The organism is Nocardiopsis algeriensis (assembly GCF_014203695.1).
Classification (GTDB): domain Bacteria; phylum Actinomycetota; class Actinomycetes; order Streptosporangiales; family Streptosporangiaceae; genus Nocardiopsis; species Nocardiopsis algeriensis.
This window is the reverse complement of the sequence record NZ_JACHJO010000002.1, coordinates 180,672-238,342: the sequence shown is the minus strand read 5'-3', so window position 1 is coordinate 238,342 and position 57,671 is coordinate 180,672. Positions and strand designations below refer to the sequence as shown.

Genomic DNA, 57,671 nt, shown 5'->3' with positions numbered 1-57,671 from the left:
CGCAGATCCCCGCCTCGATCGTCTGTTCCCCGGAATCCAACAGGATGTCGTACTCGTTTTCCAGTACTTCGTACAGAGACCGCTCGGAGAGGTCGAAGTCCTCCAGCCGCGGGACCATGGCGGCGGGGATGTTGGAGCGCTCCACGGCCATGGGCTCGTCGTCGGCGGTGCGCATGCGCTCGATGTGGTGCACCAGGGTGCCCGGTTCGATGTCGAGCATGCGCGCGGTGTGCCCGCTGGCCGGGATGATCCGGCGGATGAGCTCGCGGGCGCCGGGCTCGTAGCCGCGGGTGCGCATGTCCTCGCTGAAGGAGGCCAGCACCAGGGACATCTCGATCTTGGGACGGGCGACGAAGGTGCCCTTGCCCGGGACCCGGTAGAGCCGCCCCTCGGACACCAGCAGGTCGATGGTCTGGCGGACGGTCATCCGGGAGAGCCCGTAGGCGCTGCTGAGCTCCCGCTCGGACGGGATCATGTCGTCCACGCCCAGGCTCGCCATCCGGTCCAGGAGCAGGTCGCGGAGTTGGACGTATTTGGGCAGCGGGTTGCCGGGGTCGATCGACATGGGCGGGAGGCCTTCCCGGTCGGCGGGCGGACGGTGGGTCTGTTCGGGTGAGCTGCTCGAATCTAACGCGGGGCAGGGCTTTCGCGTACCCCCGAGCAGCGGGGGAGCGGCCGGGGGCGGTGCTCCGGGCCCGGGGGAGGCGCCTGGTATGACTGGTATAGTCCGGACTAGACCATAGCTCCTTTTCTGTGTCAATCCACCCGAGGCGGTCCATGCTGCCTCCGGGCGCCCGGACTCCGCCACACACCAGGGGAAGGCTCTCCATGACCACCAGTACCATGCGTGCCGAGATCGCCGAGCAGCCCGAGGCACTGCGGCGCACCCTCGCGGAACTGCTTCCGCTCCGCGGTGAGATCGAGGCGCTGGGCCGCTCCACCAGGCACGTGCTGTTCATCGCCCGGGGTTCCTCCGACAACGCCGCCGTCTACGGCCAGTACCTCCTCCAGGTGCACGGCGGCCGCCTGGCCGCGCTCGGCGCCCCCTCCGTCGCCACCTCCTACGGTGCCAAGGCGGACCTCTCCGGTGTCCTTGCCGTCGCCGTCTCCCAGTCGGGCAAGACCGAGGAGATCGTCGAGACCATGCGCTGGGCGGCCGACTGCGGTGCCCGTACCGTCGGCGTCACCAACGGCGCCGACTCCCCGCTGGCCAACGAGAGCGACGTCGCCCTGGTCACCCGGGCGGGCAGCGAGGTGGCCGTACCCGCGACCAAGACCTACAGCACCCAGCTGGCCGCGCTCGCGGTCCTGGCCCTGGGGCTGGGCGGCGGCAGCCTCGACCCCGGGGACCTGCAGCGGGTCCCCGACGCACTCGACGAGATCCTGGCCGCCCCCCAGGACTCCCTGGAGGAGATCACCGAGCGGCTGACCGCGGTGCAGGGCATGGTCGTCACCGGCCGCGGCATCGCCCTCACCACCGCCCTGGAGACGGCGCTCAAGCTCAAGGAGGCGTGCTACCTGCACGCCATGGGCATGTCCTACGCGGACCTGCTGCACGGTCCCATCGCCATCCTCGACCCGCGCACCCCGGTACTCCTGGCCGCGGCCTCCGAAGGACCCGTGCTCCAGGGCACGATCGCCCTGGCCGAGCGCGCCCGCAGCGCCGGATCTCCCGTCTTCGGCATCGGCGGCAAGGAGCTGGCCGCCGCCACCGACCTGTCGCTCCAGGTTCCCGACCTGCCCGAGTGGGTCGCCCCGATGGGTCTCATCCTCCCCGCCCAGCTGCTCACCGAGCGGCTCGCCCGCCGGCTCGGATCCGACCCCGACGTCCCCCGCGGCCTCAACAAGGTCACCCAGACCACCGGCTGACCCGGGAGGGAGCGTGGACCCTGGCGTGAGAGGCCCCGCGCACCTAAGCTCGCCGGAGCGGGGGGCGTCCCCCTTCCCACGGTCAGGAGGTCACATGGCGGACAAGGCAGCGGCGATCGTCGCGGGTCTGGGCGGTGCCGGCAACATCGAGGACATCGAGGCGTGCATCACCCGCCTGCGCACCGAGGTGGCCGATCCCGGGCTGGTGGACGAGAAGGCGCTCAAGGCCACGGGCGCCCATGGCGTCCTGATGTCGGGAAACGTCGTCCAGGTGGTCGTCGGCCCCGAGGCCGACAGCCTCACCGACGACATCCGCGACATCATGGACGCCTGAATCCGGTCCGGTACACGAATCGACGGGTGCGGGGCCGGATGAAGTCCCGGAGAAGGGGAAGACCACTTCCATGCCAGATGTGACCGGCGCCCTGGGCGTCGTCTCCCCCGTAGCCGGAACCGCGCTGTCCCTCGGGACGGTGCCCGATCCGGTGTTCTCCCAGGGAATGGTCGGCCCCGGGGTCGCCATCCACCCCGAACCCGGTCAGGAGGGCGGGCAGGAGGGATGGCAGGACGCGGTGTCCCCGATCGCGGGGACCCTCGTGAAACTGCACCCCCACGCCTTCGTGGTGATGGCGCCCGACCGGCGCCGGGGCGTGCTCGTCCACCTGGGCATCGACACCGTCCAGCTCGGGGGCGAGGGCTTCGAGCTGCTCGCCTCCGAGGGTGACGAGGTCGAGGCCCGCACGCCGGTCGTCCGCTGGTCCCCGGGCGGGGTCGCCGCCCGGGGGAAGCCCTCGGTCGTGCCGGTCGTCGCGCTGGACGCCGGGCCGGACGCCCTCGCCGACATCGCCGAGGGCGCGGTCCTGCGGGGAGATCCGCTCTTCCTCTGGAGGTGACCGCCGCGCGCGATGCCGCTCCGCACCGCGGAAGGCGGTAGTCTCCGGCGAGTCCGGTGATCCTCTGGAGATGAAGCCCGCATGAGACTGCCCGCTCCGTACGCCCTGGCCTGCGTCGGACTCGCCCTGTCCACCGCCGCCTGCACGCTCCTCGGGGAGGTGAATCCCTCGGAGGAGGACGGCGGTTCCCCGACCGAGGAGTCCTTCGAGCCGGTTCTGGCGCCCCGCCTGCTCGAGGAGATGGACCTCGGCGACAAGATCGGCCAGCTCATGGTGCTGACCGCCCAGGGGACCACGGCCGCCGAGAACGCGGCCCTCATCGAGACCTACCGGCCCGGCGGGCTCATCTACTTCGACGCCAACCTCACCGGTGCCGAGCAGATCGCCTCGCTGTCGGCGGGGGTCCAGGAGATCGCCGCGGAGCAGGGCGCCGGCGTGCCGCTGTTCCTCGGCATCGACCAGGAACAGGGGCTGGTCGCACGGCTCCCGGTGGGCACCTCCTTCCCCGACGCCATGGCGGTCGGGGCCACCGGGGACACCGGGCAGGCCGTCCTGAGGGCCACCACCACGGCCGCCGAACTGAACGCGCTGGGCATCAACCTCAACTACGCCCCGGTCGCCGACGTCAACACCGACCCGGACAACCCCGTCATCGGTATCCGCTCCTTCGGCTCCGACCCCGCCCTGGTCTCGGAGATGGCGGTCGCCGAGGCCGGAGCCTACGCGGAGGCCGGCATCGTCCCCGTCGTCAAGCACTTCCCCGGCCACGGCGACACCGACGTGGACAGCCACACCGGCCTGCCGGTCATCGACATGCCCCGCGACGAGTGGGAGGCCGAACACCTGCCGCCGTTCCGGGCCGCGGTCGACGCGGGAGTCGACGCGGTGATGACCGCCCACGTGATCATGCCGCAGCTGGACGCGGGCACCGACCCCGCCACCCTGTCGCCGGCGATCATCGACGGCATCCTGCGCGGCGAGCTCGGCTACGACGGCGTGGTCACCACCGACGCCCTCAACATGGAGGGCGTGCGCCAGGACCACACCGACGGCGAGATCGCCGTCCGCGCCCTGGAGGCGGGCGTGGACCAGCTGCTCATGCTGCCGGACCCGGCCGCCGCCGTCGCCGCGATCACCGAGGCGGTCGAGCAGGACCGCCTCACCGAGGAGCGCATCGACGAGTCCGTGCTCAGGGTGCTCGTCCTCAAGGAGAGGCGCGGGGTGCTGGAGGCCGACCCCGTCGACCCGGCGGCGGCCGAGGCCGCGCTGTCCGACCCCGCCCACGCCGAGGCCGCCCAGACGGTCGCCGACGCCTCCGCCACCCTCGTGCGCAACGAGAGCGGCCTGCTGCCCCTGGCCGCCGGGGCGCGCGTGCGCGTGGAGGGGACGGGCGCCGACCGCCTCGCCGGCGCCCTGGCCGAGGCGGGCCTCGAAGTGGTCACCGAGGGCGCCGACGCGGTGGTCGTGGGCACGAACGGGGCCCGGGGCTCGGCCGAGCAGAGCGCCCCCGTCGAGGCGGCCCGGGCCCAGGGCCTGCCGGTGGTCGTCGTCGCCCAGGGCGGCCCCTACGACCTGGAGGCCTTTCCGGGGGTCGAGGGGTTCATCGCGGTCTACTCGTCCGTGGACGTGTCGCTGGCCGCCGCGGCCGGGGTGGTCGCGGGCGAGGTGGAGCCGACCGGGACGCTGCCGGTGGACATTCCCGGCGCGGATGTCGCAGCGGGCACCGGCCTGGGCTTCTGAGCGGTTGAGGCGGGCGGGAAACGGGAAGAACCGTTGCCCGCCCGACCCCGAGGAGAAGGGAGGCGACCGGATGGACGGCATCCGCCGAGGAGTCATCTCCGACTGGTGCGGCGTGCTCACACCGCCGCTGCCCGACGGCATCCGGTCCTGGCTGAAGGCCGACCGGATCGACATCGACCACTACTACGAGGTGACGCGCCCCTACTTCGACGGCAGCCTGGCCGAGAACCCGGTCCACGCCCTGGAGAGGGGCGAGATCGACACCTGCGAGTTCGAGCGGCAGCTGGCCGGGCTGCTGCGCTCCGTCCACGGCGGCCCGGTCGTCGCCGAAGGGCTGCTGACCCGCATGTTCGCCGGCTTCGACCCGGTGCACGACATGTACGAGGTGCTGCGCGAGGCGCGCCGGGCGGGCGCGAGCACCGCGGTGCTGTCCAACTCCTGGGGCAACGGCTACCCGCGGAGCCACTTCGCGACCACCTTCGACGCGGTGGTCGTCTCCGGCGAGGTGGGTATGCGCAAGCCCGAGCCGCGCATCTACCTCCACACCTGCGAACAGCTCGGACTGTCCCCCGAGGACTGCGTGTTCATCGACGACCTGGAGTCCAACGTCCGCAGTGCGGAGGAGCTCGGTATGGCCGGCATCGTGCACACCGGGGTGGAGAGCACCCGGCGCGCCCTGGAGGAGTTCCTGGCCCCCGGCCGACGGACGCAGGCGGTCTGAGCGGAGCGAATGTTTCGGAAGGGGACCGGGGCTTGGCACACTTTCTGGGTGTCCGTCCCCGTCCCGGAGAGTCGCATCCATGTACGTCTTCCTGCCCAGCACCGTTCCCGCCCTGGCCGCCGTTCTCGCCGAGGGGCGGGTGGAGGGGGCGCCGCTGACCGCCTTCGCGGCCGACCCGGGGCCGGGCGGTGACGCAGAGGAGGCCGAGTACGAGGCGATGTACGCTGCGGCGGAGGCCTCCCTGGCCCTGCTGGCCGCCGACCCGGCCGCCCCCCGCCGCAGGGTCGTGCTCTCCGCGAACCTGGCCGACCACCTGGTCGCTCGCGAGGCCCGCGAGGCCGGGGGAGTGGTCCGCGTCCGCGTCACCGGGCACATCCCGCTCAAGCGCCTGGCCTCCGCCCACGTCGACGACGCCGATGCCGCCGCCGACATCGCCCGAGCCGCCGAGGACCCCGGTTCGGACGCCGCCGACGGGCACGAGCTGATGTGGTACGCCCTGCAGGAACTGCCTCATCTGGTGAAGGAGTAGGCGGTACGGCACAATGGGTTGGTCCGCGCAGCGTCGACCCGAGGAGTCCGTCATCAGCCGACTGGTGCTATGGAACATCGATCTCACGCTCCTCGACGCCGGCCAGGTCATGAGGGCCGCCTACGCCGAGGCGTTCGAGAAGGTCACCGGTGAGCCGCTGGTCTACCTGACGTCCGCGGCCGGACGCACGGACTCCGAGATGTTCTTCGAGTTCTGCGCCCGCAACTACGTCGACACCGAGCCCGACACCGGCACCCTGTCCCGCTTCCTCTCCGAGCTGGAGACGGCCTTCGCCGCGCGCGGCGACGAGCTCCTCTCCAAGGGACGGGCCATGCCGGGGGCGCAGGCCTCGCTGGCGGCCGTGGCGTCGCTGCCCGACACCGTGCAGACCGTCGTGAGCGGCAGCACCCGGGCCACGGCGACCACCAAGTTGGCGGCCTTCGGCCTGGACTCCTACCTGGACCTGGAGATCGGCGGGTACGGGTCGGTCAACTACCCCAAGTCCACCCTCATCCAGTCCATCCGGCTGCACGCCAAGGGCGAAGGCGGCGGGATGTACACCGAGGAGGAGACGGTGCTGTTCACCGACAACGCCCCCGACGTGCGGGCGGCGCTCATCGGCGGAGCGGTGCCGGTCGGTGTCCTCAACGGCCCGGCGACGGAAGGGCAGCTGCGCGACGCGGGGGTCCGGACCGTCCTGCCCGACCTGACCGACCCCGGCGCCGTGCGGACCGCTGTCCACCAGGCGACGGGCCGGTAGCCGGAGACGGCCTGCCCGCCCCGCTCCTCCGCCGGTGACCGCCGCGTGCCGGGGTCGTGCCTGCTCCCGCAGGTAAAACCCAGTAGCCTGTCCCTGGGCGAGGCGAACGACAAAGACGTCAAGAGCCTCCGGTTTCCTGCCCGCATACACAGGTCACTTCTGTCAACAACAGTTCCGCGGCCCCTCGCTGTCCGAGGTACCCGCGGAGGAACACCTACCGGTACAGAGATCTCCGGTGCGTACAGAGTCCGTACGGCCGGGTGGATCCATGATGTTCGTACGACGCTCACAAAGGAGTGAGAAGGTCACATGTCCGGACAATCCGACGTCATGCTCAAGAAGCTGCTCAACGACGCAGCCGCCCAGTGGTCGCCGGGGGATCGGCTCAGCCCGGAGGACGCCGACGCCGTCCGCCGCTTCCTCCCCCTCTACTACCGCCACGTCGACCCCGAGGAGATCGCGGGCCGCACCCCCGCCCAGATCTGCGGCCCCGCCGAGGCCCACCGCGCCCTGGCCGCCCATCGCACCCCCGGCCGGGCCAAGGTCCGCGTCTACACGCCCTCGGCCGACGCCGACGGCTGGGAGCAGCAGAGCAGCGTCGTCGAGGTCATCACCGACAACGCCCCCTTCCTGGTCTCCTCCGTGACCATGGCCCTGCGCGACCTCGGCACCGCGTCCCGACTGGTCGTCCACCCCCAGATCACCGTCGATCGCGACCTCGAGGGCAACCTGCGCCGCATCGACCCGGAGCTCGGAGGCGAGGGGCCGCTGCCGATCGACGAGTCGTGGATGCACATCGAGATCGACCGGCAGAGCGACCCGAAGCGGATCAAGGAGATCACCGACCGCGTCGAGTCCGTCCTGGCCGATGTCCGCCACGTGAACGAGGACGCCGCCAAGATGCGCGACCGCGTCGTCCGCGTCGCCGACGAGCTCGCCGCCTCCCCCGAACGCCTCGCGGCCGGCGGCGTCGACCCCCGCGAGGTCGGCGAGAGCGTCGACTTCCTGCGCTGGGTCGCCGAACGCCAGTTCGTCTTCATGGGCTACCGCGAGTACAGCCTCGTCACCGACGAGAACGGGGACGACGCCCTGCGCCCCGAACCGGGCACCGGACTCGGCCTCCTGCGCATGGACTCCCCGGTCTCCACCAGCTTCGCGGCCCTGCCCCCCGAGATCAGGTCCAAGGCTCGCGAGCCCTACATCCTGGTCCTCACCAAGGCCAACTCCCGCTCCACCGTCCACCGGCCCAAGTACCTGGACTACATCGGCGTCAAGAAGTTCGACGAGCAGGGCAACATCGTCGGTGAGCGCCGCTTCCTCGGTATGTTCACCCCCCAGGCCAACTCCACCGCCCTGTCCCAGATCCCCATCCTGCGCCGCAAGCAGGCGGAGGTCCTGGCCCTGGCCGGGTTCGAGGCCGACAGCTACGACGGCCGCGACCTCGTCGAGCTCCTGGAGACCTTCCCCCGCGAGGAACTCCTCCAGATCCCGGTGGGCGAACTCCACAACATGGTCCACGGCGTCCTGCGCCTGCGCGACCGGCGCGGCACCAAGCTGTTCATGCGCCGCGACCCCTACGGCGGCCGCTACATGTCCTGCTTCGTGTACATGCCGCGCGACGAGTACAGCACCCGTGTGCGCCTGGAGGTCCAGAAGGTCCTCACCGACGCCTTCCAGGGCGCCAGCACCGACCACAACGTCATGATCGGCGCGGCCCCGCTGGCCCGCCTGTACCTGGTGGTGCGCGCACAGCACGGGCAGACCCTCGCCGACATCGACCAGTACGCCCTCGAGGAGAAGGTCCGCCGGGCCGCACGCTCCTGGGACTCCGATCTCGCCGACGCCCTCGCCGAGGCCTTCGGCCCCGACCTCGCCACCGGGTACAAGGAGCGCTACGGCGGCGGTCTCACCGAGGCCTACAAGGTCGACAACGGCCCCGAGGCCGCGGCCACCGACATCGGCGAGATCGAGGCACTCCTCCGCCGCACCGAGGAGGACGAGGTCCAGGGCGCCTTCTCCGCCAGCCTCTACCGGCGCGGGGACGCCGACACGTGGCGCTTCCGCCTCTACCGCATCGGCGCCCCCGTCTCGCTGTCGGACGTGCTGCCGGTCCTGGAGCACCTCGGCGTCGAGGTCGTCGACGAGCGGCCCTACGACATCACCGTCCGCGGCGTGGGCCGGGTGTGGATCTACGACTTCGGCCTGGGCGCCCTCCCGGCCGGGGACCTGGCACCGGAGCGCCTCAAGGAGCTGTTCGAGGAAGCCTTCACCGCCTCCTGGCTCGGTCTCGGGGAGTCCGACCGCTTCAACGCCCTGGTCGTCCGCGCCGGCATCGACTGGCGTCAGCTCACGGTGCTGCGCGCCTACGCCAAGTACCTGCGCCAGACCGGGTCCACCTTCAGCCCCGACTACCTCGCCGACGTCCTCGTCGCCCACGCGGGGATCGCCGAGATGCTGGTGGAGCTGTTCCGCGCCCGCTTCGACCCCGACCGGCCCGACGACGACCGCGACGAGCGCTGCGAGGCCGTCGTGCGCAAGATCGAGGGCGAGCTGGAGTCCGTGGCCAGCCTCGACCACGACCGCATCCTGAGGTCCTTCCTGGCGGCCATTCTCGCCACGATGCGCACCAACCACTACCAGGGCCGCCCCTACCTGACTCTCAAGCTCGCCCCGCAGCAGATCCCGGACATGCCCCACCCGCGGCCCCGGTCCGAGATGTACGTCTACTCCCCGAGGGTGGAGGGCGTCCACCTGCGCTTCGGCGCCGTCGCCCGCGGCGGCCTGCGCTGGTCGGACCGCTTCGAGGACTTCCGCACCGAGATCCTCGGCCTGGTCAAGGCCCAGACGGTGAAGAACTCGGTCATCGTCCCCTCCGGCGCCAAGGGCGGCTTCGTCTGCAAGCGCCTGCCCGAGAACGCTCCCCGCGAGGAGGTGATGGCCGAGGTCGTCGCCTGCTACAAGGACTTCATCAGCGGGCTGCTCGACGTCACCGACAACCTCGTCGAGGGCCGCACCGTCCACCCCGAGCGCACCGTCCTGCACGACGGCGACGACTCCTACCTGGTGGTCGCGGCGGACAAGGGCACCGCGACGTTCTCCGACACGGCCAACGGCATCGCCCAGGAGCGCGGCTTCTGGCTCGGCGACGCCTTCGCCTCCGGCGGCTCGGTCGGCTACGACCACAAGGCCATGGGCATCACCGCCCGCGGCGCGTGGGAGTCGGTCAAGTACCACTTCCGGGAGATGGGCGTCAACGTCCAGGAGGAGCCCTTCACCGCGGTCGGCATCGGCGACATGTCCGGCGACGTGTTCGGCAACGGCATGCTGCTGAGTCGGAAGATCCGGCTCGTGGCCGCCTTCGACCACCGCCACGTGTTCCTCGACCCCGACCCCGACCCCGAGGTCTCCTGGAACGAGCGCAAGCGGCTGTTCGACCTGCCCCGCAGCAGCTGGGCCGACTACGACGCCTCCCTGATCTCCGAGGGCGGCGGCGTCCACCCGCGCACCGCCAAGTCGGTGCCCCTCACCCCGCAGGTGCGCGAGGTCCTGGGCATCGAGGAGGACGTCACCGCGCTCTCGCCCGACGAGCTCATCCAGCGCGTGCTCACCGCCCCGGTCGACCTGCTGTGGAACGGCGGCATCGGCACCTACGTCAAGGCGAGCACCCAGTCCCACGCGGAGGTCGGCGACAAGGCCAACGACACGCTCCGCGTCGACGGCTCCGCCCTCCGGGCCAAGGTCGTCGGAGAGGGCGGCAACCTGGGCATGACCCAGCCGGCCCGGATCGAGTTCGCCCGTGCGGGCGGCCGCGTCAACACCGACTTCATCGACAACTCGGCCGGTGTGGACACCTCCGACCACGAGGTCAACATCAAGATCATGCTCGACCGCGAGGTGCGGGAGGGCGACCTGGAGCGGGAGGAGCGCGACAAGCTCTTCATCGGCATGACCGAGGAGGTCGCCGGGCTGGTCCTGGACAACAACTACGCGCAGAACACGGTGCTGGCCACCGCGCGCAAGCAGGCCTCCCAGATGCTGCACGTCCACGCCCGCTACATGCGGCACCTGGAGCGCACCAAGGTCCTCAAGCGCAAGCTGGAGGACCTGCCCTCCGACAAGACCGTCGCCGAGCGGCGGGCCGCGGGCCTGGGCCTGACCGGACCCGAGTTCGCGACGCTGCTGTCGTACACCAAGATCAGCCTCAAGGAGGAGGTCGCCGTCACCGGTCTGGCCGACGACCCCTACCTGGCCGACGCCCTCGTGGAGTACTTCCCGGAGCCGCTGCGCACGGAGCGCTTCGCCGAGGCGGTGGCCACCCACCCGCTGCGGCGCGAGATCATCGTCAACCAGGTGGTCAACCAGATGGTCAACCGCTCCGGACTGACCATGGCCTTCCGCCTCAACGAGGAGCTGGGCTCCAGCGCCGCGGACATCACCCGCGCCTACCTGGTGGCCCAGGACGTGCTCAACCTCCGCCGGCTCTGGGAACAGGTGGAGGAGCTCGAGCACCGGATCCCCGTGGACGTCCAGCTGACACTGCTGCTGGAGACCCGCAAGCTCGCCGAGCGCGCCACCCGGTGGCTGCTGCGCAACCGCTCCTTCCCGTTCGACATCCGCAGCGAGATCGGATTCTTCGCGGAGGTGGACGGGATCATGCCCCGCCTGGAGGGGCTCCTGCGCGGTCGTGACCGGGAGGCGTTCGCCGAGCGCCGCGACCGCTACGTCTCGACGGGCGTGCCGGTCGAGCTGGCGGAGAAGGTCGCGGCCATGGTGCCGGCCTACTCCACGCTGGACCTGGTGGAGATCGCACACCGCACCGGGCAGCCGGTCGAGCGGGTCGCCGAGCTGTACTTCGCCCTGGCCGACCGGCTCAACATCAGCTGGTGGCGCGAGCGGATCGTCGAGCTGCCGCGCGACGACCGCTGGGGGACCATGGCGCGGGGCGCCCTGCGCGACGACCTGTACGCGGCGCACGCCGACCTCACCGGCCGGGTCCTGGAGTCCGGAGAGGCGGGTGAGCCGACCGGGGCCCTGATCGAGTCCTGGATGGAGGACAACCGCGAGACGGTCGACCGGGCCGGCATCACCCTGTGGGAGATCCAGGAGCACGAGCGCTTCGACGTGGCCACGCTGGCGGTGGCCGTGCGCTCCTTCCGCTCCCTGGTCGGATAGCACGCGGAGGGAGGGGTCCGCCGCTCGAGCGGCGGACCCCTTCCGCGTTCCCGCGGCTCTTCCGGGCGGGCGGATCCGGTGGGGAGCGTCCTGCCCCCTTCCGGCCCGAGGAGGACGCACCGGGACACCGCTCGCGACGGGCGGCACCCACCGAACACGCCCTAGACTGATCGCGTGGCAGAACTGGACCCAGCTGAGAAGATCAAGGACCTCGCGGGGACGCTGGAGAGCGTCACCGCCGTGTTGGACCTGGAGGCGATGCAGACCCAGATCGCCGAACTGCGCGAGCAGTCCGCCGATCCCGAGCTCTGGGCGGACCAGGACAACGCGCAGAAGGTGACGCGCAGGCTCTCGGGTCTGGAGTCCGTCGTCAACAAGGTCACCGGTATCGGGCAGCGCCTGGAGGACCTGGCGGTGCTCTACGAGCTGGCCGAGGTCGAGGACGACCCCGACACCCGGGACGAGGCGGACCGCGAGCTCGAACAGCTCCGCAAGGAGGTCGGCGAGCTGGAGGTGCGCACCCTCCTCAACGGACCCCACGACGAGCGTGAGGCCATCGTCACCATCAACTCCCAGGCCGGCGGTGTCGACGCCGCGGACTGGGCGCAGATGCTCCAGCGCATGTACCTGCGCTGGGCCGAGCGCAACGGCTACCCCACGGAGGTCTACGAGACCTCCTACGCGGAGGAGGCCGGCATCAAGTCCACCTCGTTCGCGGTCAAGGCACCCTTCGCCTACGGCACCCTGCGCGGGGAGCACGGCACCCACCGCCTGGTGCGCATCTCGCCGTTCGACAACCAGAACCGGCGCCAGACCTCCTTCGCCGGTGTGGACGTCGTCCCGATGGTGGAGCAGAGCGACCACATCGACATCGACGAGTCCGAGCTGCGCGTCGACGTCTACCGCTCCTCCGGACCGGGTGGCCAGGGCGTCAACACCACCGACTCGGCCGTGCGCATCACCCACCTGCCCACGGGCATCGTGGTGTCCTGCCAGAACGAGCGCTCGCAGCTGCAGAACAAGGCGACCGCGATGTCGATGCTCCAGGCCAAGCTGCTGGCGCGCAAGCGCGAGGAGGAGCAGGCCGAGCTCGACGAGATCCGCGGTGACTCGGTGAGCAGCTGGGGCACCCAGATGCGCAACTACGTGCTGCACCCCTACCAGAGCGTCAAGGACGTGCGGACCGGGGCCGAGACGGGCAACACCGCCGCGGTGCTGGACGGGGAGATCGACGAGTTCATCGACGCCGAGATCCGCTGGATGCGCAGCCGCGAACGCGCCGACGAGAACTGAGGGAAAAGGACCGGGGCCCTGTAATATCCGCCTTCCAGGTGCCCTCACCCCCGGGTGGGGGCACCCTCTGTGACAGAGGTGGTGCCAGTTGTGAGAAACCGGGGTCGAGGGGGAGTCCCGTGTCCCAAAGGTGATGCTTGCGACTCCGCAGTTTTACCGAAACTACTATATGTGAACGTTATCATCGGTTGACACCTCCGATATGCTCATGGCTGTTGTCCGACGGTGCCCTGAATCTCCCGATGAGATGAGACCTGGACAATCCGGGCCGCTTATCCCTCTACACTGTCGGTTGGCCGTACGGCCGGTACGATCCCGCGCGGAGCCCTCTCCCTGTCGGGTGCCCATACCTTCGAGAACCTTGTGATGCGCCTGTGATCCACTTCGACAACGTCACCAAGGTCTATCCGACCCAGAAGCGCCCCGCGCTCGACGGCGTTTCCATTGACGTAGACAAGGGCGAGTTCGTCTTCCTGGTCGGCCCGTCCGGCTCGGGAAAGTCGACCTTCCTCCGTTTGGTGCTCAAGGAGGAGAAGCCCGACAAGGGCCGCGTGCACGTGGCGGGCAAGGACCTCGCGCGCCTGTCCAACTGGAAGGTCCCGCACCTGCGCCGCCGCATCGGCTGCGTCTTCCAGGACTTCCGGCTGCTGCCGAACAAGAATGTCTTCGAGAACGTCGCCTTCGCGCTGGAGGTCATCGGCAAGCCCCGCCGCTTCATCCGCAAGGTCGTGCCCGAGGTCGTCGAGCTCGTCGGCCTGGAGGGCAAGGCCGGCCGGATGCCCGGTGAGCTCTCCGGCGGTGAGCAGCAGCGCGTCGCGATCGCCCGGGCCTTCGTGAACCGCCCGCAGATCCTGCTGGCCGACGAGCCCACCGGCAACATCGACCCGGCGACCTCCATCGGCATCATGAAGGTCCTGGACCGAATCAACCGCACGGGTACCACCGTCGTCATGGCGACCCACGACGCCGCCATCGTCGACTCGATGCGGAAGCGCGTCATCGAGCTCGAAGAGGGCATTGTGGTGCGCGACCAGATGCGCGGAGTCTACGGCCAGGCGTACTGACCTTCGGCACGCCCGGCGCCGGGCGGCCCATACCGCTGCGAGGACCGGCGCGGCGAAGCTCCCAAGGATGGACCTTTAACAGATCATGCGAGCACAATTCGTTCTCTCCGAGACGTGGATCGGCCTGCGCCGAAACCTGACGATGACCATTGCGGTCATCACGACGGTCGCCATTTCCCTCGCTCTCTTCGGTGCGGGTCTGCTGGTCAACCAGCAGGTGTCCGAGATGCGCAACTACTGGGACGAGCGGATCACGCTCACCATCTACATGTGCAACGACATCTCGCCGACGCAGACGTGCCAGGAGAACGGGCCCGCGACCGATGAGGACCGCCAGGCTCTGGAAGGCCGCCTGGAGGGTCTGTCCCAGGTGGAGGACTTCCGCTACCTGACGGCCGCGGAGGCCTGGCAGGACTTCCAGGAGCGCCTGGGTTCCTCCAACGAGGCCCTTGCCGCCGCCGCCCAGGAGGGCGACATCCCCGACAACTACCGGGTGCAGCTCACCAACCCGGAGTTCTACGACACGGTGCGCGCGGAGGTCGAGGGCGCCCCGGGCGTCGACACCGTCTCCAACGACCAGCAGGTCCTCGAGCAGTTCTTCGGACTCCTCGACGGCCTCAAGTGGGCCGCCCTGGTGGTCGCGGGCTTCCAGCTGGCCGCGGCCGCTCTGCTGATCGGCAACACCATCCGCCTGTCGGCCTACAGCCGCCGCCGCGAGACCGGCATCATGCGCCTGGTGGGTGCGTCGAACTTCTACATCCAGCTGCCGTTCCTCCTCGAGGGTGCGATCGCCGGCCTCATCGGCGGTCTCATCGCCTCGGGCTTCATCGTCGCCACCCGGTTCACGCTGCTCGGTCAGATCGAGGACTGGTTCCAGTTCGACATCGCCCTCAGCACCGGGGCGCTGTTCTACGTCATCGGCGTCTCGCTCATCCTCGGTGTGCTGCTGTGCACCATCACCTCGTTCCTCACCCTGCGCAGGTACCTGAAGATCTGACGCGGGGCCGCCAGGAGCGGGACAACGACCACCCGGGGGGCCTCGTGCCCCCCGGACGTATTGAAGGGACATCTCTGTGGCGCGGGAAACCGGGCGCAAGCTCATCGCTCAGAACCGGCGTGCCCGGCACGACTACCACATCGACGAGACCTACGAGGCCGGTCTCGTCCTCACCGGTACCGAGGTGAAGTCGCTCAGGCAGGGCAAGGCATCCCTCGTGGACGGGTTCGCCCACATCAGCGACGGCGAGGTGTGGCTGGAGAACGTGTACATCCCGGAGTACCTCCAGGGGACCTGGACAAACCACGCAGCCCGGAGATCGCGTAAGCTACTGCTGCACCGCGGGCAGATCTCCCGGCTCATCGGCAAGACCCGTGAACCGGGATACACGCTGGTCCCGCTGTCGCTGTACTTCAGCGACGGTCGGGCCAAGGTCGAGATCGCTCTGGCCCGCGGCAAGCGCGAGTACGACAAGCGCCACGACATCGCCGAGCGTGAGGCCAAGCGCGACATGGAACGTGCCTTGCGCCACCGAAACCGATAAGGCGCCCGAAAGGAACACACACGGTGTCCCCCCGTCCCCTCGGCCGGTTCACGGCCGCCGGCAGCGGCCTGCTCCTCGCCGCCACCCTGGCCGCGTGCACGCCGAACCCCAGCCCGGAGGTGGCGGTCAGGTCCTTCCTGCTCGCCTGGCAGGACGGCGACCTCGCACAGGCCGCCACCTACACCGACGGATCCCCCGAGGAGGTGGAGCGGGCCCTCAAGGACATGAGCGAGCAGCTCGACCTCGCGTCCCTGCGCTTCGGGATGGGGCCGGTCTCCCAGGAGGGGGACAGCGCCTCCGCGGAGTTCGACGTGCAGGCCGACCTCGGCATCGGCGACCCCACCTGGGAGTACACCGGCCGGATGTCCCTGGCGTGGGGCGCCGACGGCTGGCGGATCGCCTGGTCGCCCAGTGTCCTGCACCCCGAACTCAGCGACGAGGAGAGGCTGGCGGTCAGCTACGAGATCCAGGAGCGCGGCCAGATCCTCGACCGGTCCGGCCGACCCCTGGTCTCCGCCGACCGCGTCACCGCCTTCGGCGTCGTCCCCGCCGAGATGGAGGACAAGGAGGCGGGCGTCACCCAGCTCGCCGAGCTTCTCGACGAGGACCCCGGACCCCTGCTGAACCGGGTGCGCTCCGCGCCGCCCGAGCAGTTCCAGCCGCTCGTCCTCATGCGCGACGTGGACCCGTCGCTGCTCGACGAGGCGGGCCGCATCCCCGGCGTCGACGTCGAGGAGATGGAGATCAACATGACGCCCACGGCGGCGCCCTTCCTCGTCGGCGAGGTCGCGGGCACCGCCGAACACCGGGTCTCCTCCCGCGTCCCGGGGCCCTACCAGGCCGGCGACACGGTGGGTCTGAGCGGTCTGCAGAACATCTACCAGCACGAGCTGGCCGGTTCGGCGACCACGCAGGTCGTCACCCTGGACTCCGGGGGCCAGGTGACGGACGTCCTGGAGGACTGGGAGGGCGAGCGCAGCGGGGTCGTCGAGACCACCCTCGACCTGGACGTCCAGAGGGCCGCCGAGCACGCACTGAGCTCCCTGCCGGGCAACGGCTACCTGGTGGCCGTGGACACGGCCACCGGCGGGATCCTGGCAGCCGCCGGCGGTGAGGGCGCGGCCGACGACGCGGCGCTCGCGGGCTCCTTCGCGCCGGGTACGGCCTTCACCCCCGTGGCTGCGCTGGCGGCACTGGAGTCGGGTGCGGTGACCGCCTCCGACCCGGTGCCCTGCGACCAGCAGACCCAGGTGGGCGACCGGACCTTCACCAACCCGAGCGGCGGGTTCCTGTCCGGGGAGCCGGACATCGCCCGCAACATCGCGTTCAGCTGCAGTGTCGGTTTCGCGGAGCTGGGCACCGAGGTCGGTGCCGAGGCGCTCGCCGGGACCGCGGAGCGCCTGGGCATCGGCCAGGAGTGGCAGCTGTCCGTCCCGTCGGACTCGGGGACCGTCGAGGTTGCCGCGGACGAGGCGGCCGTGGCCGCCGCGATGGTCGGTGAGGAGGGCGTGCGTGTGAGCCCGCTGGCGATGGCGCTGGCCGCCGCGGCCGTCGCCGACGGGGCCTGGCACGAGCCCTTCCTGGTCGGTGAGGGGTCCGAGGGCACCTCCTTCGACGAGGCCCATCTGGCCCCGGTGCGGCAGGGGCTGCGCGACGCGGTGGTCGAGCGCATGCCGATGCTTCTCACCGCCGGCGGAGAGGAAGAGCTGCACGGCCAGGCCGCCCGGGTGGAGCAGGACGACACCTCGCTCCACTGGTTCGTCGGCTACCAGGGCGGAGTCGCCTTCGCGGTCGTCGCCGAGGTGGACCCCAGCGTGACGCTGGTGCAGCAGCACGCGGTGAACACGGCCCAGGCCTTCCTCGGCGGCATGGCCAACGGGGTGCCCGAGACGACCGAGGCCGGAGCGGAGACGTGGCAGGCCCCGCTCGGCGAGGAGACCTCGCTCGCCGAGGCCGACCTCACCGGTGGCGGCGCGCCCGGCTGGTAAACGAAACTTCCCGAACTGTCCCTAAAGGGACAAGGAACGGCTCTCCGGGCAACCTTCCGGAGGGCCGTTCGCGTCTTTGGGGGTGAGCTGGTCCCGCAACAGGGGGTAGCGGGCCAGTGTGAGAGAGGCAGGACCTCATCTCGGGGGAGATCCTGCCGGTTCCCAACGGTCGGTCCGACCCTGCCGACCGGCCCCCGCGGGTGATGCGTCGACCGCTCTGGAGTCCGCCCCGCGGGGGTTTCTCCCTGTCGGGAAGAGCTGTCGGAAGAAATTTTCAGGGGCGGGAATCAGCTTGGCCCCCGCTCTGTTGACCAGGTAGAGTGACGAACACACGAGCGGTTCGCCACTCGTTGCGGGCCCTTCCGGCCGAGTCCGGGAACGGCCTTGACAACTTCACAGGGGGTGATCGGTTTCGACTTCGGTAGTCGTTCCAGGGGAAGCGGGTCGAGGGTTGCGTTTGTGACCTCGTTAATCCTGCATTCGCGCTAAACACAAGTGCCAATTCCAAGCGCACTGAGTTCGCTCTCGCTGCCTAAGCGATAGCGTCTCTGTCGGCCCGGGCTCGTCATCGGCTCGGGATCCGGCATCAGCCAGATGACTCACCGCTCAGATCAGGCCACGGGGCCTGAGCGGGACATTTTCGTGGCTGGGCCCGTCAGCGATGTGTCTGTGCAAGCGCTGGGGCCGAGCAGAACGACACCACAGACTGCACCCGGAGAAGCTCTGGCCCGGCATCGAAGGACGCGGGTTCGATTCCCGCCACCTCCACTCGTCAACAAGACGACCCTGCTCGCAAGCCATGCTTGCTCGCCGGGTCGTCTCGTTGTTTCTGTCCGGGGGGCGACCCCCGGGCCCCCGCTTCGTCGACGAGACGACCCTGCTCGACGGCTTTTGCCGCCTCGCCGGGTCGTCTCGTTGTTTCTGTCCGGGGGGCGACCCCCGGACCCCCGCATCGTCCACGGGACGACCCTGCTCGCAAGCTGCGCTTGCTCGCCGGGTCGTCTCGTTGTTTCTGTCCGGGGGGCGACCCCCGGGCCCCCGCATCGTCCACGGGACGGTCCTGCTCGCAAGCCGCGCTTGCTCGCCGGGTCGTCCCGTTCTTCTTTGCCGGGGCGGCCCCCGGACCCCGTGTTTCCGCCCCCGCCGACGTCTGTCGGCGGGGGCGTTGCCGTGTGCACCGAGGGCGTGACCTTGCCCATGTTCGTACTTTCGGAGTTGAAGTATTCTTCAAGTCTGTACATCATGGTGCACAAGCCCCCGATCCGAGAGAAAAGGTCCTGACGTGCCGGTGCCGCTCTACCAGGCGAAGGCGGACTTCTTCCGCACCCTGGGTCACCCCGTTCGCATCCGGGTCCTGGAGCTGCTCCAGGACGGCCCCCGGCCCGTGCGCGAACTGCTCGCCGACATCGGCGTGGAGGCCTCCAACCTGTCCCAGCAGCTGGCCGTCCTGCGCCGTACCGGGCTGGTGATGTCGCAGCGCGAGGGCGGTGAGGTGCTCTACCGGTTGAGCACGCCGCAGGTGGTGGAACTGCTGCGTGCGGCTCGGGCCATCCTCACCGACATGCTCGCGGACCAGGGTGAGCTGCTGGCCGAGCTGCGCGGCTCCCGGGAGGAGGAATCGTGAGCCGCGGGGAGACGGCGCGTGCGGCACTCGCCCGCGTCACCGGGCTGCTGCCGGCATGGGCGGACCTGGCCCGCATGCGCGTGGCGCCCGGGCGCAACCTGCTCGCGGGGGTGACCGTCGCCGTCGTGGCGCTGCCCCTCGCCCTGGGGTTCGGCATCTCCTCGGGGATGGGCGCCCAGGCGGGCCTGGTGACCGCGATCGTCGCCGGCGCCCTGGCCGCCTTCTTCGGCGGCTCCAACCTCCAGGTGTCGGGACCCACCGGTGCGATGACGGTGGTGCTGGTGCCCATCGTCGCCCAGTACGGGCCCTCGGGCGTGCTCACCGTCGGCCTCATGGCGGGCGCGATGCTGGTGCTGCTCGCACTGCTGCGCGCGGGCCGCTACGTCCGCTACATCCCCGCGTCGGTCGTGGAGGGATTCACCCTCGGCATCGCCGGTGTCATCGCCCTGCAGCAGGTCCCCGCCGCTCTCGGGGTCCCCGTTCCCGAGGGGGAGAAGGTCGTGCTGGTCGCCTGGGAGGCGGTGCGCGACTTCGCCGCGGACCCGCAGTGGACGGCGGTGGCGCTCGCGGCGGGCACCGCCGGGGTGATGCTGCTGGGTGCGCGCCTGCGGCCCACCCTCCCCTTCTCCCTGCTGGCGGTGGCGGCGGCCACGCTGATCGTGGAGGCGACCCCGCTGGAGGCCGAGAGCATCGGTGACCTGCCGTCGGGGCTGCCCGCCCCCTCGCTCGGCTTCCTCGACCTCTCCCAGCTGGCGGTGCTCCTGGGGCCGGCCGCCGCGGTGGCGGCGCTGTCCGCGCTGGAGTCCCTGCTGTCGGCCACGGTCGCCGACGGCATGAGCGTCAACCAGCGCCACGACCCCGACCGCGAGCTGTTCGGACAGGGGCTGGCCAACATCGCCGCCCCGCTGTTCGGCGGTGTTCCCGCGACCGCCGCCATCGCGCGCACCGCGGTCAACGTGCGCTCGGGGGCCAGCTCCCGGCTGGCCGCCCTCACCCACGCCCTGGTCCTGGCCGGAATCGTCCTCGCGGCCGCGCCCCTGGTCGAGCGCATCCCCCTGGCGGCCCTGGCCGGGGTGCTGCTGGCCACGGCCGTGCGCATGGTCGAGGTCGGATCGGTGCGCGCCATGGTGCGCGCCACCCGCGCCGACGGGTTCGTCCTGGTGCTCACCGCTGTGGCCACCCTGGCGGTGGACCTGGTCGCGGCGGTCCTGGTGGGCATGCTCGTGGCCGGAGCCCTGGCCCTGGTGTCGCTGGCGCGCAACGCCCGGCTCGACCGGGAGGAGCTGGCCGAGCACCTGCCGCCGGGTGACTACACCGCCGAGGAGCAGAAGCTCCTGTCCGAGCACATCGTCGCCTACCGGCTCGACGGTCCGCTGTTCTTCGCCGCGGCCCACCGGTTCCTGCTGGAGCTCAGCGAGGTCTCCGACGTCCAGGTGGTGATCCTGCGCATGGCCAGGGTCAGTACGGTCGACGCGACCGGGGCCCAGGTGCTGGGGGACGTCGTCGAGCGGCTCCGGGCCCGGGGCGTCACCGTCATGGTCTCGGGTATCGAATCGGGCCAGCTGCGGCCGCTGGAGTCGCTGGGCACCCTGGCGAGCCTGCGGGAGGAGGGCTGCGTCTTCGACACCACCCCCGAGGCCATCCGCGCCGCCCTGGCCATGCTGCACGGCAACGGCGTGCTGATGCGCTGAGGTGCGGCCGGGCCCGGGCCCGCGCGGAGACTCTCCGCGCGGGCCCTTCTTCATGTGGACCTCTCGGCAATCAATGTTCCTATATAGGTTGCGATGCTAACTAGGTAGCTCTATCGTCTAGGTAGACACACGGAAGAGGTGGTTCTGGTGGAGTTCTCCTCCCTCGGATTGGGCCTGGCGGCGCTCGTCGCGCTGTACGTGCTGGCGGTGGAGCCCTGGTGGGGCAAGCGGGCCTACGCGGCCCTGGAGCGCAGGCGCGAGAGCGACCCCCGGGCGCTGGTGCGGTTCTACGGTCAGGGAATGGCGGTCTGGTGGCCGCTGGCGGGGATCGCGCTGCTGTCCGTGCTGATCTCGCCCGGGGTGGCCCCGGCCGACCTCGGCCTCGGCCTGGCGGGGACCAGCTGGGGAACCCTGGCCGGCATGCTCGTCGGGGCCGCCGCGGCCGGAGCGGTTCTGTACAAGTTCACCCCGAACTCCCTGGCCCCCGGCCAGGCAGCGGTCTCCGCGATGCTGCCGCGCACCCCCCGCGAGAGGTGGGCGGCGGTCGGCCTCTCGGTCACCGCCGGCGTGTGCGAGGAGATCGTCTTCCGCGGTCTGTTCATCGCCGTCGGAGTCTCCCTCGGCCTGGAGCTGTGGGCGGCCGCGGCGGTCAGCCTGGCGGTCTTCTCCTTCGCCCACCTCTACCAGGGCCTCCGCGGGATGCTCCTGGTCACCCTCGTGGGCCTCGCCCTCACGAGCCTGTACCTGAGCACCGGAAGCCTGCTCGTGCCGATCGTCATGCACATCCTGATCGACCTGCGGGCGCTCCTGATCACCCCCCGTCCGGAGGCCGCGCGGGAGCCGGGCCAGGAAGAGCGCGAGGTCGTCGGAGCTGGTGCCCGATGAAGGGGAAAGCGCGCACGGACCGGCGTGCGAGCTGGCTCAAGGGGGTGCTCGACCTCCTGGTGCTGGCCGGGCTCGCCGAGGGCGAGAGCTACGGGTACGCGATCGCCAAGAGGTTGGACGAGGCGGGGTTCGGCACGATCAAGGGCGGCACGCTCTACCCGGTGCTCAACCGGCTGGAGGAGGCCGGCCTGGTGGACGCCGAGTACCGCGCCGCGGAGCGGGGGCCCGGCCGCCGCTACTACCGGATCACGGACGAGGGCCGCGCGTTCCTGGCCGAGCAGGCCGCGGCATGGACGGAGTTCGACGAGGCCGTGCGCTCGGCGCTCGGCGCGGGAGGAAACACATGAGCGGCTACTTCACCGCACTGGCCGGCCGGCTGGCGGAACTCGGCGTCGACGGCGAGCGCTCGCGCCGGTTGCTGGACGAGCTCCTCTCGTACACGGCAGAGAGCGGTACCGACCCGGAGGAGGAGTTCGGCCCGGTGGACCGCTTCGCCGCCGAACTCACCCGACCCGCCGGGGAGGAGGAGGGCGACGACCCCGAGACCCTGGTGTGGACCGCCGACGCCTTCGAAGGGCCGGCCCGCCTCGACGAGATGGGGAGGCAGGGCTGGGAGGTCGAGAGGGTCGACCGGCTGGGCCGCTTCGTCAGCCGCCGCGATCCCGAGCGGCCCCAGGTCTGGGCCTACCGCCAGGAGATGTGCGCCGGCCGCGCCGACCGCGAGCGCCTGGCCCGGCGGCTGGCGCCCGAGGGATGGGAACCCTGCGGGCACTGGTCGGTCCTGGCCTACTTCAAGCGCCCCGGCTCGGCCACGGCCGGTCCCGAGGCGGAGATCGAGGCCCCGCCCGCGCCCCGCCGCCGGTACTTCTTCGGAGCCAGGGGGCTGGTGGCCGTCGTCCTCTGCCTCGCGGTCGCGCTGGTCGGGGTCGGCAGCTCGATCCACCGGATGGCCACCGGAGGCGGGGGAGCGGACGAATGGGCCGGATTCGCGGTCGGAGCCGTGGTCGGGGCGGTGGTCGCCCTCGGTGTCCTGTGGCTGGGCGTCCGCCTGGGGACGGCCCGACGCAACAGGAACAAATCCGACATTTCCTGATCTACGACGTCAAGCTCGGGGCAGAGACGGCAAGGGCGGTGCCGACCCGGCACCGCCCCCGCCGACTTCCACGGGTCACTCCTCGGTCGCCCCCACGAGCCAGGCGACCTTGTGGGCCGTCACGCCGAGACTGACACTGCTGCCCAGGTGGACCCCGAACGAGGCGAGGAACGCGTAGTCGTGTTCCCTGCGCTCGCAGACCACTTCCTCGACCGCGCAGGCGGACGCCGGGTTGCGCACCCTCAGGCAGGGCCCTTCGTCCTCCACCAGGTCGGCGCGGACGTCGTAGCGGGACAGTTCACTGGCGAGCAGGCCGAGGTGTCCGTGTTCCTCGGAGGGCACGTGGGTCGGCTGCTGCTCGTTTCCTGACTGGGCCATGGCTCAGATCCTTTCGTGTCGAGCTAAGGCTCTCCTCGATGCCCTGATGCCATTCTCGCGCAAGGTTATGTTACTACTACGTATCGTTGCTACGACACGCCGCCGGAAATCCGCAGGCCCCGGTGGAACACGTCCGTGACCGACAGGTCCTCGCCGAGGACGACGAGGTCGGCAGGCGCCCCCGCCTCGATCCGGCCCGCTCCGGCCAGGCCGAGCGCCTTCGCAGGCACGGACGAGGCCGACCGCAGCGCCTCGGGCGCGGACACCCCCAGTGCGACCGCGTTGCGCACGGCCTGCGGGAGCACGATCGTGCTGGAGGCGATCGCCCCGGTCTCCACCAGGCGCGCCCGCCCCTCGCTCACGCGGACCCGCAGGGCGCCCAACGTGTACTCGCCGTCGCCCAGCCCCGTCGCCGCCATCGCGTCGGTCACCAGGGACACCCGTTCGGCGCCCGCGGCCGCGAACACCAGCCCTGCCGCGCCCGGGTGGACGTGCACGTTGTCCAGGATCAGCTCGACCGTCACCCTCTCGTCGCCGAGCAGGGCGGCGATCGGGCCGGGGTCGCGGTGGCCCAGCGGCCGCATCGCGTTGTACAGGTGCGTGGCCACCGTCGCACCCGCCTCCACCGCGGCCAGGGTCTGCTCGTAGGTGGCCTCCGTGTGCCCCACGGCGGCCGTCACACCCGAGGAGGATGCCGCCCGGATGAGGTCGAGCGCACCCGGCAGCTCGGGGGCCACGGTGATCATGCGGACGTGTCCGCGGCCCGCCTCGAGCCAGGCGTCGAACTCGGCGGTGTCGGGGTCCCGCAGGAGGCCGGGGTCGTGGGCTCCGCAGCGGGCGCGGGCGATGAAGGGGCCCTCCAGATAGATGCCGGCGAGCTCGCCCGCCTCGCACAGCTCCGCCAGCGCCGACACCTGGCGCACCGTGTCCTCGGGCGAGGCCGCCACCAGGCCGCCCACCAGGGACGTCACGCCCCGGGAGCGGTTGAAGCGCACCGTCTTCAGCGCGCCTTCGGGGTCGGCCTCGGTGAAGGCGTGCCCCGCACCGCCGTGGACGTGCGTGTCGACCAGCCCGGGCGCCACCCAGGCGCCGCCCACGTCGTGCACGGTGCCCCCCTCCGGGGGCGCTCCGCTGCCGAGCGCGGCCACCCGGCCCTCCTCGATCCGCAGCCAGCCCTCGTGGACGCCGCCGGGTGTCACGACCCGGGCTCCGGTGAGTGTGGCGGGAACGTCGACCATGCTCTGGGCTCTCTCTCGTCGTCAACCTGCGCGAAGGGTTCGGTGTGTCACAAATTACACAGGTGTTCGCGCAGTCGCGGAAAGGGGGTGCGGCATCCTTCCTCTCCTCGTGCAACCCCTGTGGAGCTGGGCATATCCCGCCCCGTGGGACGCCTGTCCAGGAAATGGACCGACCGGGCCGCGGAGGCACGGATTCCACGGGGTCCGCCGACACGCATTGACGACAGAGGCGCGGCGCCGCATGATGGGGGCATGTCCGCCGGTGAGCTGCTTGTCCAGCGCCTGCACGTCGATCTCCGACAGCAGGCGAGCGCGCTCTGTCGTAGCTAGCGCCTTGCGGGGCCAGAACCCCGCGCCACGGGTGTGCCCCGTGCCCCGTCTTCCGCAGACACCGGACGCTCTCTTCCCCAGTTCTGGGTTCCGGGCCGATGAACGGCCCGAGGACACCCCTGCCAGACCCGGCACCTGTGCGCCGACGGCGATGTCCGCCGGCCGTGTCGGTGAGAGGAACGACGGTCCTCCCCGGTGTCACCGATCCGATCACCGCTCCGATGCCTCCTCCGGTCGATCCCGGTTGCTCCGACAGAACCCAGGAGTTCTCGCATGACCCGCTTCACCGTGCTCGTCGCCGCCCCCCGACCCCGTTCCTCCGTGCACTCCGCCGCCCTCCGCGCCGCCGCCGAGATCTCCCTCCGCGCCGGTGTCTCCGCGCAGCCCGAGGTCGTCGACCTCGCCGACCTCGGCCCCGACCTGCTCTCGGAGTCCTCCGCCGCCGTCGACGGTGCGCTGGAGCAGGTCCTTCGCAGCGACATCCTGCTGGTGGCCTCCCCGCAGGTGCACGGAACCTACACCGGCCTGCTCAAGGTCTTCCTCGACCGGCTGCCCGAACTGGGCCTCGGCCACACCGTCGCGGTGCCCCTCGCCGTGGTCGAGGACCTGCGCAACAGCCACGGCATCGAGGAGGACCTGCGGGTCCTCCTGGCCGACCTGGGAGCCTGGGTCGCCGAGCCCGGTCTGATCCTGTCCGCCGACGAGTCCGGCCGCCCCGACGGCGTCGTGCGCGCCTGGGCCGACGTCGCGGCCCCGGGCCTGCGCGAGGCCGTCTCCGTCGCGGTCTGACCGCGGACCGGTGGTCCCGCCCCTCCGGGCGCGGGATCACCGGTCGGCGTCGGCCGCCACGGCGTTCTCGGCCCGCAGGCGGCTGGTGTCTGCCTCGGCGCTGGCGACGTTGCCCCGTACCAGCACGACCACCACCAGGGTCAGGGCGAAGCCCCCGACGCGAAGGGCGAGCATGAGCGGGTCGTCGGGCAGCTGCTCGCCGAACAGCAGGGTGCCGGCCACGACCGTGAACACGTTGCCCACGACGTTGGAGACCGGGGCCGTGATCGAGGCGCGCGAGCGCTGGAGCGAGGTCTGGAAGAGGACGATGCCCACCGCCCAGCCGAGGGCGTAGAGGTAGGGGTAGGGGGAGAGCAGAGCCGGCGCGACCGCCGCCCACAGGCCGTGGTCGGCGAGCAGGCCGCCCAGGCCCTTGCCCTGCAGTCCGGCGCTTCCTTGGGCGAGCCCGGCCGCCGCTCCCATCGCCGCCGCGGACACGTACCGGCCGCGGCCGCCGACGACGGCCATCACTCCGACGCAGGCGACCACCGTCGTGAGGCTGACGGCGACCAGCACCGGCGTGTTCGCCGTGGTCCCGGTCTCGGCCCCCTCCGCGGTGGACAGACCGAGCAGGCCCAGTGCCACCGGCATGACGCCGAGTGCGACGTACTCGCCCCGGGTGATGCGCTCGCCCAGGACGAGGGTCGCCACCAGGAGGGTGCACGCCACTCCCGCGGCGAACGCGGGCTGGGCGACCGAGACCGGGGCCAGGCCGAGGGAGACGATCAGCCCCAGGCTGCCGAGCGCGGCGAAGACGCAGCCGAACACCCAGCGGGGGTTGCCGAGCAGGACCCGGGCCAGGTGGAGGGGGCGGTGGACGGAGATCGACTCCGCTCCGTGCAGCGCGCGCTGCTCCACGGTCAGGCCGACCGTGTAGACCACTGCGGACAGCAGCGCCACCAGGAGTCCGATCACAGCGAGGCCCTTCGGCTCAGGAGCAGGCGGCGACGGGGAGGGTCGCGGCCGCCGGGCGGGTGCCGCTAACGTCGTGGACGGCGGTTCGCTCGGCCACCGTGGGGGACCTGCGGGAGTTGACGGCTTCCATATAACCAGTTCTAGTGTGAGCTTTCCAGCTTCTTCCCGTCCTCGATCGCGGTGGAGAGCGGGTCCGGAGCTGAAAACAGAGAACGTGTTCCGGTGTCGCGGCGCTGCGACACCGGGGAATGGGGCACGGTGCGGGACCCGAGCGAGACCGACGCCTCCGCTGCCTCGGGCGGAGGCGGGGACGATCCCTGCCCCGAGGCACTTCCCCGGAGGGCCCGGCTGCTCCGCGCACTGCGTTCCCGGGCGGCGCGGGCCCTGACGCCCCTGCGCGACCTGACCTGGCAGGACCTCTCCCCGCGCAGCGTCGTCGGCCGGGGGCTGGCGCGGTGGCGCCACCGGAGCCCGCGCCCGCGCTCCTCCCGTTTCGAGCCCGGACCGTTCGGGCTGTTCGGCGTCATGCTCGCGGCGATGGCCGCCACCCTCCTGATCATCCAGGTGAGCGCGGGCGGTCCCGGCGGTGCGGAGGACGAACTCGTCGACGAGCCCGTGACGATCCCCGGGCCGCCGCCGGGAGAGCTGCGCATCATGGTCGTGGGTGACGCGCTGACCCAGGGCAGCAGCGGCGACTCCACCTGGCGCTACCACCTGTGGAAGCACCTCGAGGAGAGCGGGGTCGAGTTCGATCTCGTGGGCCCCCGCGAGGGCGTGCACCCGCTGGAGGGGGAGAAGGAGGACGACGCCGTCTACGCCGACCCCGATTTCGACACCGACCACGCCGCGCTCTGGGGGCTCACCGCGCAGGAGATGTCCACCGGAACGGCGCAGGTGGCCGCGGAGCACGGCCCCCAGTACCTTCTGCTGCTCGCCGGGATGGAGGACATCCTCGACGGGGGCGACGCGGACCTGGCTCTGGACGGGGTCGGGGAGACCATCTCCACGGTGCGTGTCGTCCAGGGGGAGACGCGGTTCGTCGTCGGGGAGCTGCCGCAGGCCGAGGGCACCGGTGACGACGAGCGGGTCAACACCGAGATCGCCCGTTTCAACATGGGCCTGGTGGAGCTCGCCCAGCAGGTGACCTCCGCGGACTCGCCGGTGGTCGTCGCCCGGGTCGCCGACGGCTACTCGCCCGTCCGGGACAACTGGGAGGGGGTCCACCCGAACGCGCGCGGCCAGGTGCGGATCGCCGCCGCCTTCGCCGACGCCCTCGCCCGTCCCCTCCAGGTGGGGGAACCCTACCCCCGGCCGCTGCCGGAGGTGGACGTGGGACCGAGGCGGGAACCCGAGCCGGAGGCGGAGGAGACCGAGGACGGTCTGCGGCTCTCGTGGCCGGGGGTGCCGGGGGCCACCGCCTTCCGGGTGAGCCAGCGCCGGGTGGAGCCCGACCCCGACGAGGAGACGGTGCTGCCCCTGGAGCCCGTGCGCGACGGGGACGGATGGTCCGCGCTGGTGGAGGGGCTGTTCAGCGGTGCCGAGTACGAGTTCACCGTGACCGCGTTCAAGGGCCGGGACGAGGGCGCGTCCTCCGAGCCGCTGCGGTTGGTGTGGGACGGGGACCCGCCGCCGGGTCCTGAAGGGCTGCGGTCGGCCGGGGACGGGGTCGCGCTCGTGTGGGACGAGGTCGGGGAGGCCACCCACTACGAGGTGTGGGTGCGGCCCCTGGAGTGCTCGGCGGGCGACGACCGCCGAGCGCCGGCGGAGCCCGACGACGGCACCGGTTCCCCCGATCCGGGGGAACCGACGGCCCCGGTCGGCCCGCCGGAGGGTGAGCCGACGCCTTCTCCGGAGCCCCGGCCCGAACCGGAGCCGGAGCCGGCTCTCCCCGAGCCGCCGGCGGGTGCCGTCTGCGGGCCGCAAGACGGGCTCGGCCCGGACGAGGGCGAGGGATGGCTGCTGGTGGGCCCGGTCGAGGGAACCCGTTGGGAGGTGTCGGTGCCCGAGCGGTACGAGGTCGCCGTCCGCTCCTACCGCGACTACGTCAAGGGCGGCTACTCCGCGAGCTTCCCGCTCACGGACCGGTGACGGCGGAAGGGCGGGAGGCCGTGGGGGAGCGTGGGCCGGGCCGGTGGGCGCCGCGGCTGGTGCCGTGGGCCACGGGGCTGGTCGCCGGGGTGCTGGCGCTGGGGCCCGCGCTGGGGCGCGGATACGTGCTCCGCTACGACATGGTGTTCGTGCCCGACCTGTCGCTCGCGGCGGTGCTGCGGGGCGCGGACGGGTTTCCCCGTGCGATTCCCAGCGACGCGGTGGTGGCCGCCCTGTCGGCGGTGCTTCCCGGTGGCGCCGTGCAGTCCCTGGCCCTGCTGTCGGTGTTCGCTGTGGGCGGCGCGGGGGCGGCCCGCCTGCTGCTGTCCGTCCTGGGGCGTGTTCCGCGGACGTCCTTCCCGGGTCGGAAGGCTCCCTCGGCGGGGATGCTTCTGGCATCGGCCGCCGCCGGCGCTGCGTACGTGTGGAACCCGTTCGTCGCCGAGCGCCTGCTGCTGGGCCAGTGGGCGATGCTGCTGGGTTACGCGGGCCTGCCCTGGGCGGTGGCGGCCGCGGCCCGGCTCGCGGACGTCCGCCCGGTGGCGGGGACGGCCGGCCTGCTGCGGGCGCTGGTGCCGGCGGCGGTCGGCGGTTTCTCGTCGGTGGTCCTGACAGCGCTCACAGCGGGCCCGACCGTCCTTCTGACCGGCAGGGGCGGCAGGAGCAGGTGGGTGCGCGCGGGGCTGTTCGGGTCGGCCCTGGTGCTCGTGTCGCTGCCGTGGCTGCTGCCGTCGCTGGTGAGCGGGGCGGCGACCGATCCGGCGGGGGTGGAGGCCTTCGCGGCCCGGGCGGACACGCCGCTCGGGACGGCGGCCTCGCTCCTGATGCTGGGCGGGGTGTGGAACTCCCACGCGGTGCCGGCCGGATACGCCCATCCGGTACCGCTGGGCGTACGGGTGCTGATGTGTCTGGCAGCCCTGGTGGCATGGGTGTGGGTGCTGCGCAGGGAGCGTCCGGTGTTCGGCCCGGGGTTGACGGTGGCTGCCGTGCTCGGTCTGGTCATCGCCCTGGCAGGCACGGTCGGGCCGGGCCGGGACCTGCTGGCGGCGTTGATCTCGGCCTGGCCGGGTTTCGGCCCGCTGCGCGACGGCCAGCTCTACGTCGCCCCTCTGGCCCTGGTGCAGGCCCTGGGCCTGGGCGCGGCCGCCCACTGGCTCACCCGGGACGCGTCCGCCTCCCCGGGCGGGCGGGGGCGGGCGGAGGCGGCGGTTTCGCTGGGTGCGGGCGCGGGCCTGGTCCTGCTGCCGCTGGCGGCGCTGCCCGGTCTGCTGTGGGGAGCGGCAGGGGCGCTTGCGCCGGCGGAGTACCCGCAGGAGTGGTTGCGGGCGCAGGCCGCCGTGGCGGCGGACGAGCGCCCCGGTGCCGTCCTGGTGCTGCCGTGGAGCGCCTACCGGGGCGTGGACTGGAGCGGGGAGCCGACGGTGGTCCTCGATCCCGCCACCAAGCTCTTCGACCGGCGCACGCTCTGGAACGACGACCTCGTGGTGGGTGCCTCCGACGGTGCCGAGGTCGTGGTGGAGGGCGAGGACGCCCGGGCCCGGGAGGCGGCCGAGGTGGTGGGGCCCGATCCCCGGACCGGGTTGCCCGAGCGCCTGGACGCGTCCGCGCTGGGAGGGCTGGGCGTGCGGTACGTCGTGGTCTCCGCGTCGGTCGATAACCAGTTCTGGTTGGGTTCGGAAGAGCTGTCCGTGGTGGTGGAGGGGCCCGGGCTGACTCTTCTGGAGGTCCCGGACCCCCATATCAAGGCGGACAAAGTCGGCGTTCCGGGGTTGGAAGTTACCAGTGGGTTAGTTACAGTTGGGGCAATTCTCTGGTCTATTGCTAGATCAGGTTCTAGCCTCAATCCTCAGCGCTTCGCTTCCAGCGCGGGAGCGGGCACGCGGAAGGAGATCGACCAGTGATCAAGGTAATCGCCGCCTGCGTCATCGGTGTGGCCCTGGCGGGTGCGGGGACCTTCGCGGTCACCGGCCTGTTCACGGAGTCCGCCTCGACCGTGGAACCGGTGAACGAGACCCTCTACAACTACGGTGACCGCTAGGCGCTGCCCGGTTGTCCGTTCCCGTGGAGGCCCGGGGACGTCCCACCCCTGGCGGGGCGTCCCTTCGCCGGCCTCCTCGGCGGACCGGGCAGGTCCCGGCCGCCGTACCCCCACCGACGTCCGGTCGACGGGCCTGCCCGGCGTGCGCCCCGCGCTTTCCGCACGCCGCTGCCCTGTGCGTTCCCCCGAGCACACGAGGTGTCGATCCCCCGAGCCCCTCGCCCGGCGCCCCCGCGGAAGGAGAGCGTGTGGTCTTCCAGAAGGCCCGCCCCGCAGCGGGGCCGGCCGCGGTCGACACGGCACAGACCGCCCCGGCCCCGGCCGAGGCGCGGGAGGTCCCCGCCGACCTCGGGCCGCGCCTCGACGGCATCCGCATGGTCATGATCAACTGGCGCGACCCCTGGCAGAGCACCGCCGGGGGCGCGGAGGAGTACGCCTGGCGGATCAGCCGCCACCTGGCGGAACTCGGAGCCATCGTCACCTTCCTGACCAGCCGCGAGCCCCACCAGGCGCGGGTGGAGACCAAGGACGGCATCGTCATCCGGCGCATGGGCGGCAGATTCACCGTCTATCCGCGCGTTCTGGCGTGGCTGGCCCTGTGGCGCCGCGAGTACCAGCTCGCCTTCGACTGCATGAACGGCATCCCGTTCCTGTCGCGGCTCGTGCTGCGCCGCCGCACCCGCGTGGTCAGTATCGTCCACCACGTCCACGACCTGCAGTTCAACGCCTACTTCCCCCGGCCGGTGGCCTGGCTGGGGCGCTTCGTCGAGTCCGTGGTGGCCTCGTGGGTCTACCGCAGGTGCACCACCGTCACCGTCTCGGAGTCCTCCCGGCAGGCCATGCGGAGGAAGCTGGGCTGGCGTGCGCCCATCGAGATCATCCACAACGGCGGCGTACGCGGACCGGTCAGCCTCCGGGAGGGTTCCGCGGTTCCGGCGAGCTACCCCTTCCCCGCCCTGGCCAGCCTCGGCCGCCTCGTCGTGCAGAAGCGCGTCACGCAGGTGGCCGACCTCGCCCGCGTGCTCGGGGACGAGTACCCCGACCTGCGGGTGCACGTCATCGGCCGCGGCCCCGAGGGCGAGCGCCTCGCCGAGCAGGTCGAACGCGACGGCACCGGCGCGCGGGTCCGCCTCCACGGCTTCCTGCCCGAGGAGGACAAGAACCGCATCCTGGCCTCCTGCCACCTGCACGTCACCGCCTCGGAGTTCGAGGGCTGGGGTCTGACCGTTGTCGAAGCGGCCCGTCTCGGAGTGCCCACTGTGGCCTACGATGTGGACGGTCTTCGCGATTCGGTACGCGACGGCGAAACCGGGTGGCTGGTGCGCGAGGGTGAGACCCTCGCCGACACCGTGGCCCGGGCGCTCGACGAACTGTCCGACCCCCGCCGGGCCGAGGCCGTGAGACAGGCCTGCCGTGCGTGGGCGTCCCGCTTCACCTGGGAGGCCAGCGGCGCCGACATGGCCCGGCTGGTCGCCCGCGAGCTCGGCCTCCCCACCGGCCCGGACACGACAGCAGGCAGGAAAGCGGAAAAGTGAACTCGGCGGAATCCACCGCCAGGCGCGAACCGGAGGATTCCAGAGCACCGTCCGCCCCCGGCGGTACGACGGACACGGGGCTGCTGACGCGGCTCAAGGTCCTGGCGGTGTGTCTGCTACTGGGAGCGCTGGCGGCGAGTATCGACCCCGGCAACGTCGTCAGCGACACCAAGCTCGACCTGACGGCCAACCCGCAGGGGTTCCTGGAGCGCGCCCTGCACATGTGGGACGCCTCCTACTTCGGGCAGATCCAGAACCAGGCCTACGGGTACTTCTTTCCCAACGGGCCCTTCTTCCTGCTGTTCGACGTGCTCGGCATGCCCGACTGGCTCGTCCAGCGGGTGTGGATGGCGGTGCTGCTCATCGCCGCCTTCACCGGTGTCTACAAGGTCGCCCAGGCCCTGGACATCGGCACCGTCAACACCCGCATCCTCGCGGGCGTCGCCTACGCCCTGGCGCCGCGCGTGCTGACGCTGCTGTCGTACAACTCGGCCGAACTGCAGCCGATGCTGCTCATGCCGTGGATCCTGCTCCCGCTGGTCCTGGGCAGCCGGCGCGGATATCCGCCCGCGCGGATGGCGATGCTCTCCGGCCTGGCGTTCCTGTTCTGCGGGGGCACCAACGCCGCCTCGGAGCTGGCCGTCCTCGTCGTACCCGGCCTGTACCTGATCACCCGTGCCCACGGCCGCCGCAAGTGGAGCCTCCTCGCCTGGTGGCTGCTCGCCCTCGTGCTGGCCTCCTTCTGGTACATCGCGCCGCTGCTCCTCATGTCGCGGTACGTGTGGTCGTTCATGCCCTACACCGAGGACGCCGCCGTCACGACGAGCGTGACCTCGCTGGTCAACACCCTGCGCGGGACCTCCAACTGGATGGGCTTCCTGCCCGACCAGGGCAACACGGCCCTGCCCGCGGGCGCGGAGCTCTCGACCACCCCGTGGCTGATCGCGGCCACCGCGCTGGTCGCCGGGCTCGGCCTGGCGGGGCTGGTCAACCGGCGCACACCCGAGCGGCTCTTCCTCGTCTCGTCGCTGCTCGTGGGCACCGCGATCCTCGTCGCGGGCCACACCGGCGACATGACCGGTCCCTTCGCCCCGGCCGTGCGCGAACTGCTGGACGGGACCCTCGCTCCCTTCCGCAACGTGCACAAGTTCGACGCGCTGGTCCGCCTGCCCGTGGTGCTCGGACTGGCCCACCTGCCCGTGGTGGTGGCCCGGGACCGGGCCGATCGCACGGGGCGGCCCGTCTCCGGACGGCTGCGGCGCTCCCTGTCCGCGGCGTGCGCGGCCGTCTTCCTGGTGACCCTCGTCCCCGTCGCCACCGTCGGCATCGCCCCCGCCGGCGGGTTCGCCTCCCTGCCCGGCCACTGGTACGAGGCCGTCGCATGGCTGGAGAAGCACTCCGACGAGCGCGGCATGACCATGGCCGTGCCCGGTTCGGGACGCGGTGAGTACCAGTGGGGGCGCCCCCTGGACGAGCCCCTGCAACCGCTGATGTCGGGCGCCTGGACCAACCACCAGATCATCCCCTGGGGCTCGGCCGGCGTCTCCCGGCTCACCCACGAGATCGACCAGCGCGTCTCCTCGGGACGCGGTTCGGAAGGGCTCGCCGACACCCTCGCACGCATGGGCGTCACCCACCTGATCGTCCGCAACGACCTGCAGCGCGTCGGCAACAACGGCGGCTGGCCCGCCCGCGTCCACCAGGCACTGCGGAACTCGCCGGGGATCACGGAGGCCGCCGAGTTCGGGCCCGTCGTCGGTTCCCTGGACCACCGGTCCGCCTCCCAGTGGTACGACCAGCCCTACCGGTCGCTCACCGTCTACGAGCTGGAGGACCCCGCCCCGGTGGTCGGCACGGTGCCCGCCGATGAGGCCGTGCGGGTCACCGGTGGACCCGAGTCGCTCCTCCACCTGGCCGAACAGGGCCTGATCACCGACGACCGCCCCGTGCTGCTGGGCGACGACCCGGGCGCGGAGGGCATCGCCGCCGAGGACACCGTCGTCACCGACACCGTCCGCCGCCGCGAGGTCGTCTACCCCGACGTGCGCCGCAACGTGTCGGCCACCCTCACCGAGGACGAGGAGTACGAGCGCGACGTCCCCGCCCCCGACATCATGGACCCCGCCTGGGAGAACTACGTCTCCTACGCCGAGGACATCGGCATCGCGTCGGTGCGGGCCTCCTCCTCGGAGAGCGGTGCCGACGCCAACGCCGCCTACCGCGACCCCGGGCACGCACCGCACGCCGCCCTCGACGACGACCTGACCACCTCCTGGCGCTCCAGCGCCTTCACCGGTGCGCTGGGGGAGTGGATCGAGGTCGAGTTCACGGAGCCCCAGGACGTCAGCGGACTGAGCGTCGCCTTCGAGCAGTTCGCCGACGACCCGCCGCCCTCGCGCGTCACCGTCGCCACCGACACCGGCGAGGTCGAGGTACCCGTCGCCCTGACCGACGAGCCGCAGGAGCTCATGACCCCGCCGGGCGCCACCACCTCCCTGCGGATCCGGGTGGACGAGCTCGCGTGGGAGCCGGAGTTCCGCTTCGGGACCAGGGTGGGGATCGCCTCGATCTCCGTCCCCGGGACGGAACCCGCGCGGACCCTGCGGGTGGCCGGCGCCACCGACACCGCGACCCTGCTGTTCACCGGTTCCAGCGGCTCCGCGCCCGGGTGCATGGAGGGCTCCCACGTGTGGGTGTGCAACACCGAACTGGAGGTGCAGGGAGAGGACGCCCACCGGCTGGACCGCATCTTCGAGCTGTCGGCCGACTCCGCCTCCTACCCGCACAGCGTGACGGGCGAGGTCGTGCTCACCGACCCGCGCGAGGCGGAGAACGCCGCCAACCGCGCCGGCTCCCTTCCGCACGTCACCTCCTCCTCCACCGCGGTGCAGCACCCGGCGGCCATGGGCCGCAGCGCCCTGGACGACGACGAGAGCACGGTCTGGTACCCCGACCCCGAGGAGAAGAACCCCTGGCTCGACATCGACCTGGGGCAGACCGTCACCCTCGACCACCTGGAGGTCGAGTTCCCCAGGGCGGACAGCGTCCTACGGCCCATCAAGGTCACCGTGGAGGGCGGCGACACCGTCCGCGAGGGCTGGCTGGACGGAAGCGGCCGGGTCGGCTTCGCCCCCCTGCGCGCGGACTCGCTGCGCCTGACCTTCGAGCGGCCCGAGGGCCAGGCCCTGGAGATCGGCACCGTCACCCTGCCCGGTGTCGACCCGGTGGACCCGCTGCCCGAGGGTGACGCCTCCACCGCCTGCGGCCTGGGCCCCACCCTGAGGGTCAACGGGGAGAGGGTGGAGACCCGTATCAGCGGCGGCAGGCTCTCCGACCAGATGACCGGAAAGCCGCTGCGCTACGAGAGCTGCACCGAGTTCGACCTGGTCGAGGGCGAGAACCGGATCGTCGTCGACCCGGGCAACCGCTACGAGGTGCGCTCGGCGGTCGTGGAGTCGGGGGCGTCGATCGCCGACCGCGCCGAGGTCTCCATGACCGGGCCCGAGGAGGTGCACGGCTGGGGTGCCGGCGAGCGCCGCTTCGACATCGCCGCGGTGGACGAGGACAGCTACCTCGTGGTCAACGAGAACTTCAACGAGGGGTGGGAGGCCCGCGTCGAGGGCTCGGAGGAGCCCTTGGCCCCGGTCCGCCTGGAGGGCTGGAAACAGGCCTGGGTCCTCCCCGCCGGGAGCTCGGGCACCGTCACGCTCACCTACGCCCCCGACGCGGCCTACCACCAGGCCCTGGCCGCGGGCGCCGGACTCGCCGGGCTGCTGGTGCTGCTCGCCCTGTGGCCGTCCCGCCTGCGCGGCACCCTCGAACGCGGCGGCCGCTCCCTGCCGGGCGTCGGTGCGGCACGGCTGCACCGGTGGGTGCTCCTCCTGCTGGGTCTGGCCTACGGGGTGTGGGTCGCCGGAGGGGTCGGCGCGGCCCTGGTGGCGGCCCTCCTGCTGTGCATGTGGTGGATGGGCCGTCGCGCCCCCCGCCGCCTCCGCCACGCCAGGCCGGGCAGCCCCTCCCTGGGCGGGCGGCTCCTGCGCCGTGCGGCGGGCCCGTGGCCGGTCGCGGTGTCGCTGGGGCTGGCGGGCCTGTCGGCGGCGGTGGGCACCCACCTGTCGCTGTACATGCCCTTCCACGACGTCACCGAGCTGCTCGGCGGGCCGCTGCGCGACTGGGTCGCCCAGCTGCTGTGCCTGCCCGCGCTGGCCAGGCTGATCCTGGCCCTGGGGCAGCCGGACGCCGAGGGGCGCGCCGACGAGCACCCCGCGGCCGTGCGCGCCGCGGCCGCGGCCCGCACGGCCGCACGGTCCGAGTGGCCGGGCCCGCGTCCCGGCGAAGGCACGGAGGAGAGCGATCCCGAGGAGGTGCGGGCATGACCGCGGTACCCGGTGTGCGCGGCCCCCTGCCGGGGGGCACGATCCTCCTGGCCGCGGGCGCCTTCCTGCTGACCCTGGCCGTGCTGCTGCCGCTCCACGTCTACGAGCGAGTCGCCCTGCTGCCCGCCGAGGAGCAGTTCGAGATCTCCCTGGTGGCGGAGGACGCCGGCTACCTCGACACCTCCACCTGGGAGTGGCGGCAGGCTGCCCGCGTCGTCCGCACCACCCGGGTGGACGCCACCCCCCACGGAGGCGACTGGTCGGCGTGGGAGACCTCGGTCGCCACCAGCACGGACGAGGGGGTGCTCGACCACTGGAGCCGCCGGGTCATCGTGGACAGGCGGACCGGACGGGCGGTGAACTGCTGCGGCGAGCACGTCGACGGGGACCGCGCGGTCCGCCAGGCGGGCCTGGTGTTCTCCTGGCCCGTCGGCGCCCCCGAGGGGGACCACCCCTTCTACGACGCCGAGGTGCGCTCCGCCCCGCCCATGGAGTTCCAGGGCACGGAGGAGGTCGCCGGGATCGAGGTGCGCCGCTACACGCAGACGATCGACGCCACCCAGGTGCCCGGGTCCGCCCGGCAGGTGCCCGCGTCGCTCTTCACACCGGGGGCGGAGGGAACCGTCAGCGCGGCCCGGTGGCTGCGGGTGGTGCGCACGTACTGGGTCGAGCCGGTCAGCGGCGCGGTCGTCGACATCGCGGAGGAGCGCCACGAGACCATGCGCCCCCGGACGGAGGGGGAGGAGATCGACCTGCTCCACGCCGAGTTCTCCCTGGCCGAGGGCCAGGTCGTGGTGCTGGCCGAGCACGCGCGTGTCCGCTCGTTCCTGCTGGCCACCCTGCGGGACCGGGCGCCGGCGGTGCTGGGCCCGCTGGGTGCCCTGGCGGTCCTGGCCGGAGTGGTCCGGGCACGGCGCTCCCGGGTCCCCGGCGGCGCCGCGGGGAGGGAAGGCGCTCCCGTGTGATCGGGAGCGGGGGACCGTAGGATCGGACACATGTGCGGTCGCTATGCCCAGTCCAGGAACGTGCACCAGCTCCGGCTCGCCTTCGGCCTGCCCGAGGAGGCCCTGCCCGGGGACGTCGACCCCCGGGCCTGGCCGCCGCTGGAGGAGCTGGAGCCGGACTACAACATCTCGCCCGGCCGGAGCGTGTACGCGGTGCTCGGCCCGCCGCCGCAGGCGGCCGAGCCGGGGCCGCCCGGGCCCCGGTCCCTGCACACCCTGCGCTGGGGCCTGATCCCGTCCTGGGCCAAGGACCGCAACGTCGGCTACCGGATGATCAACGCCCGCAGCGAGACGATCGCCGACAAGCCCTCCTTCCGCACGGCCTTCCGGCGCCGCCGCTGCCTGCTGCCCGCCGACGCCTACTACGAGTGGCAACTGATCGGCAAGGACGGCAGCGCGGAACCCAGCACCTCGCCCGCCACCGACCCCCACCACCGCAGGCGCAAGGCCAAGGCCGACAAGAAGCCCTGGTCCGTCCGGTACAGCGGTGGCGAGCCCCTGGCCCTGGCGGGGATCTTCGAGCGCTGGCGCGACCCCGAGGCCGACGCGAACGACCCGGGCGCCTGGGTGTGGAGCTGCGCCGTCGTCACCACCGAGGCCGCGCCCGAGCTCTCCCACATCCACGAGCGCATGCCCGTCGTCGTGCCCCCGCAGGACTGGGCGCGGTGGCTGGACCCCGCCGCAGGCCCTGACGAACTGGCTCTCCTGCTGGAGGACACCCCCGCGGAGCTGCTGCGGGCCGACGAGGTCTCCACCGACGTCAACAGCATCAAGAACAACGGTCCCGGCCTGCTGCTCCCGCTCTCCGAGTCGGGGAGCGGAGAGCCGGACACGCTCTTCTGAGCCCTTCCGAGCTGCCGGACCCCGGCTCAGAGGGGTTTGCGGGCGCTGGCCAGGAGATGGACGCCGACGTAGTCGTCGGACTCGGTGGCGCGCAGCTCCATCTCGACCAGCCGTGCCATGGACCTGGGGTCGCGGGCCAGCATCATCTCCACGGTGGAGGCGGAGAGTACCGTGCGCGGCTTGATCCACTCCAGTTCGAGACCGGCGTCGGAGAGGGCGTCGGCGAGCTGCTCGGCGGTGAAGCAGCGGGTGATGGAGCCGTCGGGCCAGGGCACCAGCAGCACGTCCGCGGACGGCGCGTGGCTCAGCTCCGGCCAGCAGTCCTGCTCGGCGAGCAGCGCCATGCCCAGCACCACGGAGTCGACGCACACGAGGGTCCGGCCGCCGGGGCGCAGCACGCGGGCGATCTCGGACATGGACTCCTCGGTGGCCAGTTGGCGCGAGAGGACGCGGTTGTCGGCGAGGACCCCGTCGAAGCTCTCGGAGGCGAACACGCGGGGGAACGCCGAGTCGCCCACCACGTGGCGCAACCGCCCGCGACGTGCGGGGCGGGGCACCGAGGCGCGGCTGTTGACCAGGGTCAGAGGGCGGCGCACCGCCAGGTCCGCGGAGGGCAGGAGGGCGACCACGTCGTGTCCGGCGGCCACGGCCCGGGGCGCCCCCCGGTAGTCGGGGCCGGACAGGTCGAGCAGCCGCGAGGGTGTCTCGGGCAACCACCGGGCGATCTGGGCCTCGGTGACGGCCCAGTAGAACCGCCAGTAGTCGGACAGCCGGTCCGGGGCGGCGAACTGGGCCGCCGGTGACCGGGGGCGGTCGGTGGTCGGCGTCGGGGACGGTTGCACGTGCGCTCCTCTCCCGTTCTTCCAAGGGTCTACCCGCACTCTGCCGCGCCTCACCTCCTGCGGTGCGACGAAAAGCGCAGGTACGCGGCCGGGACGCGAAACCCCGCCCCGCTCGGAATGAGGGGGGCGGAGCGGTTGTTGTCACCGTCACCGCGCCCGGTAGCGGTGCGGACACCAGGGACTTCTCCAGGAGGAGCACCAGACATGCCGATCGGCGCATGCCTTGAGCGCGACGAAGCGCCTTCGACACCACGTGGCGTCGGTACCCGGTTCAGTGCTGTGGAATCGTATCGTGGGGACACGGACATCCCAGCCGGGACCAGCGCGAGGAGGCCGACAGGCTTGGAACAGGGCCAGGAGACAGCCGAGGAGCGGGACGAGCGCTTCGAGAGGGACGTGCTTCCCTACCTCGACCAGCTCTACTCCGCGGCGCTGCGCATGACCCGGAACCCCGCAGACGCGGAGGATCTCGTCCAGGAGACCTTCGCCAAGGCGTTCGGTTCGTTCCACCAGTTCAAGGCGGGGACGAACCTCAAGGCGTGGCTGTACCGCATCCTCACCAACACCTTCATCAACTCTTACCGCAAGAAGCAGCGCGAGCCGAAGCAGGCCGGCAGCGAGGACGTCGAGGACTGGCAGCTGGCACAGGCCGCGTCGCACACGGCGGCGGGGCTCAAGTCGGCCGAGGCGGAAGCGCTGGAACACCTTCCCGACACCGACGTCAAGCGTGCGCTCCAGGAGCTCCCCGAGGACTTCCGGATCGCGGTCTACCTCGCCGATGTCGAGGGCTTCGCGTACAAGGAGGTCGCCGGGATCATGGGGACGCCCATCGGGACCGTCATGTCCCGGCTCCACCGGGGACGCCGCCAGCTCAGGACGCTCCTGGAGGAGTACGCGAAGGACCGCGGATTCCTTCCTTCCTCCCGTGCGGCCGCGGCCGCGGGGGCATCCGCGGGAGGACGGGGACAGGACGTGTCGGACCGAGGGGAACGGCGATGAGTGACAAGGAGACCCCGTGTAGCGAGGTGCTCGAGAAGCTCTACACCTATATCGACGGTGAGCTCGAGGAGAACAACTGCGAGCAGATCAGGCAGCACCTGGACGAGTGCGCGCCCTGCCTGGAGGAGTACGGGCTGGACGAGGCGGTGAAGAAGCTCGTCGCCAAGCACTGCGGCTGCGACCCCGTCCCGCTGGACCTGCGTGACAAGGTGCTCGGCCGGCTGGCGAGGGCGAGGAGCGAGCAGGCGGTCCGGGAGGCGCGCGCGGACTTCCCGGGAGCGCCGACCTGAGGAGTTCGCCCGAAAGCACCGGGCGCGGTGGCGAAAGCTGGAATCCCAGCTTTCGCCACTTTTTTGTGATACCTGGAATCCTTTCCTTTTTGCTCTTCTCGTGTCTGATTGAGTGATTTGGGGGCGTTTGTGGAATTTCAGGTTCGTGTCGTGCCCCGCGGGTTTTGGTCACCCGCTTTCCGCGTCCGGCCTCCTTCCGGGGCCCGGCGTCCGTACAGCGGCGGACCCTCCGTGTCGTGCTCGAATCGGAATTATTTTTCTCAGGCCTCAGGGAAGTCTCCTGTTTGTCACTATGCGTAGTCAATGCAGGTGGTATTCATTGTCAGGCGGCGGGGGAGGGCGCCGTGCCGGGGGCGTTCAGGTTTTTCGGGCCGGCGGAGCCCGGTGACGCAGAGTTATGGGCGGAATTTACTAAATAAATTAGTAATTCCGCGTTCCGGAATTTGCTGTCCTCCTGGCGGGTTCCGTGTTCGGCAGTTCGGGCCATGGGCAAACAGGATGCCGCCAGGGCCGTTAAACTGGTCGCCATATCCAACGAATGGGGTAATTCACGCGGCCGTGCCCGGGAGAACAGGGGTGCGCCCGTGTCGGAAAGAGAGGGCAAACATGTTCATGTCGTTCGTTCAGATCATGGCCGCGGCCGTTGTGGCTGCTTCTTCCTTCACAGGATGGTCCTGGTGGTAGAACAGAACAGGTGAAACCATGACAGTCCGGTAGTTGTCGGCAGGGGGTGAGCGGGGGTGCGGTCTCTTCCCGGGAACGCGCGTGTCTACGTCGGAATCATCGTTGTCAGCGCCGTCTCCATCGTGCTCATCGGTCCTTGGACGGGTTTCGACCCGTGGACCCTCCTCCTGGTCGCGGTCCTCTTCGTGGTCGCGGAGTCGATCAGCACGAGCGTCATGGCCGACGTCAAGGCGGGGATCTCCCCCAGCTCCGCGGTCTCCCTGGCCGCCGTGGTCCTGGTCGGACCGGTGGGAGCGGCGGTCGTCGGCTTCTCCTCCTGCCTGGCCCTGCGCAAGCAGGAGCTCGTCAAGAGGGCCTTCAACGGGGCGCAGTTCGCCCTCGCCGCCTACGCGGCCGGGCACGTCTACGTACTGTGCGGCGGAGTGGTGGGAGAACTGGTCCAGGACGACTTCCCCGAGGTCGTCCTCCCCTATCTGGCCGCCGTCCTGGCCCACTCGGCGGTCAACTCCCTCCTCGTCGGCACCCTCATGTGGACGCTCGGGGCCGTGCCGCGCAAGGGCCCGGGGCGGTTCCACTGGCGCCCGCTGGCCGCCGCGGAGCTGTCCTCCCTGGGATACCAGATGCTCGGGCTGGCCATCGCCGCGGTCTGGGGCGGGGTGGGGATCATCGCCCCGCTCCTGGTCCTGCTGCCCCTGTTCATCGCCCGCTGGACCTTCGCCCAGCAGGCCGACGAGGCCCGCGCGCACGAGGCCACGCTCGCCACCCTCTGCCAGGCGGTCGAGACGAAGGACTACTACACCCGGGGCCACTGCATGCGCGTCGCCGAGGGCGCTGCCATGATCGCCCGGGAACTGGGTATGTCGGCCGAGCGGGTGCAGAAGATCCGTTACGCGGGGATGCTGCACGACATCGGCAAGCTCGGAGTGCCCACCAAAGTGCTGCAGAAGACCGGAAGGCTCACCGACGAGGAGTATGCGGCGATCAAGCTGCACCCGACCCGCGGTTACGAGATCGTCCGGGAGATCAGCTTCCTGGACGAGGCCCTCGCCGGCATCCGCCACCATCACGAGCGGCTCGACGGCAGGGGCTACCCGATGGGCCTGGTCGGGATGGAGATCCCCGAGTCGGCCCGCATCATCAGCGTCGCGGACGTCTTCGACTGCCTGACCTCCACCCGCTCCTACCGCAAGGCCTGGTCGGTGGAGGCCGCCATCGCCGAACTGAGGAAGTGCGCGGGCACCCAGTTCGACCCGAGGATGGTCGAGGCACTCGTACGCGCGGTGGAGCGGGAGGGCTGGGAGACACCCGACGTCACCGAGCCGCCCGGAAACTGCTTCGGCTCCTCGCGCAGGTCCATCGCGGTGTCCCTACCGGGGGCCGCACCGGAGGAGGGGCCCGCCGACGGCGCCGAGAAGGAGACCGCGACCGCGCCGGCTCCGGGGACGACGGTGCCCGCCGAGCCGGTGACGGGCAGGCAGGACGGGTGATGACACAGGGCCGTGCGCAGGAGCGGCACCCGTTCGACGGGCAGGGACCGGAGGGCGGGGCGCTCGACCACCGGCGCCGGACGGGGCCGTTCTGGCGGACCCCGCGTCCCGCACGCGCCGTTCTCGTCGGGCTTGTGGGCGCGCTGTCCCTGGCCGCCCTCGTGTGGACCTCCGCCACCGGTTTCGTGGAGCCGACGGTGGCACTGGCCTTCTGCCTGCTCATCGCAGGAGGAGAGTTCGCCAGGATCACCCTGCACGGGCGCCGCGAGGTCGCCCCCGTCGCTTCGGCCGGTGCCACCAGCTACGCCTTCCTCCTCAGCCTGGGAGAGGAGCCCGCGGCGCACTCCCCGTGGCAGGTCGTGGCCGTGGTCGCCTTCGCGGTCGCGGTCGGGGAGCTCCCGCTCGTCGCGGTGGGTCGCAGCCCCCGGGTGGAGGATGTGGCCCGGCGCGTGCTGGCCACAATGCTGCTCGCCGTCTCCTTCCGGCCCCTGGCCGTCCACCTCGAACTGTCCGGACCGTCGGTGACGGCCGCGGTGCTCATGTCAGCCCTGGTCACGATCGTCTGGTTGATCGACGCGCTGGTGTCGGCGGTGCTGAGGGCCGAGCGGCTGCGCACCCGCTTCTCGGTCGCGCTCGGGGACGAGATGCGCGCGCAGTTCCCCACCGGGGCGGCGATCGGAGCCAGCGGGGTGCTGATCGCGCTGGCGTGCACCGTGACCGGCCTGGCCGGTCTGCTGGTGTTCTGCGCTCCGCTGCTGGTGGCCCAGCTGGCCTTTCACCGCCACGCGGAGGTGCGGCGCACCTACCGGGAGACGGTACGGGCGCTGTCGCGGGTCACCGAGGTGGGCGGCTACGTCGAGAACGGCCACTCGCGGCGGGTCGGCCGCCTGTCCTACCTCATCGCGTGCGAACTCGGCATGGCCGAACAGGGGCTGCACAATCTGGAGTACGCGGCCCTCATGCACGACATCGGGCAGCTGTCCCTGCGCGAGCCCGTCGCGGGCGGTGCGACGGTGTTCGCCTCGCCCCGGGAGCAGCGGCGCATCGCCGAGCTGGGGTCGGCGATCATCCGGCAGACGGGCATGCTGGAGAGCGTCGCCGAGATGGTGCGCCGCCAGTGCGAACCGGTCACCGGCCACGGGGACGAGGGTGCGCCGCCGCTGGGAAGCCGCATCATCAAGGTCGCCAACGCCTTCGACGACCTGGTGGGGGAGAGCGGCGACGCCGGACGCCGGGCCGCTGTCCTGGAGCGCCTGCGGATGGACGCCGGAACCGAGTACGACCCCGACGTGGTGGAGGCCCTGGCCACCGTCCTGGCCCGCGGGTGAGTCCCGGCGGGGAGGGGCGGGCCCGTCCCCGCCGCGGGAAGGACCGCCGCCCGCCCCGGGCTCAGCTCATCGGGGGACGCAGCCGTGTGACGAATTTGTACCGGTCGCCGCGGTAGAGCGAGCGGACCCATTCCACCGGGTTCCCGTCCCGGTCGAAGCTGCGCTGGCAGTGCAGCACCAGCGGCAGGCCCACGTCCACGCCCAGCAGGCGTGCCTCGTTCGGGGTCGCCAGAACCGTCTCGATGGACGCCTCCGCCTCGGCCAGGGAGACGTCGTAGGCGCTGGCCAGAGCCTCGTAGAGCGAGGCGTACCGGTCCAACTGGCGGCGCAGCCCCGGAAAGCGCCGGGCGGCCAGGTGCGCCGTCTCGACCGCCATCGGCTCGCCGTTGGCCAGACGCAGGCGCTCGATGCGCAGCACGCGTCCGCCCGAGCGGATCGCGAGCAGCTCGGCCAGCTGGTCGTCGGCGTTGATGTAGCTCACGTCCAGGATGCGCGTGGCCGGGTGCAGGCCGTGGGAGCGCATCTCCTGGGTGTAGCTGGTCAGCTGGAGGACCTGGGCGACCTTCGGCTTGGCCACGAACGTGCCCTTGCCCTGGATGCGCAGCAGGCGCCCCTCCACCACCATCTCGGTCAGGGCCTGGCGCACGGTCGTGCGCGACGTCTCGAACTGGGTGGCCAGCGCCCGCTCCGGGGGCACGGGATTGCCCGCCGGCATGGCCTCGATCAGTTCCAGGAGCTGCTTCTTCACCTGGTAGTACTTGGGCACCCGGGGGCTGTCTTCCAGAGTACGCCGACCAGTCATTCCGTTTCCTCCACGCGTCCTTCCGCGCCCATGATTGGTGTGGACCACTGGTAGAGCGCGTACCCCTTGAGTATGCCTTCCTTCATGGGATGATTTGTGAGTGCCTCACCTCAGTGACCTCATCAGGCGCCATACCGCGCTCAAACCGGCGGATCTGGAGTGGATCCAATCGCTGGTCTCCGACTGGCAGCTCCTGGCCGACCTGTCCTTCGCGGACCTGGCCCTGTGGGTGCGCCTGCGTGACGACAACGGCTGGGTGGCCGCGGCCCAGATGCGCCCGACCACGGGCCCCACCGCCTTCCAGGACGACATGGTGGGGTCGATCCTTCTCGACGACATGGCCGAGTCCTCCGCGCGCACGGCACCGCGTGCGGTCGGGCGCCGGGCGCTGATCGACCGGGCCTGGCGCGAGGGCCGCATCTGCCGCGACGGGGACCCCGACTGGTCGGGCGGGGTGCCGGTGCGGGAGGAGACCATTCCGGTCCGGCGCGACGGCAACCTCATCGCCGTCATCCAGCGCAGCACCAACCTCAGTTCCGCCCGCACGCCCAGCCGCCTGGAGCTCACCTACCTCCAGAGCGCCGGGGACCTGGCGCAGATGATCGCCGAGGGCGCCTTCCCCTTCAGCGACCAGGGGCCGCTGATGGTGCGCTCCCCGAGGGTCGGCGACGGCCTGCTGCGCCTGGACCAGAACGGCGAGGTGGTCTACGCGAGCCCCAACGCGCTCTCGGCCTACCGGCGCCTGGGGCTGACCGCGGACCTGGTGGGGGCCCGACTGGACCGCATCACGCTGGAGCTGGCCGTCCAGGGCGAGGCCCGCGACGAAGGGCTTCCCTACACGGCGAGCGGCCGGGCGCCGCAGGAGGCGGAGGTGGAGGCGCGCGGCGTCATCGTGCAGCTGCGGGCCATTCCGCTGGTCATCGACAAGGTGCGCATCGGCGCCCTGGTGATGGTCCGCGACGTCACCGAGCTGCGGCGCCGCGAGCGCGAGCTGATGACCAAGGACGCCACCATCCGGGAGATCCACCACCGGGTCAAGAACAACCTTCAGACGGTGGCGGCGCTGCTGCGCCTCCAGGCGCGGCGGCTGGACGTCCCCGAGGCGCGCGCGGCGCTGGAGGAGGCGGTGGGCCGGGTGGGGTCCATCGCGATCGTGCACGAGATGCTCTCGCACACCCCTGACGAGGTGGTCGACTTCGACGGCATCGCCGACCGGGTCATCCAGATGGCGGCGGAGGTCTCCTCCACCGGGAGCACCGTGGTGCCGCGCCGGGTCGGCGGTTTCGGCCTGCTCAACGCGCTGGTGGCCACACCGCTGTCGATGGTCCTGGCCGAACTGGTGCAGAACGCGGTGGAGCACGGCCTGGGGCAGGGGCCGGGGCAGATCGAGGTCCGGGTGTGGCGCCGCGACGGCGGGGAGGAGCACCCCGGGGCGGGGGTCCTGGAGCTGGCGGTCTCCGACGACGGCAACGGCCTGCCGGAGGACTTCGACCTGGAGGGTACGACGAGTCTGGGCCTGCAGATCGTGCGTACCCTCATCGTGGGGGAACTCGGAGGAACCCTGGCGATTCGGCCGAAGGAGCGCGGCGGGACCGAGGTGGCGATCACGCTGCCGCTGGACCGGGAGGAGGGGTCACTGCCCTGAGGGAAGGTGCTGTGCCTTTCCCCGGGGGCGGTGCGGGGCCCGCAGATCAGCTGCGTACCATCTGTCGGTGAGGGATGCCGCGGCGCTTCTTGAGCGCACGGCGCTCGTCCTCGCTGGTGCCTCCCCAGACGCCGCCGTCCTGACCGTTCTCCAGGGCCCAGGCGAGGCAGGCGGAGCTGACGGGGCAGCGCCGACACACGGCCTTGGCCTCTTCGATCTGGATCAGTGCGGGGCCGAAGTTGCCGATGGGGAAGAAGAGCTCGGGGTCTTCGTCACGGCAGGCAGCGTCGTGGCGCCAGTCCATGCGGTCCACTCCTCACGATTGTGAAGCTTTTCACGAGCAGGATGCGTGGGGGGCGCCCGGCAGATGGGTCCCACCGGAGGGGTCTGTGGCCTGCGGTGCTTCTTCGACCCCGCCGCCACATGGGAACGCCCGATTGACTCGCCTGTGAAATGAGGCGATAACTTGAGCGTGTCAGGATCGATCAGCCCATGCAAGAGTTCGCGGGACCAAAGGTCCTGATTCACGTGTCGGGTGTGTCACAGTGCCCGCGAATGGTGTCTTTCCCGGGAATTAACAGACGATTCGTAATGCCTTCGGTATCGATCGGAAGTTGACCTCTTCGCGTTCGCCGAGGTACTCGCCGTCGATTTGGAAGGCCCTGGGGTGGGACGAGGAGATGCGGAGAGACTCCTGATCGTGCCAGGTCACGTAGCCGTCACCGTGCCGGGGCAGGCCTTTGGGGAAGAACATCTGGGAAAGGATCCAGCCCGTCAGCGGATGGGAGGCCTGGGTCAGCGCGAAAGCGTCCAGGCCCAGCTCGAAGCGGGAATCGGGGGTGGGCTGGAGCGGCAGGGCGCCCGCGTATGTCCACGGGGTCGTGTTGGTCACAAGCGCGAAATAGGCGTCGTCAAGGTTCCTTCCGGCGGCTTCCACCCTCAGTGACGGATCGTGGATATCACCGCGGAAGAACAGCTTCACCGCCACCTCCGCGTACAGGGCCGGCGAGGCCCGGCGTCCGCTCGCGCGCTCGTTCTCCACCTGCTGGACGACGTCGGCGTCCCAGCCGAACCCGGCGCAGAACGTGAAATAGCGGTTGTCCCGGTCGCTGGTGACCCGGCCCAGGTTGACCTCGCGCTCGCGGCCGTGCCGGATCGCGTCCAGGACCGTCAGGGCGGCCTCCACGGGATCCCCCGAGACCCCCAGGGCGCGGACGAAGACGTTGGCGCTGCCGCCGGGGACGGCCGCGTAGTACGGTCTCATCTGTCCCTCGGGAGTCGACAGGAGCCCGTTGACGACCTCGTTGACGGTTCCGTCGCCGCCCAGGCTCACCACCATTTCGTAGCCGTCCGCCGCGGCCTTGCGGGCCAGCTCGCTGGCGTGCTCGCGGTACTCGGTCACGGCGACGGTGAGGTCCAGTTCCGACGCCAGGGTGCGCAGGATCACGTCGAGCGTTCGCGGAGTGCTGGTGGTTGCCTGGGGGTTCATGATGAAAAGGGCGCGCACGCCCTCAGTCTAGGGCGTGTCCGGCGGCCCCGGCCCGCGGTCCGCCACCGCCCCTCGGAGCCGGCCTGCGGCCCGACGGGCGCCCGGGGGAGAGGCCGGCGGGAGGCACAGATACCCTCGTGACGTGTCTTCTCGGCCGTTCACCATCGTCATCGCCGCCGCGCTGGAGGCCCTGGTCGGGCTGGCAGCCGGGGCCGGCGCCCTCTACATCGCCTTCAGGGCGGTCACCGGGCACTTCTCGGATCTGGACTTCGCGATCCCGCTCATCGCCCTGGGAGCGGGCGTGTGCGCGCTCCTGCTGTTCGTGGCCAAGGGGCTGTGGCAGCTCAAGGACTGGGCGCGGACACCGGTCTTCGTCACCCAGATCTTCCTGGGCGTGGTGGCGTACTACATGTTCACCAGTGAGCAGTACGCCCTCGGAGCGCTGCTGGCGGGCGTGGCCGCCGCGGCCTCGGCGGCGGTGCTCTCACCGCCGACGACCGCGGCGCTCTTCCCCGGCGAGTGGGGGAAGGACGAGTAGGCCGCGGTCGTCGGAGCGGGTGGTCAGTCGTCGGTGGTGAGCGCCTGGCGCAGCTGGGCCAGGGTGCGGGCCAGCAGGCGCGACACGTGCATCTGGGAGATGCCCAGTTCCTGGGCGATCTGCGACTGCGTCATGTTGCCGAAGAAGCGCAGCAGCAGAATGCGCTTCTCCCGCGGCGGAAGCTGTTCCAGAAGGGGCTTGAGCGACTCCCGGTACTCCACGCCTTCCAGGGACTCGTCCACGATGCCCAGTGAGTCGGCCACCGCGGGGGCGTCCTCGTCACCGCTGTCGGGCGCGTCCAGGGACACCGTCGAGTAGGCGTTGGCGGACTCCAGGCCCTCCAGCACCTCCTCCTCGGTCATCTGGAGATGGGCGGCCAGCTCCGCGACGGTCGGGGAGCGGCCCTCGCGCTGCGACAGGTCGCTGACGGCCTTGGTCAGCGAGAGCTTCAGCTCCTGGAGGCGGCGGGGAACCCGTACCGCCCATCCCTTGTCGCGGAAGTGCCTCTTGATCTCACCGACGATCGTGGGGGTGGCGTAGGTGGAGAACTCCACCCCCCGTTCCAGGTCGAATCGGTCGATCGACTTGATGAGCCCGATCGTGGCCACCTGGGTGAGGTCGTCCAGCCACTCCCCGCGGTTGCGGAAGCGGCGGGCGAGGTACTCCACCAAGGGCAGATGGAGCTCCACCAGCTCGTCGCGGATGCGCCGGCGCTCCTCGGAGTCCGCCTCGAGTTCGTTCAGGCGCTCGAAGAGCGCCCTCGCACGTGCCCGGTCGGGCACCGCGTGCTCGGTCTTCGCGGTCAGAGCGGGCCCCCTTTCGCTCACGCCGGCTCCAGCGTGCCGCGGCGTTTGTACAGGACGATGGAGACTCGGTCGTCCGGGCCGACCTCCGCGTCGACCTCTCCGGCGAGGGCGGACAGCACCGTCCAGGCGAAGGTGTCGCGGGCGGGAAGCCGCCCGTCGGCGGTCAGCACCGAGACGGAAATGCGCATTCCGTCAGGGGTGAGTTCGAATTCCGTGGTCAGTTCCGTGCCCGGCAGTGCCTGGGAGAGGAGCATGGCGCAGGCCTCGTCGACACCGATTCTCAGGTCCTCGATCTCGTCGAGGGTGAAGTCGAGTCGCGCGGCCAGACCCGCCGTCGCCGTCCTCAACACGGACAGGTATGCGCTGTCCGCGGGCATGTTGACGGTGACAGCGTCCCTGACGCCGATGGCGTCGGCCGTGGACACGGCGGTTTCTTCGGTCACGTCCCTCCTTCGGGGGGCGAGGTTGCCGCTTGAGAGCAATGTATCTCGTTTCACCCCGCTGTCGGGGTAGTGAACCGAGATCGCGTCCGGCGGGCGGTCCGCGAAAGACGGTGCCGGGTCCCGTCGGGGAACCCGGTACCCACCTTATCCACCCTGCTGACCTGGGACGTGTGCGCCGAGAAAGAGCATCCGAATTCCTTCGGCGGACAATGACCGATATTTCGGGACGTCGGTTCGGGACCATGTGCTGTTCGAGAGCGGGTTCCCGGAGCACGCGCCCGGGCCGTGTCCTCCGGGCGCTCTCGCCGCGTCGGAGGCAGGGCGGTCCGGGACGATCCGCACAACAGGGCCTAGGCCGGACGGTGTGCCACCACGCGCTCGACGAGCCCGAAGAACAGGCGGTCGTGGTGGCCCACCCGGAAGCCGGCGTCGACCGCCACGTCCCGGGGCAGGCGGCGCGGCCTCTCGCGCCTGCGCTCCAGGAGGCGTCCCGGGAACCTGGCGTACTCGATGCGGTCGGCCATCAGCAGGCGTCCGCCCGGTGCCAGGACCCGGTACATCTCCCGCAGGGCGCGCTCCTGGTCGGGAATCGCGTCCAGCGCGAACGTGCACATGACGGTCTCGAAGCTCTCGTCGGGGAGGTCCAGGGCCTGGACGTCGCCCTCCAGGAAGCGTGCGGGCAGCCCCAGCTCCTCGGCCCGCTCGCGGGCCAGGGCGAGTGCCTCCGCGTCGGCGTCCAGGGCGGTCAGCCGGATCTGCGGGGGATAGTGGCGGAGGTTGGGGCCGCTGCCCACGGCCACCTCCAGGGTGCGTCCGCGCGCGCCCGCGCACAGGATCTCCCGGGTGTGCCGCAGGGCGATCCCCTCGAGGATCTCGCCGCGGTCGCGGCGGAGCGCTCCACGTATCCGGAACCTGCGGTCCTGCTCGGCCTGGGAATCCATGTCCTCCTCCGGAAGCGCACCTGCCACATCATGACTCTGGGACTCCCGGGGCGCACGGTCAAGAGGTGTCGGCGCGTTTCCGTGAGACGGCCGGAAAACGGGTGTGCCCCGCGGCCGGAAGGGGCCGCGGGGCACGGAGGAGGAGAACCTGGTCAGAGCACCTTGGACAGGAACGCCCGGGTGCGCTCGTGGCGCGGGTTCGACAGCACCTCGTCGGGGGCCCCCGACTCCACCACGACACCGTCGTCCATGAACACCAGGGAGTCGCCCACCTCGCGGGCGAACCCCATCTCGTGGGTGACCACCATCATGGTCATGCCGCCGGCGGCGAGATCGCGCATGACGTCGAGCACCTCGCCGACCAGCTCCGGGTCCAGCGCACTGGTGGGCTCGTCGAACAGCATCAGGGAGGGTTCCATGGCCAGTGCGCGGGCGATCGCCACACGCTGCTGCTGGCCGCCGGAGAGCTGCTCGGGGTAGGCGCCGGCCTTGTCGGGCAGGCCCACCCGTTCCAGGAGCTCCATGGCCTTGGCCGCGGCCACCGCCTTCGACTGCCTCTTGACCTGGACCGGGGCCTCCATGACGTTGCCCAGGGCGGTCAGGTGGGGGAACAGGTTGAAGCGCTGGAAGACCATGCCGATGTCGCTGCGCTGGGCGGCGATCTCCTTCTCGCGCAGCTCGTACAGCCGGCCGCGCCTCTCCCGGTAGCCCATCAGCTCGCCGTTGACCCACAGACGTCCGCCGGTGAGCTTCTCCAGGTGGTTGACACACCTCAGGAAGGTCGACTTGCCCGACCCGGAGGGGCCGATGACGCACATGACCTCTCCTCGCCGGACCTGGAGGTCGATGCCCTTGAGCACCTCCAGGCGGCCGAAGCTCTTGCGGACGTCCTCGGCCACGACGAGCGCGTCGGTGGGCGGCACGGCGCCCTCGGGGCTCTCCACGGCCGTGTCGCCGCTCTGCTCGGACATCAGTGCGCACCTCCGACGATCCGGTTGCGCAGTCCGCCGTCCCGGCCGGGGTTGAACCTGCGCTCGATGAAGTACTGACCCACCATCAGGACGCTGGTGATGGCCAGGTACCACAGGCAGGCGGCCACCAGCATCGGGAAGATCTGGTAGGTCCGGGCACCGACGGCCTGGAGCTGGTAGAAGAGCTCGATGGTCACCGGCACGTAGGCCAGCAGGGCCGTGTCCTTGAGCATCGCGATGGTCTCGTTGCCCGTGGGCGGGATGACCACCCGCATCGCCTGGGGCAGGGTGATGCGGCGCAGAACCTTGCCGCGGCTCATACCGAGCGCCTGTGCCGCCTCGGACTGGCCCTTGTCCACCGACTGCAGGCCCGCGCGGATGATCTCCGCCATGTAGGCGCCCTCGGAGAGGGACAGGGCCATCAGGCCGGCCACGTAGCCGCTCAGGACCGTACGCGTGTCGATCTCGAAGAAGCGGGCGTCGCCCTCCAGACCCAGCCAGGGCATCCAGTAGTTGTCGAAGGGCAGACCCAGCTCGATGGTGGTGTACAGGATGGCGAGGTTGCCGAAGAGCACCGCCAGCACCAGGCGGGGCACACCGCGGAAGAACCAGGTGTACAGCCAGGAGACCGCGATCAGGACGGGGTTGCCCGACAGGCGCATCACCGCGAGGACGATGCCCAGCAGGATGCCGATGAGCATCGACAGCACGGTGGCGCTGATGGTCACCCACACGCCGCGGACCACGGGGTCCGAGAACATGTGGTCGACCATGAACGGCCAGTTGAAGGCGTCGTTCGTGAACAGCATGTGCACGAACATCGCGGCCAGGACGAGGACGACCCCGGCGGCCAGCCAGCGCTCCGGATAGCGGACGGGGACGGCGGTGACGGAAGGGGCCGAGCGGCCCGGAACGGAGGAATCCGGTTCCGGGCCGCCGGTCTTCTCTGTCGTTGAGGACACGGATCGGACTTTCGCTGGGATCGGTGATGGTCGGGGCGGGGCCCGGCAGGCCCCGGGAGACGGCGCCGCCTACTCGGCGACCTCGGGGTTCACCTCGGAGCTCTCCAGGCTGCCGACCGTCACGTCCCAGCCCTGGAGGATCTCCTCGTAGGTGCCGTCCTCGATCATCGCGTTGAAGGCGGCGGCGACCGCCTCGGCGAGCTCGGTGTCGTCCTGGTGGGTGAGGATGCCGTACGGGGCGGCGTCGTACTGCTCGCCGACGAACTCCAGGACGCCCTCGCCGGTCTGCTCCAGGGCGTAGAGGGAGGTGGGCAGGTCGGCCAGGGAGGCGTCGTTGACACCGGAGACGACGGTCTCGGTGGCCAGCGGCTGGTTCTCGAACTTCTGGATGGAGATGGGCTCCTCGCCCGCGTCCTCGCAGGCCTTGCTGCGGGCCTCGATGTCGGTGTCGTGGGTGGTGTCGGACTGGACGGCGATGCGCATGCCACAGGCGTTGTCCGGGTCGACGCCCTGCGGGTTGCCGGCCTGGGTGAACCACTGGGTGCCCGAGGAGAAGTAGCTGACCATGTTGACCTGCTCCATGCGCTCCTCGGTGATGGTGAAGGAGGAGGAGCCGAGGTCGTACTTGCCGGTGTCGACGCCGATGATGATGGCGTCGAAGTTGGTGGGCTCCCACTGCGACTCCAGGCCGAGCTTGGCCAGCGCGGAGTCGAGCAGGTCGATGTTGAAGCCCAGGACGGTCTCGCCGTCCTCGTCCAGGTACTCGGCGGGCGGGTAGGAGGCCTCGACACCGATCGTGACGGTGCCGGCCTCGGCGATGTCGGCGGGCACGAGCGCCGCGAGCTCCTCGTCGATCCCCACCGAGGGCTTCTCGGGAGCGGCCGTCTCCTCGGAGGTGCCGCCCTCGCCGCTGCCGCAGGCGCTCAGCGCCAGGACACCGGCGAGGGAGAGGGCGCCCAGGGTGCGGGGTGCGGAGAGAATCTTGTCCAGGGCCATAAGGGGTCTCCTCCTGACGCGCGTAACGCCTGGTCGGAAGCGGGTTCTTCGGCCCCTCCGGTCCAATGCGAGCGACATCCGTTGCAGATGGTGGGCACATATCGGTGCGTCCGTGGCATCCGATGATGCCGCCCCGGGATTTTGTCGGGATCACCGTTGTGCGAGAATTGCGTAACGGGTCATCCCCGTGACAGAGGCGTACGCGCAGTACTCGTATAGGAGTCAGGCGAAGCACGACTCCCGCGGTGGCACCACCGGTCATGGCCGACCGGCACCGAGGGAGCTCCCCTAGCAAAGAATCCGTCTTCGCGCGCGACACGCATCGCTGCCCTCTGCCCTCGTCATGGCCGACGCGGGCGGAACCGCAAAACCTGAGGGGTTTGAGTAGTGACCACCCATTCTTCGCGTACCCGGAACCCGAACCTGGACGACGATCCCGCGTTCGCCCTGCACCGCGGCGGCAAGCTCCAGGTGACCTCCACCGTCGACGTCCACGACCACCACGGGCTCTCCCTGGCCTACACGCCCGGCGTCGCCCGTGTCTGCGACGCCATCGCCGAGACGCCCGAGCTCGTGGAGACCTACACCTGGCGCAACAACCTGGTCGCCGTCGTCACCGACGGCACCGCGGTCCTGGGACTGGGCGACATCGGCCCCGAGGCCTCCCTGCCCGTCATGGAGGGCAAGTCCCTGCTGTTCAAGCAGTTCGCCAACGTCGACTCCGTGCCGATCGCGCTGGCCTGCACCGGCGTCGACGAGATCGTCGAGACGGTCGTCCGGATGGCGCCGTCCTTCGGCGGGATCAACCTGGAGGACATCTCCGCGCCGCGCTGCTTCGAGATCGAGAAGAAGCTGCGGGAGCGGCTGGACATCCCGGTCTTCCACGACGACCAGCACGGCACGGCGATCGTGACCACCGCCGCGCTGTACAACGCCGCCCGCCTGAGCGGCCGGGACCTGGGCGACCTGCGCGCCGTGGTCTCGGGTGCGGGGGCCGCCGGCGTCGCCGTCACCAAGATGCTCATCGACGCGGGCATCGGCGACATCGCCGTCGCCGACTCCAAGGGCATGATCTACGACGGCCGCGAGGGCCTGACGCCGATCAAGCAGGAACTGGCCGGGGTCAGCAACAAGGCAGGACTGCGCGGCTCCATCGAGGGTGCGCTGGCCGGCGCCGACGTGTTCATCGGCCTGTCGGCCGGCGAGGTCCCCGAGTCGGCGGTCGCCTCCATGGCCGACGGCGCGATCATCTTCGCGATGGCCAACCCCAACCCGGAGATCCACCCGGAGATCGCCCACAAGTACGCGAGCGTCGTCGCCACCGGCCGCAGCGACTTCCCGAACCAGATCAACAACGTCCTGGCCTTTCCCGGGCTGTTCCGCGGCACCTTCGACTGCGGGGCCACGGACATCACCGAGAACATGAAGCAGGCGGCGGCCAGGGCGCTGGCAGACCTGGTCGGCGACGAGCTGGCCGCCGACTACGTCATCCCGAGCTCCTTCGACGAGCGCGTTGCACCGGCCGTCGCCGCCGCCGTCGCCGAACAGGCGCGCAAGGACGGCGTCGCCCGCAGCTGACGCACGACCGAGAGGGCCCGGAAGCGCGGCTTCCGGGCCCTCGCCCGTCGGTGCGCCCTCGGCGCGTTCCGGGCTACCTGGTATCGGGATCGTCGACGGCCCGGCCCCAGGGATCGCCGCCGTCGGCGGGCGGCATGGGGCGGGCGGTACCGGAGTCCTCGGGTGATGCCTCCTCGGATCCGGTCGTCCCGGGGGAGGGTTTCTCGGCCGGGGCGTCCCGGTCGGAGGTCTCCTCCGCCTCGGAGGGCCCGCGGGGCGGGCCCCAGTTGCGCATGTCGCGGCGGATCACCTCGACCGTGTCGTCGAGGATACGCCGCAGGTCGTGCGCCGCGGCCTCGCCGACGCTGCCCGCCTCGCGGGCCACGTCGCGGACGCGGTCGCTGAAGTCGTGCAGGGCCCGGTCGAACTCGGAGGGGCCCTGGGACCCGCCGCGGCCCCAGACGGCACCGAAGGCGCCGAAGCCCTGGGAGAACCTCTCCCATTCGCGGCCCCATCGCCCGCTGCCGCCGCAGTCCTCCTCCGCGGAGCCCTTCTCGGAGGCTCCCTTCCCGGTGGGCTCCTCCGCGGCTTCCCCGCGTTCGGCTTCCTCGCGCGCGGATTCCTCCGCGGCGCCGCGCCGCGCCCCGCCGTACTTCAGCTCCTGGCGCAGGGAGCTGATCGTCTCACGGACGTCCTGCTTGACGGCCCGGGCGATGTCGCGCACGGAGTCGGTGATCTCCCGCTCCAGGTCGTGCAGGTCGTGCTCGCGCTCCCGCAGCTCCTCGCGCCCCTTGTCGGTGAGGCGGTAGACCTTGCGGCCGCCCTCCTCGGTGTGGGTGACCAGGCCCTCCTCCTCGAGGCGGGCGAGACGGGGGTAGATGGTGCCCGGCGAGGGCGAGTACACCCCCAGGAAGCGGTCCCGGAGCAGGCTGATGATCTCGTAGCCGTGCCGCGGGCTCTCGTCCAGCAACTTGAGCAGGTAGAGCCGCAGCCTTCCGTGGCCGAAGACAGTACTCATTCAGGCCCCCTCGGGGATCGCGGCCGGTGCCTCGGGCGCGCGCCGCAGCAGCGCGGTCCGCCCGGACGCGGAGTTGACGGTGATGGTCGCGGGGTCGACACCGCTGCCGATCTTCCCGCTCAGGACGGTCCTGGCCCGGCCCCCGCCGCGCTCCAGGCCGAAGTCGGACTCCGCGCCGGCGAGCGACGTGCGCATCTCCACGTTCGCGGAGGTCTCCGCGGGCACGCGCAGGACGATCTCGCCCGAGACCGTGTTGAGGCCGACCCGCCCGGCCGGGGCGATGCCGGTGTCGGCGAGGATCGAGCCCGAGACGGACTTGGCGTTCAGCGAGGCGACCGTGCCCCCCGCCACGGCCAGCTGCCCGCTGACGCTGTTGAACCTCACACTGCCCTGGACGTCGCGCAGGGAGACGTTGCCCGAGACCGTGGCGATCTCGGTCTCGCCGGAGACGTCGTCCATGGTGACCTCGCCCGAGGCTGTGCGCACCTTGGTCCGGGCCCCCATCCCGGCGGCCACGACCGGTGCGGCCATGGTGACGACCTCGACCGGACAGTCCCGGGGAACACGCAGGTCGACGGTGGCGCTGCGGTTCTGGACCTGCTTGTAGCCGCCGAGCTGAACCGGCTTCAGACGGTCCAGGAGGCCCTGGCCGGTGAGGTCGCCGTACTGAATGGTGAGAATGCCCGCCTCCTGGACCGCGAGGAGGGGTTCCCCGACGATGTCGGTGACCTCGAAGGTCACCGGGTCGTCGGTGGGAAGGATGTTGACCTGGCCGCCGAGTATGCGGACCCGCAACGCGACGATGCCGTCAAGGGTCTGGGTCGTCGGCCTGTCGATGGTCCAACGTGCCATCGCGTGTGCCCTTTCGCTCGTTCCTTGCTTTCACGTTATGTCGCGAGTCGGGCAAACTCAAGATATGTCGCGGATTCTCGGGGTGTTCTCGGGGTGCTCTCGGGGTCGACCCGGACATGCCGAGGGGCCCGGGCCGTGGGAAACGGCCCGGGCCCCTCGGGGAACCCTACTCGTCGTCCTCGTCGTCCAGCCTGGCCAGCCAGGTGGCCAGGCGGTCGACCGGAGTCTCGAACTCGGGATTCATGTCGGTGAACGTCCGCAGCTGCTCGGCGAGCCAGGCGAAGCTGACCTCCTCCTCGCCGCGGCGGTTCTCCAGCTCCTCGATTCCGCGATCCGTGTAGTACATGCTGTTCCTCTGGCGTGCTCGCAGGCTCGCAACGCGTGCTCGGGGCTTTTGGGCACCGGGTTCTTCGTCGTCGCCGCCGCCCTGCTCGTTCCTCGCTGCGGTTGCGGCTCCTCCTGCAGAACCCGGTGAGCCCCTCGCTGTTGCTCTGGCGTGCTCGCAGGCTCGCAACGCGTGCTCGGGGCTTTTGGGCACCGGGTTCTTCGTCGTCGCCGCCGCCCTGCTCGTTCCTCGCTGCGGTT

General features: G+C 71.1%; 50 protein-coding genes and 1 other RNA gene (1 of these 51 only partly in view). 34 read left to right on the top strand and 17 right to left on the bottom strand.

Annotation, left to right across the window (positions count from 1 at the left end; genetic code table 11):
- Positions 1-565, bottom strand: partial view of a GntR family transcriptional regulator gene (locus tag FHS13_RS03355; protein ID WP_184287292.1) — the 5' portion only. Its footprint begins 167 nt before the window's first position; 565 of the gene's 732 nt are visible here — the first part of the coding sequence; its start codon is at positions 563-565; the stop codon falls past the left edge of the window.
- 278 nt (positions 566-843) lie between these two features.
- On the opposite strand from FHS13_RS03355, the gene FHS13_RS03350 reads away from it, so the two are divergent.
- The 19 genes from FHS13_RS03350 to FHS13_RS03260 all read left to right on the top strand — a co-directional run bounded on the left by FHS13_RS03350 (position 844) and on the right by FHS13_RS03260 (position 22,863).
- Positions 844-1,869 carry an SIS domain-containing protein gene (locus FHS13_RS03350; protein ID WP_184287961.1) on the top strand — a complete coding sequence of 342 codons (1,026 nt, stop codon included), beginning with the start codon at positions 844-846 and terminating at the stop codon, positions 1,867-1,869.
- Positions 1,870-1,963: 94 nt separating this feature from the next.
- The gene (locus tag FHS13_RS03345; protein ID WP_184287289.1) at positions 1,964-2,203 is read left to right on the top strand and encodes a PTS sugar transporter subunit IIB; all 240 of its coding nucleotides are present in this window, start codon (positions 1,964-1,966) and stop codon (positions 2,201-2,203) included.
- 70 nt (positions 2,204-2,273) lie between these two features.
- Complete coding sequence (locus FHS13_RS03340) at positions 2,274-2,762, top strand: PTS sugar transporter subunit IIA (protein ID WP_184287286.1); 489 nt, start codon at positions 2,274-2,276, stop codon at positions 2,760-2,762.
- 81 nt (positions 2,763-2,843) lie between these two features.
- Complete coding sequence (locus FHS13_RS03335; protein ID WP_184287283.1) at positions 2,844-4,502, top strand: glycoside hydrolase family 3 protein; 1,659 nt, start codon at positions 2,844-2,846, stop codon at positions 4,500-4,502.
- Between the two features lie 70 nt (positions 4,503-4,572).
- The gene (locus FHS13_RS03330) at positions 4,573-5,223 is read left to right on the top strand and encodes an HAD family hydrolase (RefSeq protein ID WP_184287280.1); all 651 of its coding nucleotides are present in this window, start codon (positions 4,573-4,575) and stop codon (positions 5,221-5,223) included.
- 79 nt (positions 5,224-5,302) lie between these two features.
- A complete protein-coding gene (locus tag FHS13_RS03325; protein ID WP_184287276.1) occupies positions 5,303-5,752 on the top strand; it encodes a DUF6912 family protein in 450 nt (149 codons plus the stop codon).
- A gap of 13 nt (positions 5,753-5,765) precedes the next feature.
- A complete protein-coding gene (locus tag FHS13_RS03320) occupies positions 5,766-6,512 on the top strand; it encodes an HAD family hydrolase (RefSeq protein ID WP_184287274.1) in 747 nt (248 codons plus the stop codon).
- A gap of 309 nt (positions 6,513-6,821) precedes the next feature.
- Positions 6,822-11,684 (top strand): NAD-glutamate dehydrogenase, encoded by a 4,863-nt coding sequence (locus FHS13_RS03315; protein ID WP_184287271.1) that lies wholly within the window; start codon positions 6,822-6,824, stop codon positions 11,682-11,684.
- 174 nt (positions 11,685-11,858) lie between these two features.
- A complete protein-coding gene (prfB, locus tag FHS13_RS03310) occupies positions 11,859-12,977 on the top strand; it encodes a peptide chain release factor 2 (protein ID WP_184287268.1) in 1,119 nt (372 codons plus the stop codon).
- Between the two features lie 374 nt (positions 12,978-13,351).
- Positions 13,352-14,041 (top strand): cell division ATP-binding protein FtsE, encoded by a 690-nt coding sequence (ftsE, locus tag FHS13_RS03305; RefSeq protein ID WP_184287265.1) that lies wholly within the window; start codon positions 13,352-13,354, stop codon positions 14,039-14,041.
- An 85-nt stretch (positions 14,042-14,126) separates the two neighbouring features.
- Entirely contained in the window at positions 14,127-15,038 is a 912-nt protein-coding gene (gene ftsX, locus FHS13_RS03300) for a permease-like cell division protein FtsX (RefSeq protein WP_221442283.1), read from the top strand.
- Between the two features lie 76 nt (positions 15,039-15,114).
- Positions 15,115-15,582, top strand: coding sequence for an SsrA-binding protein SmpB (gene smpB, locus FHS13_RS03295; RefSeq protein ID WP_184287259.1), 468 nt, complete (start codon positions 15,115-15,117; stop codon positions 15,580-15,582).
- 23 nt (positions 15,583-15,605) lie between these two features.
- Positions 15,606-17,570, top strand: coding sequence for a penicillin-binding transpeptidase domain-containing protein (locus tag FHS13_RS03290; RefSeq protein ID WP_184287256.1), 1,965 nt, complete (start codon positions 15,606-15,608; stop codon positions 17,568-17,570).
- A 398-nt stretch (positions 17,571-17,968) separates the two neighbouring features.
- Positions 17,969-18,341: a transfer-messenger RNA gene (gene ssrA / locus FHS13_RS03285) on the top strand.
- Positions 18,342-18,852: 511 nt separating this feature from the next.
- A complete protein-coding gene (locus FHS13_RS03280) occupies positions 18,853-19,194 on the top strand; it encodes a metalloregulator ArsR/SmtB family transcription factor (RefSeq protein ID WP_184287253.1) in 342 nt (113 codons plus the stop codon).
- A gap of 74 nt (positions 19,195-19,268) precedes the next feature.
- Entirely contained in the window at positions 19,269-20,885 is a 1,617-nt protein-coding gene (locus FHS13_RS03275) for a SulP family inorganic anion transporter (protein WP_184287958.1), read from the top strand.
- A gap of 147 nt (positions 20,886-21,032) precedes the next feature.
- Entirely contained in the window at positions 21,033-21,770 is a 738-nt protein-coding gene (locus tag FHS13_RS03270) for a CPBP family intramembrane glutamic endopeptidase (RefSeq protein WP_343064883.1), read from the top strand.
- Positions 21,767-22,117, top strand: coding sequence for a PadR family transcriptional regulator (locus tag FHS13_RS03265; RefSeq protein WP_184287247.1), 351 nt, complete (start codon positions 21,767-21,769; stop codon positions 22,115-22,117). Before FHS13_RS03270 ends, FHS13_RS03265 begins: the two co-directional genes overlap by 4 nt.
- On the top strand, positions 22,114-22,863 hold the full coding sequence (locus FHS13_RS03260; RefSeq protein WP_184287244.1) for a DUF2812 domain-containing protein: 750 nt from the start codon (positions 22,114-22,116) through the stop codon (positions 22,861-22,863). The genes FHS13_RS03265 and FHS13_RS03260 overlap by 4 nt, the downstream gene beginning before the upstream one ends.
- 75 nt (positions 22,864-22,938) lie before the next feature.
- Here FHS13_RS03260 and FHS13_RS03255 read toward each other — a convergent pair whose 3' ends face one another.
- Together FHS13_RS03255 and nagA are read right to left on the bottom strand one after the other, a co-directional pair.
- Positions 22,939-23,241, bottom strand: a complete 303-nt coding sequence (locus tag FHS13_RS03255; RefSeq protein ID WP_184287241.1) for a hypothetical protein — start codon at positions 23,239-23,241, stop codon at positions 22,939-22,941.
- An 89-nt stretch (positions 23,242-23,330) separates the two neighbouring features.
- A complete protein-coding gene (nagA, locus tag FHS13_RS03250; RefSeq protein ID WP_184287237.1) occupies positions 23,331-24,479 on the bottom strand; it encodes an N-acetylglucosamine-6-phosphate deacetylase in 1,149 nt (382 codons plus the stop codon).
- Positions 24,480-25,082: 603 nt separating this feature from the next.
- Here nagA and FHS13_RS03245 point away from each other — a divergent pair.
- Positions 25,083-25,598 carry an NADPH-dependent FMN reductase gene (locus tag FHS13_RS03245; RefSeq protein WP_184287234.1) on the top strand — a complete coding sequence of 172 codons (516 nt, stop codon included), beginning with the start codon at positions 25,083-25,085 and terminating at the stop codon, positions 25,596-25,598.
- A gap of 36 nt (positions 25,599-25,634) precedes the next feature.
- Here the strand turns inward: FHS13_RS03245 and FHS13_RS03240 are convergent, their stop codons facing one another.
- Positions 25,635-26,552, bottom strand: a complete 918-nt coding sequence (locus FHS13_RS03240; RefSeq protein ID WP_184287231.1) for a hypothetical protein — start codon at positions 26,550-26,552, stop codon at positions 25,635-25,637.
- A 258-nt stretch (positions 26,553-26,810) separates the two neighbouring features.
- Here FHS13_RS03240 and FHS13_RS03235 point away from each other — a divergent pair, with 258 nt between their 5' ends.
- The 7 genes from FHS13_RS03235 (at position 26,811) to FHS13_RS03205 (ending at position 38,436) form a co-directional block, all read left to right on the top strand.
- The gene (locus FHS13_RS03235; protein WP_184287228.1) at positions 26,811-28,640 is read left to right on the top strand and encodes an SGNH/GDSL hydrolase family protein; all 1,830 of its coding nucleotides are present in this window, start codon (positions 26,811-26,813) and stop codon (positions 28,638-28,640) included.
- Between the two features lie 20 nt (positions 28,641-28,660).
- The gene (locus tag FHS13_RS03230) at positions 28,661-30,541 is read left to right on the top strand and encodes an MmpA family trehalose lipid delivery protein (protein ID WP_184287225.1); all 1,881 of its coding nucleotides are present in this window, start codon (positions 28,661-28,663) and stop codon (positions 30,539-30,541) included.
- On the top strand, positions 30,538-30,678 hold the full coding sequence (locus FHS13_RS03225; RefSeq protein ID WP_184287222.1) for a hypothetical protein: 141 nt from the start codon (positions 30,538-30,540) through the stop codon (positions 30,676-30,678). The genes FHS13_RS03230 and FHS13_RS03225 overlap by 4 nt, the downstream gene beginning before the upstream one ends.
- Before the next feature lie 248 nt (positions 30,679-30,926).
- Positions 30,927-32,213: a glycosyltransferase gene (locus FHS13_RS03220; RefSeq protein ID WP_184287219.1), complete on the top strand. Its 1,287-nt coding sequence runs from the start codon at positions 30,927-30,929 to the stop codon at positions 32,211-32,213.
- Complete coding sequence (locus tag FHS13_RS03215; protein ID WP_184287217.1) at positions 32,210-36,589, top strand: alpha-(1->3)-arabinofuranosyltransferase domain-containing protein; 4,380 nt, start codon at positions 32,210-32,212, stop codon at positions 36,587-36,589. The genes FHS13_RS03220 and FHS13_RS03215 overlap by 4 nt, the downstream gene beginning before the upstream one ends.
- A complete protein-coding gene (gene pgfA / locus FHS13_RS03210; RefSeq protein ID WP_184287214.1) occupies positions 36,586-37,554 on the top strand; it encodes a cell envelope lipid trafficking protein PgfA in 969 nt (322 codons plus the stop codon). Before FHS13_RS03215 ends, pgfA begins: the two co-directional genes overlap by 4 nt.
- Before the next feature lie 30 nt (positions 37,555-37,584).
- Entirely contained in the window at positions 37,585-38,436 is an 852-nt protein-coding gene (locus FHS13_RS03205; protein WP_184287211.1) for an SOS response-associated peptidase, read from the top strand.
- 26 nt (positions 38,437-38,462) lie between these two features.
- Here FHS13_RS03205 and FHS13_RS03200 read toward each other — a convergent pair whose 3' ends face one another.
- A complete protein-coding gene (locus FHS13_RS03200) occupies positions 38,463-39,278 on the bottom strand; it encodes a methyltransferase domain-containing protein (RefSeq protein ID WP_184287208.1) in 816 nt (271 codons plus the stop codon).
- Between the two features lie 342 nt (positions 39,279-39,620).
- Here FHS13_RS03200 and FHS13_RS03195 point away from each other — a divergent pair, with 342 nt between their 5' ends.
- The 4 genes from FHS13_RS03195 (at position 39,621) to FHS13_RS03180 (ending at position 44,066) form a co-directional block, all read left to right on the top strand.
- Positions 39,621-40,277 carry a sigma-70 family RNA polymerase sigma factor gene (locus tag FHS13_RS03195; protein WP_184287205.1) on the top strand — a complete coding sequence of 219 codons (657 nt, stop codon included), beginning with the start codon at positions 39,621-39,623 and terminating at the stop codon, positions 40,275-40,277.
- Positions 40,274-40,567, top strand: coding sequence for a mycothiol system anti-sigma-R factor (rsrA, locus tag FHS13_RS03190; RefSeq protein ID WP_184287202.1), 294 nt, complete (start codon positions 40,274-40,276; stop codon positions 40,565-40,567). The genes FHS13_RS03195 and rsrA overlap by 4 nt, the downstream gene beginning before the upstream one ends.
- An 806-nt stretch (positions 40,568-41,373) precedes the next feature.
- The gene (locus tag FHS13_RS03185) at positions 41,374-42,738 is read left to right on the top strand and encodes an HD-GYP domain-containing protein (RefSeq protein ID WP_343064898.1); all 1,365 of its coding nucleotides are present in this window, start codon (positions 41,374-41,376) and stop codon (positions 42,736-42,738) included.
- The gene (locus FHS13_RS03180; RefSeq protein WP_184287196.1) at positions 42,738-44,066 is read left to right on the top strand and encodes an HD-GYP domain-containing protein; all 1,329 of its coding nucleotides are present in this window, start codon (positions 42,738-42,740) and stop codon (positions 44,064-44,066) included. The genes FHS13_RS03185 and FHS13_RS03180 overlap by 1 nt, the downstream gene beginning before the upstream one ends.
- Positions 44,067-44,127: 61 nt before the next feature.
- On the opposite strand, the gene FHS13_RS03175 is transcribed toward FHS13_RS03180, so the two are convergent.
- On the bottom strand, positions 44,128-44,868 hold the full coding sequence (locus tag FHS13_RS03175; RefSeq protein WP_184287193.1) for a GntR family transcriptional regulator: 741 nt from the start codon (positions 44,866-44,868) through the stop codon (positions 44,128-44,130).
- A 100-nt stretch (positions 44,869-44,968) separates the two neighbouring features.
- Here FHS13_RS03175 and FHS13_RS03170 point away from each other — a divergent pair, with 100 nt between their 5' ends.
- Positions 44,969-46,513 (top strand): histidine kinase N-terminal domain-containing protein, encoded by a 1,545-nt coding sequence (locus FHS13_RS03170; RefSeq protein WP_184287190.1) that lies wholly within the window; start codon positions 44,969-44,971, stop codon positions 46,511-46,513.
- Positions 46,514-46,559: 46 nt separating this feature from the next.
- Here FHS13_RS03170 and FHS13_RS03165 read toward each other — a convergent pair whose 3' ends face one another.
- Together FHS13_RS03165 and FHS13_RS03160 are read right to left on the bottom strand one after the other, a co-directional pair.
- A complete protein-coding gene (locus FHS13_RS03165) occupies positions 46,560-46,817 on the bottom strand; it encodes a WhiB family transcriptional regulator (protein WP_184287188.1) in 258 nt (85 codons plus the stop codon).
- A gap of 270 nt (positions 46,818-47,087) precedes the next feature.
- Entirely contained in the window at positions 47,088-48,020 is a 933-nt protein-coding gene (locus FHS13_RS03160) for a diacylglycerol kinase family protein (protein WP_184287185.1), read from the bottom strand.
- Positions 48,021-48,144: 124 nt separating this feature from the next.
- On the opposite strand from FHS13_RS03160, the gene FHS13_RS03155 reads away from it, so the two are divergent.
- On the top strand, positions 48,145-48,540 hold the full coding sequence (locus FHS13_RS03155) for a hypothetical protein (RefSeq protein WP_184287182.1): 396 nt from the start codon (positions 48,145-48,147) through the stop codon (positions 48,538-48,540).
- A 23-nt stretch (positions 48,541-48,563) separates the two neighbouring features.
- On the opposite strand, the gene FHS13_RS03150 is transcribed toward FHS13_RS03155, so the two are convergent.
- From FHS13_RS03150 to FHS13_RS03125, 6 genes are all read right to left on the bottom strand, one after another.
- Complete coding sequence (locus FHS13_RS03150) at positions 48,564-49,322, bottom strand: SigB/SigF/SigG family RNA polymerase sigma factor (RefSeq protein ID WP_184287956.1); 759 nt, start codon at positions 49,320-49,322, stop codon at positions 48,564-48,566.
- A gap of 41 nt (positions 49,323-49,363) precedes the next feature.
- Positions 49,364-49,789 (bottom strand): ATP-binding protein, encoded by a 426-nt coding sequence (locus tag FHS13_RS03145; RefSeq protein WP_343064882.1) that lies wholly within the window; start codon positions 49,787-49,789, stop codon positions 49,364-49,366.
- A gap of 350 nt (positions 49,790-50,139) precedes the next feature.
- Positions 50,140-50,730 (bottom strand): class I SAM-dependent methyltransferase, encoded by a 591-nt coding sequence (locus FHS13_RS03140; RefSeq protein WP_184287179.1) that lies wholly within the window; start codon positions 50,728-50,730, stop codon positions 50,140-50,142.
- 152 nt (positions 50,731-50,882) lie between these two features.
- Positions 50,883-51,701, bottom strand: a complete 819-nt coding sequence (locus tag FHS13_RS03135) for an amino acid ABC transporter ATP-binding protein (protein ID WP_184287176.1) — start codon at positions 51,699-51,701, stop codon at positions 50,883-50,885.
- Complete coding sequence (locus tag FHS13_RS03130) at positions 51,701-52,663, bottom strand: ABC transporter permease subunit (protein WP_184287173.1); 963 nt, start codon at positions 52,661-52,663, stop codon at positions 51,701-51,703. Before FHS13_RS03130 ends, FHS13_RS03135 begins: the two co-directional genes overlap by 1 nt.
- Before the next feature lie 69 nt (positions 52,664-52,732).
- The gene (locus FHS13_RS03125; protein ID WP_184287170.1) at positions 52,733-53,659 is read right to left on the bottom strand and encodes an ABC transporter substrate-binding protein; all 927 of its coding nucleotides are present in this window, start codon (positions 53,657-53,659) and stop codon (positions 52,733-52,735) included.
- Between the two features lie 387 nt (positions 53,660-54,046).
- On the opposite strand from FHS13_RS03125, the gene FHS13_RS03120 reads away from it, so the two are divergent.
- A complete protein-coding gene (locus FHS13_RS03120) occupies positions 54,047-55,237 on the top strand; it encodes a malic enzyme-like NAD(P)-binding protein (RefSeq protein ID WP_184287167.1) in 1,191 nt (396 codons plus the stop codon).
- 73 nt (positions 55,238-55,310) lie between these two features.
- Here the strand turns inward: FHS13_RS03120 and FHS13_RS03115 are convergent, their stop codons facing one another.
- The 3 genes from FHS13_RS03115 to FHS13_RS03105 all read right to left on the bottom strand — a co-directional run bounded on the left by FHS13_RS03115 (position 55,311) and on the right by FHS13_RS03105 (position 57,432).
- On the bottom strand, positions 55,311-56,234 hold the full coding sequence (locus tag FHS13_RS03115) for a PadR family transcriptional regulator (protein WP_184287164.1): 924 nt from the start codon (positions 56,232-56,234) through the stop codon (positions 55,311-55,313).
- Positions 56,235-57,086: a DUF4097 family beta strand repeat-containing protein gene (locus FHS13_RS03110; protein WP_184287161.1), complete on the bottom strand. Its 852-nt coding sequence runs from the start codon at positions 57,084-57,086 to the stop codon at positions 56,235-56,237.
- 166 nt (positions 57,087-57,252) lie between these two features.
- Entirely contained in the window at positions 57,253-57,432 is a 180-nt protein-coding gene (locus FHS13_RS03105) for a DUF6104 family protein (protein ID WP_184287158.1), read from the bottom strand.
- Between the last annotated feature and the right edge of the window lie 239 nt (positions 57,433-57,671).

Bases quoted from the DNA above. Each gene is read 5' to 3' on its own strand.
- FHS13_RS03350 (WP_184287961.1), top strand. From the start codon at position 844: ATGCGTGCCGAGATCGCCGAGCAGCCCGAGGCACTGCGGCGCACCCTC.
- FHS13_RS03345 (WP_184287289.1), top strand. From the start codon at position 1,964: ATGGCGGACAAGGCAGCGGCGATCGTCGCGGGTCTGGGCGGTGCCGGC.
- FHS13_RS03340 (WP_184287286.1), top strand. From the start codon at position 2,274: ATGCCAGATGTGACCGGCGCCCTGGGCGTCGTCTCCCCCGTAGCCGGA.
- FHS13_RS03335 (WP_184287283.1), top strand. From the start codon at position 2,844: ATGAGACTGCCCGCTCCGTACGCCCTGGCCTGCGTCGGACTCGCCCTG.
- FHS13_RS03330 (WP_184287280.1), top strand. From the start codon at position 4,573: ATGGACGGCATCCGCCGAGGAGTCATCTCCGACTGGTGCGGCGTGCTC.
- FHS13_RS03325 (WP_184287276.1), top strand. From the start codon at position 5,303: ATGTACGTCTTCCTGCCCAGCACCGTTCCCGCCCTGGCCGCCGTTCTC.
- FHS13_RS03320 (WP_184287274.1), top strand. From the start codon at position 5,766: ATGGGTTGGTCCGCGCAGCGTCGACCCGAGGAGTCCGTCATCAGCCGA.
- FHS13_RS03315 (WP_184287271.1), top strand. From the start codon at position 6,822: ATGTCCGGACAATCCGACGTCATGCTCAAGAAGCTGCTCAACGACGCA.
- ftsX (WP_221442283.1), top strand. From the start codon at position 14,127: ATGCGAGCACAATTCGTTCTCTCCGAGACGTGGATCGGCCTGCGCCGA.
- FHS13_RS03275 (WP_184287958.1), top strand. From the start codon at position 19,269: ATGCGCGTGGCGCCCGGGCGCAACCTGCTCGCGGGGGTGACCGTCGCC.
- FHS13_RS03265 (WP_184287247.1), top strand. From the start codon at position 21,767: ATGAAGGGGAAAGCGCGCACGGACCGGCGTGCGAGCTGGCTCAAGGGG.
- FHS13_RS03260 (WP_184287244.1), top strand. From the start codon at position 22,114: ATGAGCGGCTACTTCACCGCACTGGCCGGCCGGCTGGCGGAACTCGGC.
- FHS13_RS03255 (WP_184287241.1), bottom strand. From the start codon at position 23,241: ATGGCCCAGTCAGGAAACGAGCAGCAGCCGACCCACGTGCCCTCCGAG.
- nagA (WP_184287237.1), bottom strand. From the start codon at position 24,479: ATGGTCGACGTTCCCGCCACACTCACCGGAGCCCGGGTCGTGACACCC.
- FHS13_RS03245 (WP_184287234.1), top strand. From the start codon at position 25,083: ATGACCCGCTTCACCGTGCTCGTCGCCGCCCCCCGACCCCGTTCCTCC.
- pgfA (WP_184287214.1), top strand. From the start codon at position 36,586: ATGACCGCGGTACCCGGTGTGCGCGGCCCCCTGCCGGGGGGCACGATC.
- FHS13_RS03205 (WP_184287211.1), top strand. From the start codon at position 37,585: ATGTGCGGTCGCTATGCCCAGTCCAGGAACGTGCACCAGCTCCGGCTC.
- rsrA (WP_184287202.1), top strand. From the start codon at position 40,274: ATGAGTGACAAGGAGACCCCGTGTAGCGAGGTGCTCGAGAAGCTCTAC.
- FHS13_RS03180 (WP_184287196.1), top strand. From the start codon at position 42,738: ATGACACAGGGCCGTGCGCAGGAGCGGCACCCGTTCGACGGGCAGGGA.
- FHS13_RS03175 (WP_184287193.1), bottom strand. From the start codon at position 44,868: ATGACTGGTCGGCGTACTCTGGAAGACAGCCCCCGGGTGCCCAAGTAC.
- FHS13_RS03165 (WP_184287188.1), bottom strand. From the start codon at position 46,817: ATGGACTGGCGCCACGACGCTGCCTGCCGTGACGAAGACCCCGAGCTC.
- FHS13_RS03140 (WP_184287179.1), bottom strand. From the start codon at position 50,730: ATGGATTCCCAGGCCGAGCAGGACCGCAGGTTCCGGATACGTGGAGCG.
- FHS13_RS03135 (WP_184287176.1), bottom strand. From the start codon at position 51,701: ATGTCCGAGCAGAGCGGCGACACGGCCGTGGAGAGCCCCGAGGGCGCC.
- FHS13_RS03125 (WP_184287170.1), bottom strand. From the start codon at position 53,659: ATGGCCCTGGACAAGATTCTCTCCGCACCCCGCACCCTGGGCGCCCTC.
- FHS13_RS03115 (WP_184287164.1), bottom strand. From the start codon at position 56,234: ATGAGTACTGTCTTCGGCCACGGAAGGCTGCGGCTCTACCTGCTCAAG.
- FHS13_RS03110 (WP_184287161.1), bottom strand. From the start codon at position 57,086: ATGGCACGTTGGACCATCGACAGGCCGACGACCCAGACCCTTGACGGC.
- FHS13_RS03105 (WP_184287158.1), bottom strand. From the start codon at position 57,432: ATGTACTACACGGATCGCGGAATCGAGGAGCTGGAGAACCGCCGCGGC.